Annotated in this window: 44 protein-coding genes, 1 tRNA gene and 2 pseudogenes (1 of these 47 running past the window's edge); 18 read left to right on the top strand and 29 right to left on the bottom strand. The window is 72.0% G+C overall.

The features are described 5' to 3' along the window. The 9 genes and pseudogenes from cysN to ACWEN6_RS11595 form a co-directional block, all read right to left on the bottom strand. Nucleotides 1-291 carry the 5' end (the start) of a sulfate adenylyltransferase subunit CysN gene (gene cysN / locus ACWEN6_RS11635; RefSeq protein ID WP_452570142.1) on the bottom strand. Its footprint begins 972 nt before the window's first position, so 291 of the gene's 1,263 nt are visible here — the first part of the coding sequence; the start codon lies at nucleotides 289-291; the stop codon falls past the left edge of the window. A gap of 91 nt (nucleotides 292-382) precedes the next feature. After that, nucleotides 383-1,297 carry a sulfate adenylyltransferase subunit CysD gene (cysD, locus tag ACWEN6_RS11630; RefSeq protein ID WP_452570141.1) on the bottom strand — a complete coding sequence of 305 codons (915 nt, stop codon included), beginning with the start codon at nucleotides 1,295-1,297 and terminating at the stop codon, nucleotides 383-385. A gap of 22 nt (nucleotides 1,298-1,319) precedes the next feature. Next, entirely contained in the window at nucleotides 1,320-2,093 is a 774-nt protein-coding gene (locus ACWEN6_RS11625; RefSeq protein ID WP_452570318.1) for a 3'(2'),5'-bisphosphate nucleotidase CysQ, read from the bottom strand. A gap of 43 nt (nucleotides 2,094-2,136) precedes the next feature. Next, the gene (locus ACWEN6_RS11620; protein WP_452570140.1) at nucleotides 2,137-3,543 is read right to left on the bottom strand and encodes a sugar transferase; all 1,407 of its coding nucleotides are present in this window, start codon (nucleotides 3,541-3,543) and stop codon (nucleotides 2,137-2,139) included. 220 nt (nucleotides 3,544-3,763) lie between these two features. Further along, on the bottom strand, nucleotides 3,764-4,360 hold the full coding sequence (gene pth, locus ACWEN6_RS11615; protein ID WP_452570139.1) for an aminoacyl-tRNA hydrolase: 597 nt from the start codon (nucleotides 4,358-4,360) through the stop codon (nucleotides 3,764-3,766). 185 nt (nucleotides 4,361-4,545) lie between these two features. After that, nucleotides 4,546-5,145 (bottom strand): 50S ribosomal protein L25/general stress protein Ctc, encoded by a 600-nt coding sequence (locus tag ACWEN6_RS11610; RefSeq protein ID WP_452570138.1) that lies wholly within the window; start codon nucleotides 5,143-5,145, stop codon nucleotides 4,546-4,548. Nucleotides 5,146-5,402: 257 nt separating this feature from the next. Beyond that, nucleotides 5,403-6,380 (bottom strand): ribose-phosphate diphosphokinase, encoded by a 978-nt coding sequence (locus tag ACWEN6_RS11605; RefSeq protein ID WP_354840614.1) that lies wholly within the window; start codon nucleotides 6,378-6,380, stop codon nucleotides 5,403-5,405. Nucleotides 6,381-6,611: 231 nt separating this feature from the next. After that, nucleotides 6,612-8,033, bottom strand: a pseudogene (glmU, locus tag ACWEN6_RS11600) (bifunctional UDP-N-acetylglucosamine diphosphorylase/glucosamine-1-phosphate N-acetyltransferase GlmU); the annotation flags it as partial. Between the two features lie 199 nt (nucleotides 8,034-8,232). After that, nucleotides 8,233-8,305, bottom strand: a tRNA-Gln gene (locus ACWEN6_RS11595). A gap of 306 nt (nucleotides 8,306-8,611) precedes the next feature. On the opposite strand from ACWEN6_RS11595, the gene ACWEN6_RS11590 reads away from it, so the two are divergent. From ACWEN6_RS11590 to ACWEN6_RS11575, 4 genes are all read left to right on the top strand, one after another. Further along, the gene (locus ACWEN6_RS11590; RefSeq protein WP_452570137.1) at nucleotides 8,612-9,553 is read left to right on the top strand and encodes an acyl-CoA desaturase; all 942 of its coding nucleotides are present in this window, start codon (nucleotides 8,612-8,614) and stop codon (nucleotides 9,551-9,553) included. 187 nt (nucleotides 9,554-9,740) lie between these two features. Next, nucleotides 9,741-10,895: a TetR family transcriptional regulator gene (locus tag ACWEN6_RS11585; protein ID WP_452570136.1), complete on the top strand. Its 1,155-nt coding sequence runs from the start codon at nucleotides 9,741-9,743 to the stop codon at nucleotides 10,893-10,895. Between the two features lie 57 nt (nucleotides 10,896-10,952). Further along, nucleotides 10,953-13,046, top strand: coding sequence for an RNA degradosome polyphosphate kinase (locus tag ACWEN6_RS11580; RefSeq protein ID WP_452570135.1), 2,094 nt, complete (start codon nucleotides 10,953-10,955; stop codon nucleotides 13,044-13,046). After that, nucleotides 13,039-13,932 carry an NUDIX hydrolase gene (locus ACWEN6_RS11575; protein WP_452570134.1) on the top strand — a complete coding sequence of 298 codons (894 nt, stop codon included), beginning with the start codon at nucleotides 13,039-13,041 and terminating at the stop codon, nucleotides 13,930-13,932. Before ACWEN6_RS11580 ends, ACWEN6_RS11575 begins: the two co-directional genes overlap by 8 nt. Nucleotides 13,933-14,030: 98 nt before the next feature. Here the strand turns inward: ACWEN6_RS11575 and ACWEN6_RS11570 are convergent, their stop codons facing one another. Both ACWEN6_RS11570 and ACWEN6_RS11565 read right to left on the bottom strand, forming a co-directional pair. Next, nucleotides 14,031-15,527, bottom strand: coding sequence for a CYTH and CHAD domain-containing protein (locus ACWEN6_RS11570; protein ID WP_452570133.1), 1,497 nt, complete (start codon nucleotides 15,525-15,527; stop codon nucleotides 14,031-14,033). Nucleotides 15,528-15,687: 160 nt separating this feature from the next. Next, nucleotides 15,688-16,476, bottom strand: coding sequence for a trans-aconitate 2-methyltransferase (locus ACWEN6_RS11565; protein ID WP_452570132.1), 789 nt, complete (start codon nucleotides 16,474-16,476; stop codon nucleotides 15,688-15,690). Between the two features lie 55 nt (nucleotides 16,477-16,531). Here ACWEN6_RS11565 and ACWEN6_RS11560 point away from each other — a divergent pair, with 55 nt between their 5' ends. Then, on the top strand, nucleotides 16,532-17,074 hold the full coding sequence (locus ACWEN6_RS11560) for a MarR family winged helix-turn-helix transcriptional regulator (protein ID WP_452570131.1): 543 nt from the start codon (nucleotides 16,532-16,534) through the stop codon (nucleotides 17,072-17,074). Nucleotides 17,075-17,395: 321 nt separating this feature from the next. Here the strand turns inward: ACWEN6_RS11560 and ACWEN6_RS11555 are convergent, their stop codons facing one another. Then, a complete protein-coding gene (locus tag ACWEN6_RS11555; protein ID WP_452570130.1) occupies nucleotides 17,396-19,222 on the bottom strand; it encodes an ABC-F family ATP-binding cassette domain-containing protein in 1,827 nt (608 codons plus the stop codon). 167 nt (nucleotides 19,223-19,389) lie between these two features. Then, a complete protein-coding gene (locus tag ACWEN6_RS11550) occupies nucleotides 19,390-20,397 on the bottom strand; it encodes a 4-(cytidine 5'-diphospho)-2-C-methyl-D-erythritol kinase (RefSeq protein WP_452570317.1) in 1,008 nt (335 codons plus the stop codon). A 280-nt stretch (nucleotides 20,398-20,677) separates the two neighbouring features. Here ACWEN6_RS11550 and ACWEN6_RS11545 point away from each other — a divergent pair, with 280 nt between their 5' ends. From ACWEN6_RS11545 to ACWEN6_RS11535, 3 genes are all read left to right on the top strand, one after another. Continuing rightward, on the top strand, nucleotides 20,678-22,438 hold the full coding sequence (locus tag ACWEN6_RS11545) for a serine/threonine-protein kinase (protein WP_452570129.1): 1,761 nt from the start codon (nucleotides 20,678-20,680) through the stop codon (nucleotides 22,436-22,438). Beyond that, entirely contained in the window at nucleotides 22,435-24,030 is a 1,596-nt protein-coding gene (locus ACWEN6_RS11540) for a hypothetical protein (protein ID WP_452570128.1), read from the top strand. The genes ACWEN6_RS11545 and ACWEN6_RS11540 overlap by 4 nt, the downstream gene beginning before the upstream one ends. Before the next feature lie 281 nt (nucleotides 24,031-24,311). Beyond that, nucleotides 24,312-24,773 carry a hypothetical protein gene (locus tag ACWEN6_RS11535; protein ID WP_452570127.1) on the top strand — a complete coding sequence of 154 codons (462 nt, stop codon included), beginning with the start codon at nucleotides 24,312-24,314 and terminating at the stop codon, nucleotides 24,771-24,773. Here the strand turns inward: ACWEN6_RS11535 and rsmA are convergent. After that, nucleotides 24,766-25,632, bottom strand: a complete 867-nt coding sequence (gene rsmA / locus ACWEN6_RS11530; RefSeq protein WP_452570126.1) for a 16S rRNA (adenine(1518)-N(6)/adenine(1519)-N(6))-dimethyltransferase RsmA — start codon at nucleotides 25,630-25,632, stop codon at nucleotides 24,766-24,768. The two genes, ACWEN6_RS11535 and rsmA, sit on opposite strands and share 8 nt — an antisense overlap. Nucleotides 25,633-25,733: 101 nt before the next feature. On the opposite strand from rsmA, the gene ACWEN6_RS11525 reads away from it, so the two are divergent. Together ACWEN6_RS11525 and ACWEN6_RS11520 are read left to right on the top strand one after the other, a co-directional pair. Further along, nucleotides 25,734-28,184 (top strand): protein kinase domain-containing protein, encoded by a 2,451-nt coding sequence (locus ACWEN6_RS11525; RefSeq protein WP_452570125.1) that lies wholly within the window; start codon nucleotides 25,734-25,736, stop codon nucleotides 28,182-28,184. Between the two features lie 224 nt (nucleotides 28,185-28,408). Further along, the gene (locus ACWEN6_RS11520) at nucleotides 28,409-29,944 is read left to right on the top strand and encodes an integrin alpha (RefSeq protein WP_452570124.1); all 1,536 of its coding nucleotides are present in this window, start codon (nucleotides 28,409-28,411) and stop codon (nucleotides 29,942-29,944) included. Here ACWEN6_RS11520 and ACWEN6_RS11515 read toward each other — a convergent pair. The 4 genes from ACWEN6_RS11515 to ACWEN6_RS11500 form a co-directional block, all read right to left on the bottom strand. After that, complete coding sequence (locus tag ACWEN6_RS11515; protein WP_452570123.1) at nucleotides 29,934-30,800, bottom strand: ubiquitin-like domain-containing protein; 867 nt, start codon at nucleotides 30,798-30,800, stop codon at nucleotides 29,934-29,936. The two genes, ACWEN6_RS11520 and ACWEN6_RS11515, sit on opposite strands and share 11 nt — an antisense overlap. A 395-nt stretch (nucleotides 30,801-31,195) precedes the next feature. Then, nucleotides 31,196-32,065: a TatD family hydrolase gene (locus ACWEN6_RS11510; protein WP_452570122.1), complete on the bottom strand. Its 870-nt coding sequence runs from the start codon at nucleotides 32,063-32,065 to the stop codon at nucleotides 31,196-31,198. Continuing rightward, nucleotides 32,062-33,855 carry a methionine--tRNA ligase gene (gene metG / locus ACWEN6_RS11505; protein WP_452570121.1) on the bottom strand — a complete coding sequence of 598 codons (1,794 nt, stop codon included), beginning with the start codon at nucleotides 33,853-33,855 and terminating at the stop codon, nucleotides 32,062-32,064. The genes ACWEN6_RS11510 and metG overlap by 4 nt, the downstream gene beginning before the upstream one ends. Nucleotides 33,856-33,959: 104 nt before the next feature. Beyond that, nucleotides 33,960-35,183: a glycosyltransferase family 2 protein gene (locus tag ACWEN6_RS11500; protein WP_452570120.1), complete on the bottom strand. Its 1,224-nt coding sequence runs from the start codon at nucleotides 35,181-35,183 to the stop codon at nucleotides 33,960-33,962. Between the two features lie 111 nt (nucleotides 35,184-35,294). On the opposite strand from ACWEN6_RS11500, the gene ACWEN6_RS11495 reads away from it, so the two are divergent. Continuing rightward, complete coding sequence (locus ACWEN6_RS11495; protein WP_452570119.1) at nucleotides 35,295-36,821, top strand: hypothetical protein; 1,527 nt, start codon at nucleotides 35,295-35,297, stop codon at nucleotides 36,819-36,821. Between the two features lie 15 nt (nucleotides 36,822-36,836). Here the strand turns inward: ACWEN6_RS11495 and ACWEN6_RS11490 are convergent, their stop codons facing one another. Both ACWEN6_RS11490 and rsmI read right to left on the bottom strand, forming a co-directional pair. Then, complete coding sequence (locus ACWEN6_RS11490; protein ID WP_452570118.1) at nucleotides 36,837-38,393, bottom strand: dolichyl-phosphate-mannose--protein mannosyltransferase; 1,557 nt, start codon at nucleotides 38,391-38,393, stop codon at nucleotides 36,837-36,839. A 190-nt stretch (nucleotides 38,394-38,583) separates the two neighbouring features. Beyond that, nucleotides 38,584-39,420: a 16S rRNA (cytidine(1402)-2'-O)-methyltransferase gene (gene rsmI, locus ACWEN6_RS11485; protein WP_452570117.1), complete on the bottom strand. Its 837-nt coding sequence runs from the start codon at nucleotides 39,418-39,420 to the stop codon at nucleotides 38,584-38,586. A gap of 137 nt (nucleotides 39,421-39,557) precedes the next feature. Here rsmI and ACWEN6_RS11480 point away from each other — a divergent pair, with 137 nt between their 5' ends. Continuing rightward, a complete protein-coding gene (locus tag ACWEN6_RS11480; RefSeq protein WP_452570116.1) occupies nucleotides 39,558-41,174 on the top strand; it encodes a dolichyl-phosphate-mannose--protein mannosyltransferase in 1,617 nt (538 codons plus the stop codon). A 133-nt stretch (nucleotides 41,175-41,307) separates the two neighbouring features. Continuing rightward, a complete protein-coding gene (locus ACWEN6_RS11475) occupies nucleotides 41,308-42,630 on the top strand; it encodes a hypothetical protein (protein WP_452570115.1) in 1,323 nt (440 codons plus the stop codon). 70 nt (nucleotides 42,631-42,700) lie between these two features. Here the strand turns inward: ACWEN6_RS11475 and ACWEN6_RS11470 are convergent, their stop codons facing one another. The 3 genes from ACWEN6_RS11470 to ACWEN6_RS11460 form a co-directional block, all read right to left on the bottom strand. Continuing rightward, the gene (locus ACWEN6_RS11470) at nucleotides 42,701-42,991 is read right to left on the bottom strand and encodes a hypothetical protein (protein WP_354853832.1); all 291 of its coding nucleotides are present in this window, start codon (nucleotides 42,989-42,991) and stop codon (nucleotides 42,701-42,703) included. A gap of 158 nt (nucleotides 42,992-43,149) precedes the next feature. Continuing rightward, complete coding sequence (locus ACWEN6_RS11465) at nucleotides 43,150-43,710, bottom strand: hypothetical protein (protein ID WP_452570114.1); 561 nt, start codon at nucleotides 43,708-43,710, stop codon at nucleotides 43,150-43,152. A gap of 188 nt (nucleotides 43,711-43,898) precedes the next feature. Continuing rightward, nucleotides 43,899-45,287, bottom strand: a complete 1,389-nt coding sequence (locus ACWEN6_RS11460; protein WP_452570113.1) for a Dyp-type peroxidase — start codon at nucleotides 45,285-45,287, stop codon at nucleotides 43,899-43,901. Nucleotides 45,288-45,483: 196 nt separating this feature from the next. Between ACWEN6_RS11460 and ACWEN6_RS11455 the strand changes: the two genes are divergently transcribed. Beyond that, nucleotides 45,484-46,131, top strand: a complete 648-nt coding sequence (locus ACWEN6_RS11455; protein WP_452570112.1) for a hypothetical protein — start codon at nucleotides 45,484-45,486, stop codon at nucleotides 46,129-46,131. A gap of 161 nt (nucleotides 46,132-46,292) precedes the next feature. On the opposite strand, the gene ACWEN6_RS11450 is transcribed toward ACWEN6_RS11455, so the two are convergent. After that, nucleotides 46,293-47,090 carry an NAD-dependent epimerase/dehydratase family protein gene (locus ACWEN6_RS11450; RefSeq protein WP_452570111.1) on the bottom strand — a complete coding sequence of 266 codons (798 nt, stop codon included), beginning with the start codon at nucleotides 47,088-47,090 and terminating at the stop codon, nucleotides 46,293-46,295. A gap of 21 nt (nucleotides 47,091-47,111) precedes the next feature. After that, nucleotides 47,112-48,374 carry a Gfo/Idh/MocA family protein gene (locus tag ACWEN6_RS11445; RefSeq protein WP_452570110.1) on the bottom strand — a complete coding sequence of 421 codons (1,263 nt, stop codon included), beginning with the start codon at nucleotides 48,372-48,374 and terminating at the stop codon, nucleotides 47,112-47,114. Nucleotides 48,375-48,480: 106 nt separating this feature from the next. Between ACWEN6_RS11445 and ACWEN6_RS11440 the strand changes: the two genes are divergently transcribed. Then, nucleotides 48,481-49,071, top strand: a complete 591-nt coding sequence (locus tag ACWEN6_RS11440) for a TetR/AcrR family transcriptional regulator (RefSeq protein WP_452570109.1) — start codon at nucleotides 48,481-48,483, stop codon at nucleotides 49,069-49,071. A gap of 90 nt (nucleotides 49,072-49,161) precedes the next feature. On the opposite strand, the gene ACWEN6_RS11435 is transcribed toward ACWEN6_RS11440, so the two are convergent. Beyond that, entirely contained in the window at nucleotides 49,162-50,577 is a 1,416-nt protein-coding gene (locus ACWEN6_RS11435; RefSeq protein ID WP_452570108.1) for an endo-1,4-beta-xylanase, read from the bottom strand. A gap of 272 nt (nucleotides 50,578-50,849) precedes the next feature. On the opposite strand from ACWEN6_RS11435, the gene ACWEN6_RS11430 reads away from it, so the two are divergent. Both ACWEN6_RS11430 and ACWEN6_RS11425 read left to right on the top strand, forming a co-directional pair. After that, entirely contained in the window at nucleotides 50,850-51,338 is a 489-nt protein-coding gene (locus tag ACWEN6_RS11430) for a winged helix-turn-helix transcriptional regulator (RefSeq protein ID WP_452570107.1), read from the top strand. Between the two features lie 37 nt (nucleotides 51,339-51,375). Then, nucleotides 51,376-53,040 (top strand): MFS transporter, encoded by a 1,665-nt coding sequence (locus tag ACWEN6_RS11425; RefSeq protein ID WP_452570106.1) that lies wholly within the window; start codon nucleotides 51,376-51,378, stop codon nucleotides 53,038-53,040. A 38-nt stretch (nucleotides 53,041-53,078) separates the two neighbouring features. Here ACWEN6_RS11425 and ACWEN6_RS11420 read toward each other — a convergent pair whose 3' ends face one another. The 3 genes from ACWEN6_RS11420 to ACWEN6_RS11410 all read right to left on the bottom strand — a co-directional run bounded on the left by ACWEN6_RS11420 (nucleotide 53,079) and on the right by ACWEN6_RS11410 (nucleotide 56,563). After that, nucleotides 53,079-54,062 (bottom strand): trypsin-like serine peptidase, encoded by a 984-nt coding sequence (locus tag ACWEN6_RS11420; RefSeq protein WP_452570105.1) that lies wholly within the window; start codon nucleotides 54,060-54,062, stop codon nucleotides 53,079-53,081. A 137-nt stretch (nucleotides 54,063-54,199) separates the two neighbouring features. Next, complete coding sequence (locus ACWEN6_RS11415; protein WP_452570104.1) at nucleotides 54,200-54,637, bottom strand: nuclear transport factor 2 family protein; 438 nt, start codon at nucleotides 54,635-54,637, stop codon at nucleotides 54,200-54,202. 108 nt (nucleotides 54,638-54,745) lie between these two features. Continuing rightward, nucleotides 54,746-56,563, bottom strand: a complete 1,818-nt coding sequence (locus ACWEN6_RS11410; RefSeq protein WP_452570103.1) for a CocE/NonD family hydrolase — start codon at nucleotides 56,561-56,563, stop codon at nucleotides 54,746-54,748. 344 nt (nucleotides 56,564-56,907) lie between these two features. On the opposite strand from ACWEN6_RS11410, the pseudogene ACWEN6_RS11405 reads away from it, so the two are divergent. Continuing rightward, a pseudogene (locus tag ACWEN6_RS11405) lies at nucleotides 56,908-57,671 on the top strand (DNA-directed RNA polymerase subunit beta); the annotation flags it as partial.

Genomic DNA, 57,671 nt, shown 5'->3' with positions numbered 1-57,671 from the left:
GTTGCGGGTGTACTGGATGTGGCCGGGGGTGTCGGCGATGATGAACTTGCGCTTGGGCGTGGCGAAGTAGCGGTAGGCCACGTCGATGGTGATGCCCTGCTCGCGCTCGGCGCGCAGGCCGTCGGTGAGCAGCGACAGGTCGGTGTACTCGGTGCCGCGGTCTCGGCTGGTGCGCTCGACGGCCTCCAGCTGGTCCTCGAAGATCGCCTTGGAGTCGAAGAGCAGGCGCCCGATGAGGGTGGACTTGCCGTCGTCCACCGAGCCCGCTGTGGCGAAACGCAGGATGTCCATCAGAACTGCTCTCCATCGGTTGTGCGGGCGGAGCGGCGGAGGGGCGTGCGCGCGGGCCGCGGGAGGGGCGGGGGCGGGGCAAGAGGGGGCATCAGAAGTACCCCTCCTTCTTGCGGTCCTCCATGGCGGCCTCCGAGGTGCGGTCGTCCGCGCGGGTCGCTCCGCGCTCGGTGATGCGGGTGGCGGCGATCTCGGCGAGGATCTCCTCCACCGTGGCGGCGGTGGACTCGACCGCGCCGGTGCAGGTCATGTCGCCGACGGTGCGGTAGCGGACGACGGTCTCGTAGACGGGCTCGTCCTCGCCGCGGTTGACCACCTCGTGGTCGGCGAGCAGCATGCCGTCGCGCTCGAACACCCTGCGGGTGTGGGCGTAGTAGATCGACGGGATCTCGATGCCCTCGCGCCGGATGTAGTCCCAGATGTCCAGCTCGGTCCAGTTGGAGAGCGGGAAGACCCGGATGTGCTCGCCCTTGCGGATGCGGGCGTTGTAGAGGTTCCACAGCTCGGGACGCTGGTTCTTCGGGTCCCACTGGCCGAAGTCGTCGCGGAAGGAGAACACGCGCTCCTTCGCGCGGGCCTTCTCCTCGTCGCGCCGCGCGCCGCCGAAGACCGCGTCGAACTCGTGCTCCTCGATGGCGTCGAGCAGCGTGGTGGTCTGCAGCCGGTTGCGGCTGGCGCGGCGGCCGGTCTCCTCGGTCACGCGGCCGGCGTCGATCGACGCCTGGACGGAGGCGACGACCAGGCGGGCGTTCAGCTCGGCCACGCGCCGGTCGCGGAACTCGATCACCTCGTCGAAGTTGTGCCCGGTGTCGACGTGCATCAGCGGGAAGGGGATGGGCGCCGGCCAGAACGCCTTCTCGGCGATGCGGACCATGACGATGGAGTCCTTGCCGCCGGAGAAGAGCAGACACGGACGTTCGAACTCGGCCGCGACCTCACGCATGATGTGGATGGCCTCGGCTTCGAGGACATCGAGCTGCGACGTCGTGTAATCGCTCTGGAGCACTGCTCTTCCTCCGGTGTGGGCCCTATCGGTGCACGTCGCGGATGCCGGCGAGCAACGTTGGCGCCAGATCCGGTAGGGAAGCCAGGATATCCGGCAGTGAGGGGTTCTCCTGGTTGTAGGTCAGCGGCGACCCGTCGATGCGGCTCGCGTGGGCTCCGGCGGCCAGCGCGACGGCGACCGGGGCGGCGGAGTCCCACTCGTACTGCCCGCCGCCGTGGACGTACGCCTCGACCTCGCCGGTGATCACCGCTGCGATCTTGGCGCCGGCGGAGCCCATGGGCACCAGGTCGGCGCCCACGAGGTGGGCGAGCTTCTTGACGAACTCCGGCGGGCGGGTGCGGCTGACCGCGATGCGGGCGCGGCCGCGGCGCGGGGCCGGGAGAGCGGGCGGCTCGGCGGTGGACAGCGTGACGCCCTGGGCCGGCAGCGCCACGGCGCCGGCGACCAGCGTGCCGGAGGCGCGCTCCCAGAGGGCCACGTGGACCGCCCAGTCGGCGCGGCCCTGCTCGCCGAACTCGCGGGTGCCGTCGAGCGGGTCGATGATCCACACGCGCTCGGCGGTCTGGCGGCGCGGATCGAGCCGTTCCTCGCGCGTGCCCTCCTCGGACAGGACGCTGTCGCTGGGCCGCAGCCGGGCCAGCGACTCGGCCAGATAGGCGTGGGACTCCTGGTCACCCGCCTGGCGCAACGCCACCGGGTCGTCGAACCCCTCGCGGTCGCGCAGGGCCAGCAGTCTCTGGCCGGCCTCGGCCGCCAGGTCTCTCGCGAGCGCGTGGTCGTCGCGTATCGTCACGATGCCCTTTCTGGTGCGCACCCGGGTTGTCGTCCCTCACCTCGGGCTAATACGCGCCCGAGCCACGTGCCACGGCCGACCAGGTCTTCCACAGGATCTGAAGATCCAATGTGAGAGACCAGTTCTCGACATAACGCAGGTCCAACCGTACCGATTCCTCCCACGAAAGGTCAGATCTGCCGTTGACTTGCCACAGGCCCGTCATGCCCGGGCGGACGACCAGCCGCCGGCGGACGTCGTCCCCGTAAGCGGCGACCTCTTCGGGGAGCGGCGGTCTCGGGCCGACCAGCGACATGTCACCGGCGAGCACGTTGAACAACTGGGGCAACTCGTCCAGAGAGTACCGCCGCAGGAAGGCCCCGAGCGGGGTGACCCGCGGATCGTCTCGGATCTTGAACAGCACGCCGCCGGCGTCGCTCACGAGGTGGACCTTGCGGCGCTCGGCGTCCGGGCTCATCGTGCGCAGCTTGAGGATGGTGAACTCCGCGCCGTCCCTGCCGACCCGCGTCTGCCGGAACAGCGCCGGCCCCGGGCCGCTCGACCGGACGGCCACCGCGAGCGCGGCGAGGACCGGCGCGAGCACGGCGATGGCCAGGAGCGCGACCGCGCGGTCGAAGAGGTTCTTCAGAAGCTGGCGGAACCCCGACAACTCGGGATGCTCGACGTGCAGCAGCGGCAGCCCGGCCACCGGCCTGATGGTGGTGCGCGGCCCGGCGACCTCCATCAGCGCCGGGGCGACGACAAGGTCGGTGCGGGTGGTCTCCAGCCGCCATGCCAGGCGGCGCAGGGCGGTGCCGTCGAGCTCGGGGCACGCCAGCACGGCCACGGTGTCGGCCGCGACCTGCCCGACGACCAGCGGGACGTCGGAAAAGTCGCCGAACACCGGGACGCCTTCGACCGTGCCGACGGCCTCGCCCCGCGGCAGGCACACGCCCACGACCTGCATGCCGTGGTACGGCTCGCGCCGGAAGCGGCGGACCAGCTCGGCGGTGGACGACCGGTGGCCGACCGCCACCACCCGCCGCATGCACCGCCCCCTCGCCCTGCGGTGGTGGAGCGCCAGGCGCAGGGCATATCTGGAGGAAAGGGTGAGCGCGGTCATGAGAGGGAGGTCGAGGACGACGTACCCGCGTGCCAGGTCGGTCTTGGTGACGTAGGAGGCGATCGCCACGCCGGCGGTCAGGAAGAACCCGCACCGCGTGATGCGGCGGAACTCCTCCGACCCCACGCCGACCAGCCGCGCCTCGTAGGCACGGTTGAGCGCCACGGCCGCCACCCACAGCACGGGCAGCACCAGGCTGAGCACGAGATAGGGCGCGACGTACGGCGTGACCTCGCCGAACCGCACCACGATCGCCACCGCGCCGGCGGCCAGCCCACAACCGAAATCGCCCGCCACCGCGCACAGCCGGTAGCGCCGGACCCAGCGCGGGCGGAACGACCCCCCACCCACACCGGCCCGCCCCCGCGCCCGGGGACGGAGACGGGCACGGGGCCTGACGGCCGCAAGCGCCACGAAGGCCGCAACGGAGCTCTCCCCCTCGCGCACCCATCCTCCAAGTGACCGATCGGACACCGTCCGTGAGGATGCTAGCGGTCGCCTCCGACACTCTTGGGGGAATCGGGGAACTCCCTTTACGAACGCACGGGCCTGTCAAGGCGGCCCCGGTGGGTCAGCGCGGGGGTTTGAGGGGTTTGAGGTCGGAGGCGTGGAAGGCGTTCTGAGTGGCCTCCAGGCCTGAGGTGATCAGCGACTCGGCGATGTCGGCGGCGCGGTCGACGAGCAGGGGGAGGTCTTTGCGCTCACTCGTGGCGAAGTCGCGCAGCACGAAGTCGGCGGGGTCCATGCGCCCGGGCGGCCGGCCGACGCCGAAGCGCACCCGCAGATAGTCCTTGGTGGCGAGCGACTTGGTGAGCGAGCGCAGCCCGTTGTGGCCGTTGTCGCCCCCGCCGAGCTTCACGCGCAGCGCCCCGTACGGGAGGTCCAGCTCGTCGTGGATCACGATGACGTTCGCCGGCGGGACCTTGTAGAAGTCGGCGAGCGCCTTGACCGGGCCGCCGGAGAGGTTCATGTACGAGCGCGGCTTGGCCAGCACGACGGGAGCGCCCACGAGGCGGCCTTCGACGATCTCGGCACGCGACTTGTGCGCCTTGAACCGGCCGCCGACCCGTGCGGCGAGCTCGTCCACCACCATGAAGCCGGCGTTGTGCCGGTTACCGGCGTACTCGGGACCGGGGTTGCCCAGCCCGACGACCAACCAGCGGTCCACGACGACCTCTTCCGTCTTCGGTTCCACTCAGAGCCCGCGGCGCGCGGCCGGCGGGACCGGCGTCCGCACGCCGGACAGGGCAGCCGGGCGGCCGATGAACGGGCGCCCGGCTGCCCTGGCGACGATACGGGACTGCCGTTGGGTGCGGGCCGCCCGCGAGGCGCGGGCGGCCGGCGGGTGCGGCCTTACTCGGCGGCGGCCGCCTCGCCCTCGGCGCCGCCCTCCTCGCCCTCGGCGGTCTCGGCCGAGGTCGGGACCCCGGTGACCTGGAGGATGACCGTCTCGGGGTCGGCGGCCAGCGTGGTGCCCTCGGGGAGCTTCAGGTCGCCGGCGGTGACGACCGCGCCGACCTCCAGGCCCTCGATGTCGACCTCGACGCCCGTCGGGATGTGGGTGGCCTCGGTCTCGACGGCGATGGAGAGGAGCTGCTGGTCGAACAGGCCGCCGGGGGCGATGTCGCCGGTCGTGGTGACCGGGAGCTCGACCGTGACCTTCTCGCCGCTCTTCACCAGCAGCAGGTCGACGTGCTCGAGGAAGCCCTTGATCGGGTCCTTCTGGACGCCCTTGGGCAGCGCCAGCTCGTTCAGCCCGTCACCCTGGAGGCGGATGAGGACGTTCGGCGTGCGCAGAGCGAGCAGCAGCTCGTGACCCGGCAGGATCAGGTGCTTGGTCTCGGTGCCGTGGCCGTACAGGACGACGGGGACCTTGTCGGAGCGACGGATCTTGCGCGCGGCGCCCTTGCCGAACTCGGAGCGCGGTTCTGCGGCGATGCGTACTTCGGACACGGCATGTCTCCTAGGGAAACTCGGGGACTTCGGAAAGGAAGAACGGCGCTCACCCTCACCCGCCCTAGCGGAAGGCGTTACGAGCGCGGAACCTCGCGGAACCCTCAGAGCTTACCCGACCGGCCGCGTCGCGCGGATCGCCGCCGGGCGACCAGGAGCGCGGACAGGACGCGGAGCGAGGAACTCCGCGTCCTGCTCACCAAGCTCCCCGGCCCCCACCTGAGCAGGCTTGCTTCACGAGGCGGCGGGGACGGAGGTCAGGCGTCGCCCTCGAAGAGGCTGGTGACCGAACCGTCGCTGAAGACCTCACTGATGGCGCGGGCGATCAGCGGGGCGATCGACAGCACGGTGAGCTTGTCGAAGCGCTTGGCCTGCGGGATGGGCAGCGTGTTGGTGACCACGACCTCGGAGATGCGCGAGTTCTTCAGCCGGTCGACGGCCGGCTCGGAGAAGATCGCGTGGGTGGCGGCCACGATGACGTTCGTCGCGCCCTGCTCGTACAGCGCGTCGGCCGCCTTGCAGATGGAGCCGCCGGTGTCGATCATGTCGTCGATCAGCACACAGGTGCGCCCGCGCACCTGGCCGACGACCTCGTGCACCTTCACCTGGTTGGCCACGTCCAGGTCGCGGCGCTTGTGGATGAACGCGACCGGGGTGCCGAGCTGGTCGGCCCAGCGCTCGGCCAGCCGCACCCGGCCGGTGTCGGGCGAGACGATCGTGGTGACGGCCGGGTCGAGCTTGCCGCTGAGATAGCGGTGGAGCACCGGCAGTGCGAACAGGTGGTCGACGGGCCCGTCGAAGAAGCCCTGGATCTGCGGGGTGTGCAGGTCGACCGACATCAGCCGGTCGGCGCCCGCGGTCTTGAACAGGTCGGCCATCAGGCGCGCGGTGATCGGCTCACGGCCGCGCCCCTTCTTGTCCTGGCGGGAGTAGCCGAAGAAGGGCAGCACCACGGTGATGCGCTTGGCCGACGCCCGCTTGAGGGCGTCCACCATGATGAGGTGCTCCATGATCCACGTGTTGATGGGCTCGGTGTGGCTCTGGATGACGAAGGCGTCGCTGCCGCGCACCGACTCCATGTAGCGGGCGTAGATCTCTCCGTTGGCGAAGTCGTGCAGCCTGGTCGGCGTGATCTGGATGCCGAGGTGCTGCGCGACCTCCTCGGCCAGCTCTGGATAGGCCCGGCCGGAGAAGAACATCAGGTGCTTCTCCCCGGTGGTCTTGCGCCCGGTGATGTTGACCTCCTCGGCCGCCTGGCCACCGGACGGAGCCGTGAAGGGCTCGTCGCGCCTGTCGGCCGGCTCGCCGCGCTGGTTCATTTCCAAAGCTCCCCGCTATCGTTCGCCGGCCGGTTCGGCCCGCTCGCTGCTTTCGGCCTGCTGGGATGGCGTACCCGGCCCGCCGTTCCCCTCGCGCCCGGACGGTGCGTCCGGGCCGTTCGTCCCACCCTCGTGGCCGTCGCGCCCGGCGAGCGCACGCGCGGCGGCCTCGGCCGCGGCCGTGCCGGCGCGCCTGCGCGCGACCCACCCTTCGATATTGCGCTGGTGGGCCCGGCCGACCGCCATCGCCCCCGGGGGAACGTCGGTGGTGATGACCGACCCGGCGGCGGTGTAGGCGCCGTCGCCGATGGTGACCGGGGCGACGAGCATGTTGTCGCCGCCGACCCGGGCGTGGTCGCCGACCGTGGTGTGGTGCTTGTGGACGCCGTCGTAGTTCAGGAACACCGTGGCGGCGCCGATGTTGCTGCCCTCTCCGATGGTCGCGTCGCCGACGTAGGACAGGTGGGGCACCTTGGACCCGGCCCCGACGCGGGCGTTCTTCATCTCGACGTAGCTGCCGGCCTTGGTCCTCGGACCGAGGACGGTGCCGGGCCGCAGGTAGGCGAACGGGCCGACCGAGGCGTCGGGGCCGATCTCGGCGCCCTCGCAGACGGCGTTGCGTACCACCGCGCCGGAGCCGACGACCGTGTCGGTGAGCGTGGCGCCGGGCCCGACCTCGGCGCCGGAGGCGACGCTCGTGCGGCCGTGCAACTGGGTGGCGGGGTGCACCACGGCGTCCGGCTCGATGGTGACGCTGACGTCGATCCAGGTGGTGGCGGGGTCGATGATGGTGACGCCCGCCCGCATGTGGGCGTGCAGGATGCGGGTGTTGAGCACGCCGCGGGCGAAGGCGAGCTGGACCCGGTCGTTGACGCCCTCCACCTCGACGTGGTCGGCGGCGATGTACGCCCCGACGCGGTGCCCCTCCTCGCGCAGGATGGACAGCACGTCGGTGAGGTACTCCTCGCCCTGGGCGTTGGCCGTGGAGACGCGCTTGACCGCGTCGGCCAGCAGCAGCCCGTCGAAGGCGTAGACCCCGGAGTTCATCTCCCTGATCATCCGCTGCTCCGGCGAGGCGTCCTTGTCCTCGACGATCGACAGGACGGCGCCCGCGGCGTCGCGGACGATGCGGCCGTATCCGGCCGGGTCGGGCACCTCGGCGGTGAGAACGGTCACCGCGTTGCCCTCGGCCGCGTGCGTGGCGAGCAGCTCACCGAGGGTCTCGGTGCGCAGCAGCGGTGTGTCGCCGTAGGTGACCAGGACGGTGCCGTTGATCGTGCCCACCGCCTCAAGGACGGTGCGCACGGCGTGGCCGGTGCCGTTCTGCTCGGTCTGGACGACGGCGTGCGCGTCGGGGCCGCTCGCGGCGAGATGGGCCTCGACCTGCTCACGGGCGTGCCCGATCACGACGATCAGGCGTTCGGGGGAGAGGCCCCTGGCGGCCTCCAGCATGTGATCGACCAGCGCGCGGCCGCACAGCTCGTGGAGGACTTTGGGTTTGACGGACTTCATCCGGGTGCCCTCGCCGGCGGCGAGGACGATGACGGCTGCCGGGCGCGGCACACTCACGGACTGAGGCTCCCTCGGCGTCGCGGCTGAGACATTGGCGGACGGGCCGGCGCGCGGCAACCGTACAGGCACCGCTCGGCCACCCACCCGACACCGTGAGAATACCCGTCGCCTCCCGGGAGGGATCCAGCCCCCTCGCGGAAGAGTCACGAGCTGTGCGGACCCGTTGTGAAGAGGCTCGCGGCAGATGAAGGGAAAGTTCCGGCGCCTGGACTCGAACCAGGACAACCCTGCTCCAAAGGCAGGTGGGCTGCCAATTACCCTACGCCGGACCGATGCGACACCTTCCCCGACCGCGGGAACCAGGATACCCACGACGCCCCCCGCTCGCATGTGCCGTGCTGACGGCGCTCCCGCCGGTCGCGCGGTGCTCGGGGAAAGGGTCTGATGTTGGTGGGGAGAAGGTGCATCTCTTTAACAGATGGGGGCATGTATGCGCAAGGCGTGGACCCGCCACGGGTTCCGGGCCGAACCGTCACCTTCCCCACATTCCGGCTTAGGGATTCTGAACTTACGATGGCGTAGGTTACGGTTACGTAGCTACAACAACACTTCGCTCGAACCACGTGAGGTAGCCCATGACAGTCGTCGCCGACCGTACGAGCCCGCCGCCCCCGCGGCCGGATCTCGAGCCGGAACCGAAGAGCAACTTCGAACGCGTGCTGCTCGTCATCTTCGTGACCGTCCCGTTCCTCGCGCTGGTCGCGACGGTGCCGATGGCCTGGGGCCACTTCCTCGGCTGGAGCGACGTCGCGATCACCCTCTTCTTCTACGTGTTCACCGGTCTCGGCGTCACGGTCGGTCTCCACCGCTACTTCACCCACGGCTCCTTCAAGGCCAACCGCCCGCTCAAGATCGTGCTCGCCATCGCCGGCAGCATGTCGCTGGAGATGGGCGTCATCGACTGGGTCGCCACCCACCGCCGCCACCACAAGTACTCCGACAAGGAGGGCGACCCGCACTCGCCGTGGCGCTTCGGCAACGACTGGAAGGCGCTGACCAAGGGCCTGCTGTTCGCCCACATCGGCTGGATGTTCTCCTCCGAGCGCACCAACCAGGAGCGCTTCGCCAAGGACCTGATCAACGACAAGGACGTCTACCGCATCCACCGGTTGTTCCCCTGGCTGGTCTTCGCCTCGCTGACGCTGCCCGCCGTCATCGGCGGCCTGGTCACCTGGTCCATCACCGGCGCGCTGACCGCGTTCTTCTGGGGGAGCCTGGTGCGCATCGCCCTGCTGCACCACGTGACCTGGTCGATCAACTCGGTCTGCCACGTCTTCGGCGACGAGACCTTCGAGGTTCGCGACAAGTCCCGCAACGTGTGGTGGCTCGCGATCCCGTCCTTCGGCGAGTCCTGGCACAACCTGCACCACTGCGACCCGACGGCGGCCCGTCACGGCGCGCTCAAGGGGCAGATCGACCCGAGTGCCCGCGTGATCCGCTGGTTCGAGCAGGCCGGTTGGGCGACCGACGTGCGGTGGCCTACCCCTGAGCGGCTGGCGGCGAAGCGGCTTGGCTGATCCAGCCTCCCTTTCGGGCCGCCCGATGGCGGCCCGATCTCTCATCCCCTCTCCCTCCACCCCCCAGAGCGCGCCTCCTTCTCGTGCCCGCGTTCCCGCTCTCACCACCCCACAGAAACCCGACATAGCTCGTCAAAGTGGGGTATTGGCGGTTGCCGCGCCGGCGAGGCCAGCCATTATTGAATCCATGACCGAACCGCGCTCACGCGTGCGCATGACCGGCAAGGAACGCAGAGAGCAGCTCATCCGCGTCAGCCGCACTCTGTTCGCGGAGAAGGGGTTCGACGGCACCTCCATCGAAGAGATCGCCGCCAGCGCCCGGGTGTCCAAGCCCGTCGTGTACGAGCACTTCGGCGGCAAGGAAGGCATCTACGCCGTCGTCGTCGACCGCGAGATGCAGCGGCTGCTCGCCCTGGTCGCCGTCGCGCTGAACGCCGGTCACCCCCGCGTCCGCCTCGAACGCGCCGCGCTGGCGCTGCTGCAGTACGTCGAGGAGTCCAGCGAGGGCTTCCGCATCCTCGTGCGCGACTCGCACGCCGCCTCGGGCACCGGCACGTTCGCGAGCCTCATCAGCGACATCGCCAGCCAGGTCGAGGATGTCCTGGCCGACCAGTTCGCCGACCGCGGTTACGCCCCGACGCTCGCCCCGATGTACGCCCAGATGCTCGTCGGGATGGTCGCCCTCACCGGCCAGTGGTGGCTGGACGCGCGCAAGCCCGACCGCGAGGAGGTCGCCGCCCACCTGGTCAACCTCGCCTGGAACGGTCTCACCGGCCTGGAGGCGCACCCGGCGCTCACGGCCGTCACCGCCCGCGGCCTGCCCGCGATGACCGCCGCGGCCGAGCTGCGGAGTCTAGCCCGGCCCACCGACAAAGAGCTCAAAGACCTCGAACGGCTCCGCGAGAAGGAGCACAAGGAGCAGGAGAAGGTCCTCGCGCGCGAACTGCGCGAGCAGGAGAGGCTGCTCCGCGACCAGGAGAAGGCGCGGGCGCGCGAGCTGCGCGAGCAGGACAAGCTGCGCCGCGAGGAGGAGAAGCTGGTCGCCCGCGAGCAGCGTGAGCGCGAGAAGCTCCGCGCCCAGGAGGTCAAGCTCGCCGAGCAGCAGGCCAGGCAGGCCGAGCGCGAGGCCGCCAGACGCGCCAAGCTGGCCGCCGAGCGGGCCGAGCGCGTCCAGCGGGGCGAACGCGTGGAACTGGTCGAGCGCATCGAGCTGGTCGAACGCGTCCCGCTGACCGAGCACGCCGGGCACGCCAGGCACGTCGGGCAGGGCGAGCTGGAAGGCCGGGAGACCCAGATCACACAGCCCTCCACCAGCACCGATGCCGAAGAGCGGGCGAAGTAAAACCGTCGTTGCCGAAAAGTTAACGTGTCGTTCAACCGAGTAGGGCATTTTGGACATATGTCCGCCGAGATCGTGCAGCCGACCCCTGAAGGACACGACGAGCCTCAGCTCTCCCAGGAACGCTTCCTCAACCGCGAGGAGAGCTGGCTGGCCTTCAACCAGCGCGTACTCGAAATGGCCGAGGACCCCGCCGTACCGCTGCTGGAACGGGTGCGTTTCCTCGCCATCTTCGCCAGCAACCTGGACGAGTTCTTCCGGGTCCGCGTCGCGGGCCTGAAACGGCGGATGGCGACCGGTCTGCTGCTGCGCACCAAGAGCGGGCTCAAGCCGCGCGAGGAGCTGGCCCGCATCGCGGCGATCGCGGACGACCTCGCCCAGCGGCACGCCGCCGCCTACCACAAGCAGCTCTGCCCGCAGCTCGCCGATGTGGGCATCGACGTGGTGCGCTGGGACGACCTCGACAGGGACGAGCGCACGGCGATGCGCAAGCTGTTCCGCGAGCGGGTCCGCCCGGTGCTCACCCCGCTCGCCGTGGACCCCGCCCACCCGTTCCCCTACATCTCCGGCCTCTCGCTCAACCTGGCCGTCACGGTGCGCAACCCGGGCAACGGGCAGACGGTGTTCGCCCGGGTCAAGGTGCCCTCGCAGCTGCCGCGCTTCGTCGCCGCCTCGCCCAACCGCTTCGTCCCCCTCGAGGACGTCATCGCCGCCCACCTCGGCCAGCTCTTCAAGGGCATGGAGATCCTTGAGCACCACGTCTTCCGGGTGACCCGCAACGAGGACCTGGACGTGGACGAGGACGTCACCGAGAACCTCATGCAGGCCCTGGAGAGGGAACTGCTGATGAGGCGCTTCGGCCCGCCGGTGCGGCTGGAGGTCGAGGACACCATCAGCCCCGCCGTGCTGGACCTGCTGGTGGACGAGCTGGACGTGGCCGACCACGAGATCTACCGCCTGCCCGGCCCGCTCGACCTGACCGGCCTGCACGCGATCGCCGACCTCGACCGCGGCGAGCTGAGCTTCCCGCCGTTCGTCCCCAGTGAGGCCGTGCACGCCGAGGACGACATCTTCTCGGTGCTGCGCGAGCGCGACATCCTCGTGCACCACCCCTATGACTCCTTCTCCACCAGCGTGCAGCGGTTCATCGAGCAGGCGGCGGCCGACCCGAGCGTCCTGGCCATCAAGCAGACCCTGTACCGCACCAGCGGCGACTCCCCCATCGTGGACGCGCTGATCGACGCCGCCGAGGCCGGCAAGCAGGTCGTCGTCGTGGTCGAGATCAAGGCGAGGTTCGACGAGCACGCCAACATCACCTGGGCCCGAAAGCTGGAGAAGGCCGGCTGCCACGTCGTCTACGGCGTGCTCGGCCTGAAGACCCACGCCAAGCTGGCCCTGGTCGTCCGGCAGGAGCAGTCGGGCGAGCTGCGCCAGTACTGCCACATCGGCACCGGCAACTACAACCCCAAGACCGCCCGGCAGTACGAGGACTTCGGCCTGCTCACCGCCGACCCGATGGTCGGGGAGGACCTCACCGACCTGTTCATCCACCTGACCGGGTACTCCTACCACTCGGCGTACCGGCGGCTGCTGGTGGCCCCGCACTCGCTGCGGTCGGGACTGCTGGCCCGCATCGAGCGCGAGATCGCCCACCACGTCGCCGGCCGCCCGGCCCGCATCCGGATCAAGTCGAACTCGCTGGTCGACGAGCCGGTGATCGACGCGCTGTACGCGGCGTCCAAGGCCGGCGTGCCGGTGGACCTGGTCGTGCGCGGCATCTGCACGCTCCGGCCGGGGGTCCCGGGCCTGTCGGAGAACATCCGGGTCCGCAGCATCCTCGGCCGCTTCCTGGAGCACTCGCGCATCTACGAGTTCGGCTACGGGCGGCGGCCGGAGATCTGGATCGGCAGCGCCGACCTGATGCGCCGCAACATCGAACGCCGCGTGGAGGCGCTGGTGAAGGTCAACAGCGCCCAGCACCGGGCCTACCTGTCGGAACTGCTCGACCTGTCACTGGCCGACACCACCAGCAGCTGGTGGCTCACCAGCGAGGGCACCTGGGTGCGCCACCATCAGGCGGAGAACGGCGATCCACTGCTGGACCTGCAGTCACACCTGGTCGGCCGGCGCCGCTGGAGGACGATCGATGACTGACGGCGCGCCGAACAGCGGCGGAATGATCAGGGCGGGCGGCGCCGTCGTCTGGCGCGGCGACCCGCGCGCCCCGGAGGTGGCGGTCGTCCACCGGCCGAAGTACGACGACTGGTCCTTCCCCAAGGGCAAGCTGAAGCCGGGCGAGCACGCCATCACCGGCGCCCTGCGCGAAGTGGCCGAGGAGACGGGGGTGAGCGCCGCGCTCGGCCGCCGCCTGCCCGCGGTCCACTACATGAAGGGCTCGCGGCTCAAGCGCGTCGACTACTGGGCCGCCCGCGTGGTGGCCGAGGTGGCGCACGACCCCACCGACGAGGTGGACCGCCTCGCGTGGCTCCCCGTCGCCGAGGCTCGCCGCCGGCTCACCTACGAGTGGGACGCCGGGCTGCTCACGGCCCTGACCTCGGCGCCGGTGGACACCACGCCGCTGGTGATGGTCAGGCACGCCTACGCCGGCTCCCGGCAGGCGTGGGACGGCGAGGACGAGCTGCGCCCCCTGGACGCGGAGGGCGAGGCGCAGGCCGAGGCCGTCCGCGACATCCTGTACGGCTACCGTCCCGCGTCGCTGGTCAGCTCGCCGAGCCGGCGCTGCGTGCAGACCCTGCTGCCGTACGCCGCACGGCAGGCGCTGCCGATCCGCACCGAACGCGTGCTGAACGAGACGAACTTCGACCGCTCGCTGACGCTGAAAGCGACCCTGCCGCTGCTGGACGAGGGCCTGTCCACGGCGGTGTGCAGCCACGGCAAGGTGCTGCCCGAGCTGATCAGCGGGCTGTGCGAGCGGCGCCACGACGGCCGGCCGGAGGACTTTCACCTGCGCAAGGGCGCGATCGCGGTACTGCACCACGCCGGCGGGCGCATCGTCGCCATCGACCGCTACCGCACCTGACCGCTCCTGTCGGCTCTCTCCGGACCGCTTCGACGGCTCCTGAACGCTCCTGACGGCTCGGCGTGGTCAGGTGGCGGCCGAGGGGCTTCTCCGCGCGGTCAGCCGGCGGCCGAGGTCACCTCGTCCCAGACGCGGGGGAAGACGGCTCGGGAGCGCTCCGCGGCGGCGCGCTCCAGGCCGAGGAGCAGGCCGTAGGTGAAGGTGTCCTCCCCCGCCTCGCGGGCCCGCTCGGCCTCCTCCAGCAGGACCTCCTGGGCCACGATGCCGTCGAGGTAGAGCCCGAGCGACTCCTGGACGGCCTTCGCCCGCCCGGCGAGGCCGGACGCCCGGTCGCCGAGCAGGGGCTTGAGCGCGTCCGCGGTGTACCTGGCCCGTTTGGCGGCCTTGCGGACGTCGTGCATGGCGGTCTCGCGCGCCTCGGGGTCCTCGATCATCCGCGCCTCGTCGTACTTCTTCGCCACGCGGCGCCAGGACCTGTCGGCGACCTTGGCGAGCGTCGTGTCGGCCTTCTTGGCGGCGAGCGGGGTGAGCGGCGGCTTGGCGGCCATCGTGTCCAGGCGGTCCAGCAGGGCGAAGTAGCGCTCGCCCTTCATCGCCTCCGTGGCCCGCGCGAGCGCCTCGCCCTCGCGGCGTTCGAGATCCTCGCCGAGGCGGGCGCGGACCGGCCCGGCGACCAGGCGGGGCGGAAGCTCGTCCAGTGTGCGGGCGAACCGGTCGCGGATGACCTCCAGGTCGCGGACCTCGCCGAGCACGCCGGCGATCCACCGCAGCTCATCCTGGACGCCCGCCGTCTCGGCGACCACGTCGGAGAAGGACCGGAGCGCGCTGCGCAGGCGGCGGCAGGCCACCCGCATCTGGTGGACGGCGTCCTCCTCGACCTGCCGCACCCGGGGGTCCTGGGCGAGCAGCGCGGTGACCTGTGATCTCAGGTAACCGACCACGACGGCGCCGGCCGTGCCGTCCTCCTGCTCGGCCAGGACCGGGACGGGGATGCGGTCGCCGAGCAGCCGGGCCAGTTTGCTCTGCGTGCCGGCCGGGGTCGCCCCGGCCTTGCGCAGCGCCTTGCCGACCCGCTTGAGCAGCGCCTCGTCGCCGCCGGTCAGCTCGGCCTCGACCTCGCGCCAGCGCTCGACGTGCCGGTCCTCGCCGAAGGCCGTCGCGAACACCGTCCCCTTGACGTTGTCGTCGGCGACCTCCAGCAGTTGCCGGCCGTCGGCGTCCCGGACGCTGGTGACCTTGCGCACCGTCTCCAGCTCGGCGACCGGGACGAGCGGCTCACCCCGGGTCAGCGCCAGGACCAGGTCCGACAGGCGGCGCGGAACGATCTTGGCGCTGCGCGTCAGGGGGTGGGTGACCTCGTTCCGCACGCCCTTCGCCTTGGGCAGCTTGAGGTGCCACCCGGCGTCGTGGCCGCCCCGCCGGCGGCGCAGGGTGATCCCCCGCGCGGCCAGCCGCAGGTCGGCGGTGTCGAAGTACACGGCCACCAGCTTCTCCGCGACCAGCTCGACGGCGTCGGCGCTCCCGCGGACGGCGGCGAGGTCCGGTACCGCGAAGTCCGCCGGCACATCGAACTTGTCCTCGATCTCGAGCGCCATGCTCACCTCACAGCCGGCCGGATACGATCCTCGCCCCATCAAGGACAATACGGGACGCATCGCCCGGACGAGCGGTCACCGGTCCGGCATAGGCAAGCCCCCGGACCAGGGCGGCCACCGCTCGCGCACAGGGAATGCCCAGGTCCGGGGCGGTCGCCGGTCAGGCGGGGCGTGGGGCGCGGGCGACGACGAAGACGCGGCGGAAGGGGAAGGCCGTGCCGTACGGCCTGCGCGGGTAGGCCTCGGCGAGCACCCGCGCGCAGTCGGCGAGGAACGCCTCGCGTCTGTGCTCGTCGGCGCCGATGCGGTCGAGCATCGGACGCAGGGCCGTGCCCATGATCCAGTTGAGTACGGCGTTCTCGCCCTGGAGCAGGTGGACGTAGGTCGTCTCCCAGGTGTCGACCTCGCACCCCAGCCCGGCCAGCAGCGAGAGGTACTCCTCGGGATCGCCGACCGGGGTGTACCGCACCAGGTCGCCGAGCTCGTCCCTCCAGGCGTCGCCGGCGCAGACCTGCCTGACCAGGGCGTGGCTCGGGGCGTCGAAGTTGCCGGGCACCTGGAAGGCGAGCCAGCCGCCCGGGCGCAGCGCCCCGACCCAGCCCGGGAGCAGATCCCGATGCTCGGGCACCCACTGCAGCAGGGCGTTGGAGACGATCACGTCGACCGGGCGCTCCGGACGCCAGGACCGGACGTCCCCCACGCTGAACGCGGGCCCCTCGGGAGCCTTGGGAGCCTTGGCGATCATCGCGGGCGAGGAGTCGACACCGTGGACGGCGGCGCCCGGCCAGCGCTCGCACAGCGCGGCGGTCAGCTCGCCGGTGCCGCATCCGAGGTCGACGACGTACTCGGGATCATCGGCGCGGACCCGGGCGATCAGCTCGAAGAAGGGCCGGGCGCGCTCGTCGGCGTACCGGCCGTAGACGGCGGGGTCCCACATATCTCTCGACATCAAGATATTCATACTGGGCGAGATCTCTCGATGTCAAGAGAGATAGACTCTGCCCATGACGACGCGCCGGAGCGATGGGACCGCCGAAGATTCCGCGCGGGACGAGGTCGACCAGCTCGTCGCGTCGTGGCGTCAGGAACGTCCCGACCTCGACGTCTCGCCGCTGGAGGTCCTGAGCCGGGTGTCCCGGCTGGCCCGCCACCTCGACCGCGCCCGCCGCGCGTCCTTCGCCGAGCACGGCCTGGAGCCGTGGGAGTTCGACGTCCTGACGACCCTGCGCCGCTCCGGCCCGCCGTACGAGCTGAGCCCCGGCGCCCTGCTGCGCGCCACCCTGGTCACCTCCGGCACGATGACCAACCGCATCGACCGGCTGGCGGCCGCACGGCTGGTGCGCAGGCGGCCCGACCCCGAAGACCGGCGCGGAGTGCTGGTGTCGCTGACCGAGCAGGGCCGGGCCCGCGTCGACGAGGCGTTCGCCGACCTGCTCAGGCGCGAGCGAGAGCTGCTGGCCGGCCTCGACCCCGCCGACCGCGACGCCCTGGCCGCCCTGCTACGCACCATCCTGGTCCCCTTCGACTCAGCCCAGAACAGCACCTGACCCCGCTCAACCGCATCTCTCGCAGCACGTACCAACGACAACCCAGCGATCACACCCCGCGCCCACCGCATTACGACCAAGCACCCGTCGCGTCGCAACCCCGCCCGCCACCCGGTGGACCTGACCTCGGCGCCGCGGCGGCGGGTCGTGGTACGGCGAAGCCGGCGCCCTGTCACGGCGCTCAACAGGTACAGCGTTGTCCGAAGGTGGCCGGGTGTCCCGCCGCAGGCCGGCGCCGATATCGCCGACCACCTTCCCCCCGCGCCGGCGCCACCAAGTGCTACCAGCGAAGAGGCAGGGACAAGGGACGGGCTGTGGGGGTCACTCGCCGAGTTTTTCGGCCAGGTCCATCCATTCCAGTTCGACGGTTTCCTTCTGTGCGCGAAGGTCCTTCAGCTCGGCGTCCAGGGACGCCAGCTTGCCGTAGTCGGAGGCCGCGTCCGCCATGGCGGCGTGGAGCACCGACTCGCGCCCGCTGATCTTGTCGAGCTGGCGCTCTAGCCGGGACAGTTCCTTCTGCAGCTCACGCAGCTCGCGGGCCGACAGGCCGGGCGCCGCCGGCGCGGCCTCCGGCCGCCCGCCGCCCGCCTCACCGGCGGCCGGTGCGCGCGAACCCGCCGGAGCCGAACCGGCCCTGGCCGTCAGCGCCGTGCCGGACGACCGGCGCTGGAGGTACTCCTCCACGCCGCCCGGCAGCAGCGACAGCCGGCCGTCGCCCAGCAGGGCCACGCAGCGGTCGGTCACCCGCTCGAGGAAGTAGCGGTCGTGGCTGACCAGCACCAGCGTGCCCGGCCAGGCGTCCAGAAGGTCCTCGAGCTCGTTCAGCGTCTCGATGTCGAGATCGTTGGTGGGCTCGTCCAGCAGCAGCACGTTGGGGTCGTCCATGAGCAACCGCAGCAGCTGCAGCCGCCGCCGCTCGCCACCGGACAGGTCACCGACGACCTTCCACTGCGCCTCGCCGCGGAAACCCAGCCGCTCCAGCAGTTGCGAGGCGGTCCACTCGCGCTTGCCGACCTGGATGAACTTGCGGATCTCCTCGACGGTCTCCAGGACGCGGCGGTTCGGGTCGAGCTCGGCCAGCTCCTGCGACAGGTGGGCCAGCCGCACCGTCTTGCCGCGCACGACCGTGCCCGAGTCGGGCCGGACCGAGTCCGCGAGCAGCCGCAGCACCGACGACTTGCCCGAGCCGTTCACGCCGATCAGCCCGACGCGGTCGCCCGGGCCGAACTGCCAGGTGCACCGGTCGAGCACCAGCGGACCCTCCCCGGGCCCTCCGGCGTGCAGAGTGACCTGGTCCAGGTCGTACACCGTCTTGCCGAGCCGCGCCGAGGCGAACTTCACCAGCTCGACGGTGTCGCGGACCGGCGGCTCGTTCGCGATGAGCGCCTGGGCGGCCTCGATGCGGAACTTGGGCTTGGACGTGCGGGCGGGCGGGCCGCGGCGCAGCCAGGCGATCTCTTTGCGCATGAGGTTCTGCCGGCGCTCCTCGGACGCCTGCGCGATGCGCGCCCGCTCGGCCTTGGCCAGCACGTACGCGGCGTACCCGCCCTCGTACCGCTGGACCGTGCCGTCCACGACCTCCCAGGTGCGGGTCGACACCGCGTCCAGGAACCAGCGGTCGTGCGTCACGACGAGCAGGGCGGACCGGCGCTGCGACAGGTGGCCGGCCAGCCAGGCGATGGCCTCGATGTCCAGGTGGTTGGTCGGCTCGTCCAGGATGACCAGATCGTGCTCGTCGATGAGCAGCCGGGCGAGCGCGGTGCGCCGCCGCTCGCCGCCGGACAGCTCGCCCGCCCGCGCCGAGAGGTCGATGTCGCCGATGAGGTTGGCCAGGATCTCCCTGACCGCCTGGTCACCGGCCCATTCGTGCTCGGCGCGCTCGCCCAGCACGACCTCCCGCACGGTCACCGCGGGGTCGAGATCGTCCCGCTGGGACAGAAAGCCGATGCGCAGCCCGCGGGTGTGCGTGACCCGCCCGGCGTCGGGCTTGAGCGTGCCGGCGATCACGGAGATCAGCGTCGTCTTGCCGTCGCCGTTGCGCCCCACGACGCCGATGCGGTCGCCGGCCTCGATGCCGAGCGACACCTCGCCGAGCAGGGGCTTGGGACCGTAGGCATGGGAGACCGATTCGAGGTTAACCAGATTCATCGTGCCCAAAGCCTATCCGCGCCCACTCGCCGCCGCACCGCCCCTGCCCTTGCCCCGCCCAGCCCCCGGCGGGTCCCTGCGAACGCCCCGGCGGAGGTGATCGCCAGACGCGGACGACCTCGGAAAGGGGGATCGTCAGACGCGGACGACCTCAGGAAGGGGGATGGTCAGGCGGGGACGACCACGGCGCCCGGGACGGGGCCTCGCGCGGTGACGGCCTCGCGGCAGACGCCCGCCGCGCGCAGGGCCGTCGCCAGGCCGGCCGCGTGGGCCTCGGACTCGGCGAGGAAGGCACAGGTGGGGCCGGAGCCGGACACCAGGGCCCCGAGGGCTCCGCTGTCCCGTCCCGCCGCGAGGGTGCGGGCCAGGGGACCGCACAGCGCCAGCGCGGCGGGCTGCAGGTCGTTGACCAGCGCCGCGCCGAGCGCCTTGACGTCTCCGGCGGCGAGCGCGGCCATGAGGGCGTCGTCGGCCCGCGGCCAGGCGACCGGCTCACCTGCGGCCTCGCGCAGCCGGTCGCACTCGCCGTACACCTTGGCCGTGGACAGGCCGCCCTCGGCGAGCGCGAACACCCAGTGGAACTCGCCCGTCACAGGGATCTCCGCGAGCTTCTCACCACGTCCGGTGCCGACGGCCGTGCCGCCGAACAGGGCGAAGGGGACGTCGCTCCCGAGATCGGCGGCGATGTCCATCAGCTCCCGTCGGTCGAGGCGCAGGCCCCACAGCTCGTCGCAGGCGATCAGGGCGGCGGCCGCGTCGGCGCTGCCGCCCGCCATGCCGCCGGCGACGGGGATGGCCTTGCGGATGGCCAGGTGGGCGCGCACGGGCCGGCCGGCGCGGGCCGCCAGGGTGACGGCCGCCTTGACCGCGAGGTTCTCCCCGTCGAGCGGCACCTGGCCCGCGGGGTCGCCCTCGACGCTCACCGTGATCACTGTGCCGGACGGGATGCCCGTTCCGGTGGCGGCGCTCGGGGGCGGTGCCTCTCCGGTGACCGTGCCGTCATCGGCGGCCATGGCGGTCATCGCGTCCTCGGCGGGCGTGATCACATCGCTCGCGGTGACCTCGTCGAACAGGGAGACGGCGTGGAAGACGTTCACCAGGTCGTGGTAGCCGTCGTCACGTCGCGGGCCGACGGAGAGCTGCAGGTTCACCTTGGCGGGCACCCGCACGGTCACGGAGGTCACGGGATCCGATCGTAACGCCCGCGCCACCCCGCCCCGGCGCGCGTCCCGGCATGTACACGTCCCCGGCATGTACACCTCCCGGGCATGTGCACGTCCGGGCAGGTGCACGTCTGGGCAGGTGCGCGTCCGGGCAGGTGCACGTCCCCAGCAGGTGCGTGACAGGTGCGCGCGGCCTCGGCGCCCGCCGACCGTAACGGATATCTAGGTAAACGGTCGGACAAAGCACATCGAGCATCTGTACGGTGACCGTTCGGGGGCCACGGGGTGAACGGTGAAGGAGAGATCCATCGACGGCCAGAACGTCTTCTCCCCGCTGACGAAGGACGATCCTCGCGCGATCGGGGAGTACACGCTGACCGGACGTCTGGGTGAGGGCGGCATGGGAACGGTCTACCTCGGCACGTCCCCGACCGGCCGCCGGGTCGCGGTCAAGGTCGTCAAGCGGCAGTTCACCGAGGACACCGGGTTCGCCGCGCGCTTCCGCTCGGAGGTGGCCAACGCCCGCAAGGTCGCCTCGTTCTGCACGGCGAGGGTGCTGGACGACGGCGTCGCCGAGGACGGGCGGCCCTACATGGTCACCGACTACATCTCCGGCACCCCGCTGTCCACACAGATCGCCACCTACGGCCCTCTGGAGGAGTCGCCGCTGGTCGGCATGGCCTTCGGGGTCTGCGCCGCGCTCGCCGCCATCCACGCCGCGGGCCTGGTCCACCGCGACCTGAAGCCCGGCAACGTCATCCTGTCCATGACCGGGCCCCGGGTCATCGACTTCGGCATCGCCCGCGCGCTCAGCGGCCTCACTGGCCCCACACTGACCGGCGAGGTCGTCGGCACGCCGGGATGGTGGGCCCCCGAGCAGATCGACGGCGGACCGGTGACCCCGGCGGCCGACGTCTTCGCCTGGGGGTGCCTGGTCGCCTACGCCGGCACCGGGAGGCATCCGTTCGGCGACGGCGACCCGATGACCGTCGCCTATCGCATCCTGCACGAGGAACCGCGGCTCGCCGGCCTGCCCGAGCCGTTGGACCGCCTGGTCCGCCGAGCGCTCCACCGCGACCCGGCCCTGCGGCCGACGGCCCGCGACCTGCTGCTCGACCTCATCGGCGGGGAGGCCGACGGGCCCTCCACGCACGTCCTCGAAGCGCTGTGGGAGCCGCCGAGCAACCTGCGGGCTCCCGGCGGGCCGTCCGCCGGTCCGGACGACGACCCCGGCGGGCCTTTCGGCGGCCACGACGGCAGGGACGGGACGACACGCCCCGACCATCGGCCCGGACGACCGCGCCATGAGCCGGGAGGAGAACCCGAGCCCGGGCCGTCCCCGCAGCAGGCGCTCCCATCAGGGCACGAGGAGGCGACCCTGCGCGGGCACGGGCCCGGCGCCGAGCCGGACCCCGAGTCGCCGGGCCGGCACGACTCCGGCCCGGCGGGCTACTCCCGACCGGCGGACGGGCGCGACCACGGACCGGCGGCGTGGCGGCCGGGCGGGCGGCGACGGGCGAGGACGCGCGCGGCCGCCGTCGTCGCCGCCGCCGCGCTGGCGCTGATCGCCGGGGCCGCCCTCGTGGTGCGATGGAATGGACCGGGCGCGGGCGGAGGAGCCGGCGCGCCCTCCCGGGACACCGACCTCGGCCGTCGCGTCTTGGTCGGCGAGCGGGGGCTGCAGTTCCTGGTCAGCGCCCCGCCCGTCTGCGGCGGCCCGCCACCGGCCGGCGGCACGGGAGGCCCCGGCGGGCAGACCTGCCGCGCGTACTGGTTCGTCCTCAACATGGGCGGGACGCCCGTGACGCTCACCGGCGCGCCGGAGCTCGTGGACGACGCCGGTGGACGGCACGCGATGGCCCGCGCCGTCGGGACCGGCGCGCCGGACGGCCCCGGGGCCGTCGCACCCGGCCCCGGAGAACGCCCCGTCGACATCCGTCCCGGGCAGGTGCTGACCTTCGGGGCGGCCTACGAACTGCCCGCCGGCCGCACGGCCGTCGCCCTCACCGGCCGCATCGCCGCCGGCACCGCTCCGATCGAGGTCCGCCTGTGACACTCCTCCTGCGGCGGCTGGCACTGGTGGTGCCGCTGCTCCTGCTGCCCCTGGACGCCACCGCCTCCCACGGCTCCACGGCCCGGCACGCCCACTCCCCCAGCGCCACAGCCCCCTCCCCCAGCGCCACAGCCCCCTTTCCCGCCACCTCAGCCCACGGCCCTGAGGCGTGCGCGCACGCGGGAACGGCGGACTTCAACGGGGACGGCTTCAACGACGTCGTGGTGGGCGACCCCTTCGGCGAGCCGCCCGACCGGTGGGCGGGCTGGGGCCACCTGTTCCTCCTCAGCGGCACCTCCCGGGGATTCCCCGACGTGGTCGGCCGACCGTTCCCCAGCGGCGGCGGCCTGAGCGGCTGGACGGCCCGCGCCGGGCACCTCGACGGCGACGGCTGCCTGGACCTGGTGGTCGCGAGCCCTCACTGGAACGGCTACGTCACCGACAAGTCGAGCAACCAGGCCACGCTCGTCCCCGGCGCGGGCACCGTCACCGTCTACTGGGGCGGGCCGGACTTCGGCCGCCCCGGGGCCGCCCGGCTGGACCTGCACGCCCCCTCCCCCCGCAACGAGGCGCACTTCGGCTGGTCGCTCGCCGTCGCCTCCGGCCTGCTCGCCGTCGGGGCGCCGTACGAGGACGCCGACGGCGTGCCCGACTCCGGCGCGGTCTACCTGTACCGCTTCGGCGGCGACCGCGGCCGCGTCCCCGGCGATCCCCGCCGGATCACCCAGCAGACGCCGGGCGTGCCGGGCGACGGGGAGGCCGGCGACCTGTTCGGGTGGTCGGTCGCGCTGGGCGCGCTCGCCAAGGGCCCCGCCCCGGACCTGGCCGTCGGCGCCCCGTACGAGGACACCCCGCTCGACGGCCGGACGGTGCGCGACTCGGGGGCCGTGACGGTGCTGTACGACGCCGCGGAGGGCCCCGGCGGGTGGTACCGCGGCAAGGGCTGGGACCTGTCGAAGCTGACCGACCAGGTGCCGGTCAACGAGGGAGACCTGTTCGGGTACTCCCTCGCCTACGGAGACGCCGTCGGCCGGCTCGCGGCCGGCGCTCCGTACGCCGATCCGCTCGGCGCCCGGGACGCCGGGATCGTCCAGATATTCTCCGGCGCCCGCACGGCGCCCGAACCCGTTCCGGCGTGGACGTTCTGGCAGGGGAACGTGGGGGAGATCAGCGAGCCGCGAGACGCGTTCGGCTTCTCGCTGGCCTTCTCGGGCGGCCGCGACCTGGTGGTGGGCGCGCCGTTCGACGGGGACGGCACCCATCCGGAGACCGGAGCCGTGCACGTGCTGACGCTCACGCCGGCCGGGACGGCGTTCGGCCCCACACCGTCCACGGAACCGCCGCTCGCCCAGCCCGCCCGTCTGGTGCGATCGCGCGGCCCGCAGAGCTTCGAGCACTTCGGCTGGTCGGTGAGCGGCGCGGGCGAGGGATGGGTGATCGTCGGCGCTCCCGACCGGGACGGGGCGGGCGCGATCGGCCTGGTGCGGATGGGCGGCATGGACGCCGAGCCGCTACGCCCGGGCGACGGGCACATCCTGCCCTTCGACCGGACCCACCACCCCACCGACTTCGGCGCCACGGTCGCGGGATGACCCCGACCGCGGGTGTTGAGCGACGCGGGCCTCGTCGTGCGTGCCCGGTCTCACGCCGATCGCCGCCGCGCCTACGTGCGGCTGGTTCCCTCGGCCCTGGACGCCCTCATGGTCCGCTCCACGATCGCGGCGCCCGGGGTGGTCTTCGTATGCACGCGCAACGCCGCACGATCCCCGCCGGCCGCCGCAGTATGGACGACCCGCACCGACATCCCGGTGGCCTCCGCGGGCGGCCATCGGCGCCATCGCCGGAGTATCCGCACACAAGACAAGGAAGATTCATGGCCGACGACCAGGACTGCCCTTACTGCGACCTCACGCAGGCCCATTCGGAACCGATCGGCGGCTGGGTTCACCTCGACGACCACTGGCTGGTCGGCCAAGGCCCTCCGGAGACCACCATGCCCGGAGCACTGAAGATCACCTCACGACGGCACTTCATCGACTTCGCCGAGATGACATCCGCTGAGGCCGCATCGTTCGGCCGGTTGCTCGCCCGGCTCGACACCGCGCTGCGGGCGACGACCGACGCCGAACGTGTGCACCTGGTCTCCACTCGAGACCGCGTCCAGCACTTCCATGCCTGGCTGTACCCACGGCCGGCGTCCCACCCTCTGCGCGGAACCGAATTCCTCAACGCCCCGCAGCACAGCGCCCCCGCCGAAGCCGAGCACGCCGCCCACATTATCCGCGACCATCTCGCCGCGACCGCACCGGACATTTCTGACGGCACCCTCACATAGGGGTGGGGCGGTGTTCGGCGATGCGGGCGAAGTCTTCGATGGGGAGTTGTTCGCCGCGTTGTGCGGGGTCCACGCCGGCCGCGCGGAGCGCCGTCTCGGCGGCGGCGGGCGTGCCGGCCCAGGACGCGAGGGCGGCCCGGAGCGTCTTGCGCCGCTGGGCGAACGCCGCGTCGATGACCGCGAACACCTCCTCACGCGAGGCGGTGGTCGCGGGCGGCTCGCGGCGGGTGAGCGCCACCAACCCTGAGTCGACGTTCGGCACCGGCCAGAAGACCGTGCGGCCGACCGGCCCCGCGCGGCGCACGTCGGCGTACCAGGCGGCCTTGACCGACGGCACCCCGTACACCTTGGATCCCGGACCTGCGGCCATGCGGTCGGCGACCTCGCTCTGCACCATCACCAGGCCCTTGCGCAGCGACGGCAGCACCTCCAGCAGGTGGAGCACGACGGGCACCGCCACGTTGTACGGCAGGTTGGCCACCAGGGCGGTGGGCTCGGCGCCCAGTTGCCCGGGCAGCACGCGCATCGCGTCCGCCTGGACGACGGTGAGGCGACCGGCCAGCTCGGAGGCGCGCTCGGCGACGGTTATCGGCAGCTGAGCCGCGAGGACCGGGTCGATCTCCACGGCGACCACCTCGGCGGCCTCGGGGAGCAGGGCCAGGGTCAGCGACCCGAGCCCGGGCCCCACCTCGATCACGACGTCGTCGGAGGTGACCTCCGCCACTCTGACGATGCGCCGGACCGTGCCGCCGTCGATGACGAAGTTCTGCCCGAGCCGCTTTGTCGGACGAAGGTCGAGCTTGTGCGCCAAATTACGTATTTCGGACGGGCCCAGCAAACCCACAATTGAACTCCCCATCCATTCAGTGTCTCGCACCGAACACTCCCCAGAGCCGGCGGACGAACCGCTCGAATCGCCCTGCGAGCCGTAACCGATCTTCAAGCGGAAGGAAAGTGGGCATGGGTAGTGTGGCCACGCCAGGGAGCGAGGAGGCGTCGTCGATGGACCGTACAGGTGCGGACCCGCTCCTCCCTGCCGATCCCCCGAACATCGGGCCCTACCGGTTGCTCGGCCGCATCGGCCAGGGAGGTATGGGCACCGTCTATCTCGCCGAGGCGCCCACCGGACGGCCCGTCGCGGTGAAGGTCGTCAAGGCCGAGTTCACCGTGGACGAGGGCTTCGCCGTCCGCTTCCACGCCGAGGTCACCAACGCCCGGCGCGTCGCGTCGTTCTGCACCGCCGAGGTGCTCGACAACGGCAACGCCGACGACGGCCGGCCGTACATGGTCACCGAGTACATCGCCGGGACGCCGCTGTCCCAGCAGATCTCCCGCTTCGGCGCCCTCGAGGCGGGCACCCTGCACGGTGTCGCCCTCGGCGTGGCCGCCGCGCTGGCCGCCATCCACGTCGCCGGGCTGGTCCACCGGGACCTCAAGCCGGCCAACGTCATCCTGTCGATGTCCGGCCCGCGAGTGATCGACTTCGGCATCGCCCGCGCTCTCGACGCCACCCAGGGGGTCACCCGCTCGGGCGAGCTGCTCGGCAGCCCCGGCTGGTGGGCGCCGGAGCAGGTGCGCGGCGAGGAGATCTCCCCGGCCGCCGACGTCTTCGCCTGGGGATGCCTGGTCGCCTACGCCGGCAACGGGCGCCACCCTTACGGGCGCGGCGACCTGATGACGCTCGCCTCCCGCGTGCTGGCCGGCCGGCCGGACCTCGGCACGCTGCCCGCTCCGCTGGACCGGCTCGTACGGCAGGCCACCGATCCAGACCCGCGTCGCAGGCCCTCCGCCCAGGAGTTGCTGATCGCCCTGGTCGGCGGCGACCCGACCGGTGCCACGCCGCCGCCGGCCGCCGCGCGGGTCGTTCCCGTGGACCCGCCGACGCTCGTGGCCACCGAGATGCTGAACGAGTCGTGGGAACCCCCCGCCAACGTCGCCGCCGCCGAAGAGGCTCAGAGAGCCGAAGGCGCTCAAGGCGTGCACGGCTCTCACGGCTCCCAAGGGACCACGGGGCCCTCCGCCGGCGTGCCCTTCGTTCCTGCCACGCCCGCGGCCGGTACGCCCTCCGCCGCATCCACGGCCGCCGCGGACGTCCCCTCCGGGGCTGCCGTAGGAGGGACTTCGAGCGGGCTCGCCGCCGAGGGCATCGGGGACACCGACGACACCAACCCCGGCCTGTCGCTCCCCGGGCTCGCCCTGCCCCGGCACCTGTCCGCGCGCCCGGCGCCCGGCGCCGCCGGACCTTCCATCCCAGGACGCACCGCCACCTCCACAGCAGCAGCCGCGACACCCTCCGGGCCGGGAACCGGCACCCCCTCCGCCCCGGGAATCCCCGCGCCGTCCGGTCCGGGAGCCACGCCGTCCGGCCCAGGAGCCGCGAGGTCCGGCACGGGAGCCGCGACGTCCGCCGCCTCGGGGACCACCGCGCCGCCCCCGCCCGCGACCTCGGCACCGGCCGGCCCGGGGACCGGCGTGCCCTCCGCGCCCGGAGCCGCGACGTCCGCCATCTCAGGGACCACCGGGCCTCTCACGCCGGCAACCGCGACGTCCGCCGGTCCGGAGACCGCCGCGCCCTCCGCGTCCGGAGCCGCGGCGTCCGCCGTCCCGGGAACCGCCGCGCCGTCCGGTCCGGGGCGCGCCGCGTCCGCCGAGGCCCTCTCCTCGGCCGGCCGTGGCTTCACCGCCGCATCGCAGGCCCCGACCGCCGGGGAGTTCCCCACGGACACCGCGATCGATCCCGGGGCTTTCCTGGCGGAGAGCGCGACCGCCGCCGCGGGGACGCGGACCGAGGACACGCGGCCGCCCGCGGGGGCGGACGGGGTCACCGTGCCGTCCCTGATCCCCGCGACCGGCGGCGAGCCGCGGCGCAGGTCGCTCGGCCGCAGGTGGCTGGTGCCGGCCCTGACGGTGCTCGGCGGGCTCCTGGTCACGGCGGGCGTGCTGGTCATGGTGCTGCCCGACCGCACTCCGGTGCGCGCCACCGGCGTGGCCGCCGTCACCGCCCCCACCCCCACACGTGAGACCGACATCGGCCGCCGCTACGCGGCGAGCGAGACGCTCGACGGCCCGCAGTTCGTCATCCCGTCCAAGCCCCAGTGCGGCCTCGCCTCCTACCAGGGAGCCACACCCGAAGAGGGCCGGTTCTGCGTGGTCAGGTGGACGCTGATCAACCCCGGCGGGGTCCCGGCGGCGGTCTCGCCGACGCCGCCCGTACTGGTGGACGACCGCGGCGCCGCGCACGAGCCGCTTACGACCGGCGCGGCGTCCTCGGGGTCTTCAGCGGCCCCCGCGACCCTGCCGCCGGGCGGCAGGCTCGACGGCGTGCTCGTGTACGACCTGCCGCCGGCCCGGGGCCCGGCCACCCTGAAGGTGCCGATCTCCGACACGACCACGATCGAGGTGCGGCTGTGACCCTGCGCCCGCGGCCGTCATCAGCCGCCTTCACCACCTCACCGGCCGACTCCCCCTCGGGCTCGTCCAGGACCTCGGGCTCGCCCCGGTCTTCAGGCTCGTCCGGTTCGTCGAACTCGTGCAGGGCCGCAAAATCGTCCTGCTCGTCGGGTCCGTCCGGAACCTCGGGCTCATCCGGGTTATCGAGCCGATCTGATTCATCCGGATTATCCCGCTTATCGGCCGTGCTGGTGGCGGCCGGGATGCTCGCCGTGTCGCTGGCCGTGCCGGCAGCCGAGCGTGCCGAGGCGGCCTCCCAGCGTGCCGAGGCGGCGGCCCACCGTGCGGAGGCGGCGGCAGGCTGTGCGGAGGCGAGCGCCAACGACTTCGACGGGGACGGCCGCGACGACGTCGTGGCGGGCGATCCGCTGGCCGACGCCGCCGGCGTGCGCGGCGCCGGGGCGGTGCACGTGCTGCCGGTCGGCGGCGACGGCCCCGGCCGGGGTCTGGTGATCACCGCGCCCACGCCGCATCCCGGCGACGCGTTCGGCTGGACCGTCCGCACGACCCACTACGACGGTGACCGGTGCCTGGACGTCATCGTCGGCGCCCCCTACGCCGACAGCGGGGACGCCGCCGACGCCGGAGCGGTGTACGTGATCCGCGGCGGCGCCTACGACGGGCGGGTGCCGGCCGGCGCGATCAGCGAGATCTCCGCCCCCAAGCCCGAGCGGGACGCCCACTTCGGCTGGTCGCTGGCCGCCGCCCGGTCCGCGGGCCGCCCGGCCGGCGTGATCGCCGTGGGGGCGCCGTACGAGGACGCCGACGGCACCGGCGACTCCGGCGCGATCTACCTGTACTGCGCCAAGCCCGAAGGGGGCGCCGAGCCCGCGCTGCGCATCACCCAAGAGTCCGAGGGCATCGTCGGCAACGGCGAGCAGGGTGACATGTACGGCTGGTCGCTGGTGTTCGGCCGGTTCGGCGGGCGCGACGACTCGGTGGACCTCGCGGTCGGCACCCCGTACGAGAACGACGACGGCGTCGGCAGGCAGGCGGGCGACTCCGGCAAGGCCGACACCGGAGCGGTCGAGATCATCTACGACGCCGCCGAGGCCGCGAAGGCGTACACCAGCGTCAAGTGGGGCATCCCGAACTCGGTCAAGGGCGTCACCGAGCACCCCGGCGACCGGTACGGGTACGCCCTGGCCTACGCCGAGTCCGGCGGCCGGCCGTATCTGGCGGCCGGCGCGCCGCTCGCCGACCTGCCGGGGGCGACCGACGCCGGCCTGGTGCAGGTGTTCACCCGGGGCAAGGACGGCGCTCCTGTTCCCTCACGGACGATCCGGCTCGGCGGCGAGGGCCTGGCCGACCAGCCCCCGAAGGCCGGGGCGTCCCTCGGCTGGTCGCTGGCCATGGTCGGGTCCGCGACGGCGCTGCGGCTGGCGATCGGCGGCCCGTTCGACTCCGCCGGCGCACCCCAGGGCGGCGCGATCAGGCAGGTGCCGCTCGTCGGCGGTCCGGCGGGCGGGGCCGCGCAGGCGGGCCTGGCCCGGCCGTACGACCACCTCGGCGGGTCGATCGCCGCCTTCGGCGCGGCGGACTCCTTCGGCCCCGGCGCGGGGCTGCTGGCAGGGGTGCCGGACCGGCGGGACGCTCCCGGCGGGGCGGTGGCGGTGCTCCGCGACGGCGCCGCGGCCCGCCTGGTCGTCCCCGGACGCGACGCGGTGCCCGCCGTCCCCGGCGGAGCCTCCGTCGACTTCGGCGCCTCCGTCAGCGGCTGAACAGCAGGGCGCCGCAGGCCGGCCATTGGGCGCGCCAGCGGCCGGCGACCCGTTGGTAGAGGAGTTGGGCGCGGTAGGTCTGCTCGTCCGCCGCCCAGTCGAGCGGGGTCCTCATCCCTCCGGCCGCCTGCCACATGGCCAGGCTGAGCTGGTACATCCCGAAGTACGGCCCGGCCGGGTCGAACGCCTTGGGGTTGGCGAGGGTCTCGCATCGCGCCAGCGCGGGCCAGTTGAGCGCGGCGACGGCGGGGCTGACCGCCACCGTGTGCGGCGGGGCGGCGGGCGCCGCCGGGATGATGCGGATCACCTCGCTGTCCTCGGGGAAGGCGTCCATCGGGGGACGCACCCGGTCACCCCGAGCCAGGGTGATCTTCTGCTGGGCCAGCACGGCCCGCACCGTGCGCCGGGTGGTCACGGCGTCCAGCCGGACCCCGCCCCGGACGACCGTCACCCGGCGCCGTGTGCGCACGTCGAGCGCGAAGCCCGAGATGGGGATCTGCCGCATCCGGGAGGCCGACAGGGTGGCCAGGCGGTCGTTCAGTTTGAGCTGCTGGAGCGCCTCGCCCACGTTGATGGCGGTCACCGTGTGCACGCTCCTCCTGCCGTCCACGGTGAGGCGGAGCGGGCGGGCGTGGCGCACGACGATGGACGAGCCGTCGACGACCGGCGCGGCGGGCGGCGGGGACACCTCGTCCCCCGGGCCGACCCGCACCTTGACCGCGGCGAGGACGTCCCGCACGGTCGCGCCGAAGCTGCGGACGGTGGTCTCGCCGCCGTCCACGGCCAGCCGCACCTCTTTGGCCAGCACGTGGCCGGTCAGCAGGCCGAGCGAGACGCCCGCCACGACCGCGCCCACCGCCCATGTCCACACCGTGCGGACGGCGCGGACGGCCGGCCGCGGACCGGAGTGCAGGCCGGGCGGACGAGGCCGGGACGTGCGGCGACGGCGGGCACGACGCGACCCCGCACGCCGCGCGCCCCGTCCAGGGGCCGGAGATGGATCCACAGCGCGTCCTTCAGGTAGACCGAAGACGGTAGGGACCGGTGGGCCGCGCGGTCGGTCCCACCGAGGGCTGCCGACGCTAGCGCCGGGCCTCCCTCCTCCTCAACCGGTTCGCCGAAACCAATCCGTGACATTGACTCCGCTTGGGAGTACCGGACCGGATCAAAGGGACAAAGAGATGAACGGCTGCTCCGCCACCGCACCCCGGCCATGATCGACCGGCCGGGACAGGGACGGCCCCTGCAAAATCACCAGGCGCCGAAGACTCTTTCGCCGTTGGCGCTGATGGCGCGGGCCAGGTCGTCGACGGGCGTCCCCTTGACCTCGGCCAGGCAGCGGAGCGTGAGCGGGATCAGGTAGGGCGCGTTCGGCTTGCCGCGGTGCGGGGTGGGCGGCAGGTAGGGGGCGTCGGTCTCCACCAGCACGAGCTCCGGCGGCGCCACCCTGGCGGCCTCGCGGAGGTAGGCGGCGTTCTTGTAGGTCACCGGGCCGGAGAACGACATGACGTACCCCGCCTGGACGCACCGCCGCGCCATCTCGGCGTCCCCGGAGAAGCTGTGGAACACCACGACCTCGGGGGCGCCCTCCTCGGCGAGGACCCGCAGGACGTCGTCGTGGGCGTCCCTGTCGTGGATCACCAGCGCCTTGCCCGTGCGCTTGGCGATCTCGATGTGCGCACGGAAGGAGGCCTGCTGGTCGTCATGGGAGGCCCAGTCGCGGAAGTGGTCGAGCCCGGTCTCGCCCACGGCGCGGACCTGCGGCTCGCCGGCGAGCTTCTCGATCTCGGCGAGCACCTCGGGCGTGGCGGCGTGCGCCTCGTTGGGGTGGATCGCCACGCCCGCGTAGACGTCGTCGTGCCGGCGCGCGGTCTCGGCGTTCCACCGCGAGGAGCGCAGGTCATAGCCGATCGTCACCAGCCGGGTGACGCCGACCGCCCGCGCGTCGGCCAGGATGCGCTCGACCCCGCCGCTCGCCGCCTGGGCGGCCAGTGCCACCTGGTCGCCCGAGGACGCCTTGCGGTCGCCCACCATGATGTCCAGGTGGCAGTGGCTGTCGAAGACCTCCGCGCCGAGCGGCGGCGGCGCGGGCGGAACCTCGGCCACCGGGCGCTCGCTCACTCGGCGGACGGGGAGTCGAGGCGGGCGAGCTCCTCCTCCACCACCTTGGGGTCGAGCTTGGCGAACAGCGGCGTGGGCGGTGCCAGCGGAACGCCCGCCCGCAGCGGCCTGGACTCCCAGGTGGCCGCGCCGTCGTACTCGCCGCCGATCACCGGGTAGTGGCGGCCGTCCTCGTCGTCGACCTCGCGGATCTGCGGCATGCCCGACCACACGCCCTCCCCGCCGAGCATGGCGTGCACCTTGTTCGACGAGCCGGGCAGGAACGGGGTGAGCAGGGTCTTGGCGTCGTCGACGACCTGGAGTGCGACGTGCAGGATGGACTTCACGCGCTCGGGGTCGTCCTTGAGCTTCCAGGGCTCCTGCTCGGCCAGGTAGCGGTTGGCGTCGCGGACGACGTCGAAGGCCTCGGTGACGGCGTTCTTGAAGCGCGACCTGCCGAGTTCGGCTCCGACCGCGGGGAAGGCCGCGCGGCTGCGCTCGAGCAGCGCGCGGTCGGCGTCGGTCAGCTCGCCCGCCTCGGGCACCGCGCCGAAGGTCTTGGCCGCCATCGAGATCGAGCGGTTGACCAGGTTGCCCCAGGCGGCGACGAGCTCGCCGTTGTTGCGGTTCACGAACTCCGACCAGGTGAAGTCGGTGTCCTGGTTCTCCGGGCCGGCCACGGCGATGTAGTAGCGCAGCGCGTCGGCGTCGTAGCGCTGGAGGAAGTCGCGCACGTAGATGACGACCTGGCGGCTGGAGGAGAACTTGCGCCCCTCCATGGTCAGGAACTCGCTGGAGACCACCTCGGACGGCAGCGCGAGCTTGCCCAGGGACCCCGGCGTGCCGCCCCGCGCCCCTTCGCCGTTGTAGCCGAGCAGCATCGCCGGCCAGATCTCGGAGTGGAAGACGATGTTGTCCTTGCCCATGAAGTAGTACCCGCGGGCGTCGGGGTTCTGCCACCACTGCCGCCAGGCGTCGGGGTCGCCGGACCTGCGCGCCCACTCGATGGAGGCGCTGAGGTAGCCGATGACGGCGTCGAACCAGACGTACAGCCGCTTGTCGCCGCGGTCGCGCCAGCCGTCCAGCGGGATCGGCACGCCCCAGTCGAGGTCGCGGCTGATCGCGCGCGGCTGCAGGTCGCCGAGGAGGTTCAGCGAGAACTTCAGCACGTTGGGCCGCCACTCGCCCTGCTTCGACTGCAGCCACGTGCCCAGCGCCTCGGTGAAGGCGGGCAGGTCGAGCATGAAGTGCTCGGTCTCGATGAACTTCGGCGTCTCGCCGTTGACCTTGCTGCGCGGGTTGATCAGGTCGACCGGGTCGAGCTGGTTGCCGCAGTTGTCGCACTGGTCGCCGCGCGCCCCGTCGTACCCGCAGATGGGGCAGGTGCCCTCGATGTAGCGGTCGGGCAGCGTGCGGCCGGTGGACGGCGAGACCGCGCCCAGCGTGGTCTTGGGGAAGACGTACCCGTTGTCGAACAGGCCCTTGAAGATCTCCTGCGCGACGGCGTAGTGGTTGCTGGTCGTGGTGCGGGTGAACAGGTCGTAGGACAGGCCGAGGGCCGTGAGGTCCTCGGCGATCACCCGGTTGTAGCGGTCGGCGAGCTCGCGGGCGGTGACGCCCTCCTTGTCGGCCTGCACCTGGATCGGCGTGCCGTGCTCGTCGGTGCCGCTGACCATCAGCACCTTGTTGCCCGCCATCCGCTGGTAGCGGCTGAAGACGTCGGACGGCACGCCGAACCCGGAGACGTGCCCGATGTGGCGGGGGCCGTTGGCGTACGGCCACGCGACGGCGGTCAAGATGTGCTGGGACATGGCACAAGCCTAGATGCCCCGGGGAGACGTCTCGAACCGTTTACCCCCACCCGCGCGAAGAGCCGCCTGACACCCTGTCAGACGGCTCTGGGCGGAAGGAAGGATCAGGCGGCCGGGGTGCTCTCGCGCTTGACGGCCTCGGCGGCCTCCTCGGCGGCGGAGGCGGCGACGTCGGCCGGGGTCTCCTTGGTGCGGCGGATGCCGAGGATGCTGATGAACAGCGACGCGAAGATCGTCTGGAAGCTCATGATGAGGGCGGTCGCCGACGGGACGACCAGGCGCAGCGACTCGGCGGGGATCAGCGGCCCGAAGTTACGCACCTGCCAGTGGGCCAGCGAGGCGACCATGCCGGCCAGGCCCGCGAGGGCGAGCAGGCCGCCCGCCACCAGGCCCTTCTCCAGCGTCACGACGTCGACCAGCCGCTTGATGCGGCGGTCCTCGGGCAGGAAGCCCTCCTCGGCGGCGTACACCTTGGTGAACAGCGCGAACAGCACCGCCTGGAAGCCGATGACCACCCCCGCCGACGCGCCGACCAGGGTGTCGACGTCGAAGGCCAGCTTGCCGATGTAGACCGGGCCGAAGGTGAGCGCCGCGCCCGCCGCCAGGCCGAGGACCATCAGCACCATGCCGGGGATCAGGAACAGCCAGCGCGGGCTGTACAGCAGCAGGAAGCGCAGGTGGCGCCAGCCGTCGCGCCAGGAGCGCAGGTGCGGCGGGCGGGTGCGGCCGTCGGGGCTGAGCGTCGTCGGCACCTCGCGCACGTCCAGGCCCTGGAGCGTGGCCTTGACGACCATCTCGCTGGCGAACTCCATGCCGCCGGTCTGCAGGCCGAGGTTGAGGATGGACTCGCGGCGGAACCCGCGCAGGCCGCAGTGGAAGTCGCGGATGGCGCTGGGGAAGAACAGGCGGCCGATGAACGACAGCACCGGGTTGCCCAGGTAGCGGTGCAGCGGCGGCATGGCGCCCGGGGAGATGCCGCCGCGGAAGCGGTTGCCCATCACCAGGTCGGCGCCGGAGCGCAGCTCCTGCACGAAGGGCGCCAAGGCGGTGAAGTCATAGGAGTCGTCGGCGTCGCCCATGATCACATAACGGCCGCGCGCGGCGCGGATGCCGCCCATCAGGGCGTTGCCGTAGCCCTTCGCGTCCACGTGCACCACGCGGGCCCCGGCGTCGCGGGCGAGCTGCTGGGACCCGTCGGTGCTGCCGTTGTCGGCGATCACCACCTCGCCCTCGATGCCCTGCTCCGCCATGCAGGCCAGCGCCTTACGGACACACGTTTCGACGGTCTCCGCCTCGTTCAGGCATGGCATGACCACGGTCAGTTCCACGTCGAAACCCCTCGTTCGCGCCTCGATCATCGTCTGCGTAGTTCAACCATGATGCCCTCTGCCCCCCGGTGCTCGGGTCAAGACGTCGAAAGGGCTGGCATCCTGTAAACCATGGTGACCGTTGCCGACCCGGCACAGGCCGGCCTGCCCACGCCGCGCAAGGGTGCGCGACTCTGGGAGTTCGTCAGGACGCGGCGGCTGTTCGTGATCGCCGTCGCGCTCGGCGCGGTCCTGCGGGTGATCGCGATGCTCGGCTACCGGCCGGCGATGTGGTTCAACGACTCCTACGAGTACGTCTCGGTCGCCCTGCACCCCCGCCCGCACCCCATTCGTCCGGACGGGTACGGATTCTGGCTGCTGATCCTCAAGCCGTTCCACAGCTTCGCGCTGGTGATCTTTACCCAGCACCTCATGGGGCTGGCGACGGCGGTGCTGGTCTATGCGCTTCTCAGGCGCAAATTTGGCCTGCCCGACTGGGGGGCGACCCTGGCCACCGTGCCGGTGCTGTTCGACGCCTACCAGATCCAGCTCGAACAGATGATCATGTCGGACACCATGTTCACGCTGCTCATCGTGGGCGTGGTCACGCTGGTCCTGTGGCACAGGCGGCTGTCGTGGAAGGCGGGGGCCGCCGTCGGGCTGCTGCTCGCCCTGACGGCGCTGACGCGCAGCATCGGCCTGCCCATTCTTGCCGTCGTCGTGGTCTTCCTGCTGATCAAGCGCACCCACTGGAAACCCGTGGTCGCCGTCGTGGCCGCCTGCGCGGTGCCGGTGGTCGCGTACATGGGGTGGTTCTCGGCGGTCAACGGCCAGTTCGCGATGACACAGAGCGACGGGCTGATCCTCTACATGCGCACCGCCAAGTTCGCCGACTGCAGGAAGATGCAGATCGACGTCCAGCGCGAGCAGAACCTCATCCCCCTGTGCATCAATCCCAACGTCGAACGCAGCAAGTTCTCCCAGCTCTACCTCTGGTACAGCGGCTGGGGCGAGGTCCTGCACCGCTACGGCGCCGACAAGTTCGACCGGTCGCTGAACGACGCGGCGGGCACGTTCGCCAAGCGGGCCATCCTCGCCCAGCCCGGCGACTATCTGGCGGCCGTCACCGGCGACCTGCTGCGCAGCTTCCGCTGGGACCGGCCGGTCTTCCCCGACCCCAACACCTGGAACCAGTACCAGTTCGACGGCAAGGGCGTGAACCGGCACGACACCACGCGGCTGCTGACCTCGCTCCCCCACTGGCCGAGCTATCTGGGCTGGACCGACCGCGACATGGTCGCCTACGAGCAGGGCAGGGCCAGCACCCGGGTGTACTGGCCGTGGGCGACGGTCATGGAGCGCTACCAGCGCGTCGCCGCCATGCCCGGTCTCGGGCTCGGGCTGGCGATGCTGGTGGGCGCGGCCGGGGCGGTCGTGCGCTGGCGCCGGCTGGGCGGGCCCGGGCTGCTGCCGCTGGTGGCGGCGGCGGCCCTGGTGGTCGCGCCGGCCGCCACCGCCGAGTTCGACTACCGCTACCTGCTGCCCGCCGCGCCGCTGGCCTTCCTGTCGGCCGCCATCGCCGTCCGGCACGGCCTGTGGCCCGCGCGCCGCGGGGAGCCGGCGCCGCCCGCGGAGGCGCGGCTGGATCCAGCCGCGTAGGAGCATGCGCGGGTGCTAGATCCAGCTGCGTAGGAGCATGCGCCGGTACCAGTCGTCGTAGGGGATGAGCTCGGCGGTCAGCGCGGGGTGCAGCCAGGCGAAGTTGGCGATGCTCAGCAGCACGAACGCCCCGGTCACCGCCGCCCCGACGGCCCTGCGGGAGCCCGTGACGCGGGAGGGGCCGATGAGCAGCCCGGCCGCGAGCGTCAGCGCCAGGATCATGAACGGCAGCACGGGCGCCATGTAGAACAGGAACATGGTGCGGTGGTCGGCGATGGCGTAGTAGACCCACGGCAGCCAGCCGACGCCGTAGGCGAGCAGCACCGCTCCGGCCCGCCAGTCGCGGGTGGCCACGTACCAGGCGATCAGCGCGATCAACGCGATCAGCGCGCCGTACCAGATGACCGGCGTGCCCACTCCGAGCGTCGCCTGCGAGCAGCTGGCCGCGCCGCATCCCTTGGGGCTCTGGTAGTAGAAGGCGACCGGGCGCAGCAGCAGCGGCCACTGCCAGGGCCACGACTGGTAGGGATGGGTCTGCTCCAGGCCTGTGTGGAAGGTGAGCACCTGGAGCTGGTAGTCGATCCACGACCGCGCCGAGCTGAACACCCAGTAGACCCATCCGCTGGAGGTGGCCTGGGCCCAGTTGCGGCCGTAGCCGTAGGCGGTGGCGAACCAGCCTGTCCAGGACACCGTGTACGTCAGCGCCGGTACGGCGGCGACCGCGACCAGTGAGGTGGGCACATCGTGGCGGAACATGCCGGAGAACGGGCGGCGCAGCCCGACCGCCCGGCGGGCCCCGGCGTCCCACACCAGGCTCATCACCGCGAAGGCCACCAGGAAGAAGATGCCGCTCCATTTGGTGGCGCAGGCCGCGCCGAGACACGCCCCGGCCGCGATCCGCCAAGGTCGCATGCCCAGCCACGGGCCGCTGTCGCTCAGCGGCGAGGTCTCGTACCACCCCACCAGGCGTTCCCGGGATCGGTCACGGTCGACCACCAGGCAGGCGAACCCGCACAACACCCAGAACATCAGGAACACATCCAGCAGCGCCGTGCGGCTCAGCACGAAATGCAGCCCGTCCAGCGCCAGCAGCAGCCCCGCCATGCACCCCAGCAGCGTCGAACGCGTCATCCGCCGCGCGAGCCGGGCCAGCACCAGGATCGACACCGCCCCCACCAGCGCCGCCGCGAACCGCCACCCGAACGGATTGGCCCCGAACAACCACTCACCCACCCCGATCATCCACTTGCCCAACGGCGGGTGCGCCACGTACTGCGCGCACGGGTCGAGGTTGTCGGGGGTGCAGTTCACCCAGAGGTCGTCCCTGCCGGCGATGAGCCGCCGGTCGGCGATCGGGTCCTTGTCCGTGCCGAGGAAGGTTCGCTCGACGCCGTACCTGAGCAGGGACAGCGCGTCCTTGGCGTAGAAGGTCTCGTCGAACTCCACCGCCTTGGGGGTGCCGAGCCGGTCGAACCGCAGCAGGGCGCCGAACACCGCCACCAGGATCGGGCTCAGCCACCCCCACAGAGCGCCGCCCTGGAACGGCGGGACCAGCCGGTCGCGCACCGACACGGGGGCCGCGTCCTCGGCGCTCCCGCCGGCTCCGCCGACGTCGCCGGCCTCGCCGGGCGGTCGGAGCGGCGCTCCGGCGACAAGTCGCGTGTTTCTGGCGAATCTCGGAAGGAAGACGCGAACGGGCACCCGGGCACCCTATTGGCAGGGCGCCACCCGTATCCAGAGATCAGGCCCCGCGACAGGGGCGTCAGGCGCGGTGGACGGCGTCGTACAGCTCGCGCTTGGGGACGCCGGCGGCCTTGGCCACCTCGACGATGGCCTGCTTGCGCGACACTCCCGCCTGCTCCCGCCGGGCCACCTCCGCGACCAGCGCGCCTATGTCGGGCTCGGCGTCGCCGGGCGCGTACCCGGCGACGACCAGCGTGATCTCGCCGCGCACGTCCCCCTCGGCCCAGGCCGCCAGCTCTGACAGCGGGCCGCGCCGCACCTCCTCGTAGGTCTTGGTCAGCTCGCGGCAGACCGCCGCGGGCCGCTCGGCGCCGAACGCCTCGGCCATCGCGGCCAGGCAGGCGCGCAGCCGGTGCGGGGCCTCGAAGAAGACCATGGTGCGCTCCTCGGCGGCGAGCGCGGCCAGCCGCCGGGCCCGTTCTCCTGGCTTGCGCGGCGGGAAGCCCTCGAAGCAGAACCGGTCGCTGGGCAGGCCGGAGATCGCGAGCGCGGTCGTCACGGCCGACGGACCGGGCAGCGCCGTCACCGGGATACCGGCCTCGACCGCAAGGTGCGTCAGCCGGTAGCCGGGATCGGAGACCCCCGGCATCCCGGCGTCGGTGATGACCAGCACGGTGCGCCCGTCCTGGAGGTCGGCGAGCAGTTCGCCCGCCCTGGCCGCCTCGTTGGCGTCGTAGTAGGACACCACGCGGCCCGCGAGCGTGACCCCGAGGTCGGCGGCCAGCCGGCGCAGCCGGCGGGTGTCCTCGGCGGCCACGATGTCGGCGCCGGCGAGCGCCTCCCGCAGCCGGGCGGAGGCGTCCTCGACGCGCCCGATCGGAGCCCCTGCCAGCACCAGCCTGCCGTTGTCGTTCACGGTGCCCATCCTTCCCCATGAACGTTCCACGGGCGCGGGCGCCGTTGACCGGTCGCTCCCTGGAAGGACTCCCCCAATTGGGTACGTAAGAGGTGTTTCTTAGGCTGGACGTAATAGCCGCCCCGTACGATGTCCGGATGGCCCTGACGGACTTCCCTAACCAGGACTTCGAGCAGCCGGAGCCGCACGACGACCCCGCACAGCCGGGCTCGGTCCGCGACCGGCTGGTTCCACCGTTCCAAGGGAACCCCCTGTGGGGGTGGCTCGGTCCGATCCTGGTGGCGCTGTTCGGCGCCTTCCTGCGGTTCGACCGGCTGGGCTCCCCCAAGGCGATCGTGTTCGACGAGACCTACTACGCCAAGGACTCGCTCTCGCTGATCAACTTCGGCGTGGAGCGGGTCGCGGTCAAGGACGCCGACAAGATGCTCCTGGCCGGCAACTCCGGCATCTGGAAGCAGTGCGGCCCGAACGAGCTGGACCAGTGCGCCTCCTATGTCGTCCACCCGCCGTTGGGCAAGTGGATGATCGGGGTGGGTGAGTGGTTGTTCGGGGCCAATCCGTTCGGGTGGCGGTTCGCGGCGGCGCTGGTGGGGGCGGTGTCGATCCTGGTGCTGGCCCGGCTGGCGCGGCGGATGACGCGTTCGACGCTGCTGGGGTGCATGGCGGGGCTGCTGCTGGCGCTGGACGGGCTGCATTTCGTGCTGAGCCGCACGGCGCTGCTGGATGTGTTCCTGATGTTCTGGGTGTTGTGCGGGTTCGCCTGCCTGGTGGTCGACCGTGACCGATCCCGGGAACGCCTGGCGGACTGGTACGAGACCTCGCCCCTGAACGCGAGCGGACCGTGGCTCGGCATGCGCGGCTGGCGGATCGCGGCCGGGGCGTGTCTGGGCGCCGCGTGCGCGATCAAGTGGAGCGGCATCTTCTTCCTGATCGCCTTCGCGATCATGAGCCTGGTGTGGGACGCCGGGGCCCGCCGGGCGGTCGGCCTGCGCCGCCCGTTCTCCGGCATGTTCCGCCACGATGTGCCCACCTCGCTGGTCGCGGTGGCCGTCGTGCCCGCCTTGACCTACATGGCCAGTTGGACCGGCTGGTTCGCCACCGCCTACGGCTACGGCCGCAACTGGGCCCAGGCCACCTCCAGCGGATGGGTCTACTTCGTCTTCAACTCGCTGCGCTCCTGGTGGGACTACCAGTGGATGGTCCTGAGCTTCCACACCGGGCTGAACTCCACCCATCCCTACCAGTCGTGGCCCTGGCAGTGGCCGCTGCTGCTGCGCCCGGTGGCCTTCTTCTACGAGAGCCCCACCGGCGGCTGCAAGGCGGACAAGTGCTCCCAGGCCGTGCTCGGGGTCGGAACCCCCATCATCTGGTACGGCGCCGTGGTGGCGCTGATCGCGCTGATCGCCTGGTACGTGGCCACCCGCGACTGGCGGGCCGGAGCGGTGCTGCTCGCCTACGGCGTCGGCTGGCTGCCGTGGGTCTACTACGCCATCGCCGACCACCGCACCATGTTCCTGTTCTACACCGCCCCCATGCTGCCGTTCATGATCCTGGCGCTGACGCTCGCGGCCGGGCTGCTCATCGGGCCGGCCAACGGCACCGATCCGAGGCGCAGGATCATCGGAGCCGCGCTTTCGGGTGCCTTCGTGCTCGTGGCCCTGGTTAACTTCTGGTGGCTGTACCCCGTTATCGCCGCCGAGATCATCCCCTACGACGATTGGCACCGGCGTATGCTCCTCGACCGCTGGATATGACCCCGGACATGATCCCCCTGATCGTTACAACCAAGCCCTTCTGCTCTTTCCGGTCTTACAGGTAGGTGACGTGGAAATCGTCCGTGGCGGTGGTCGTCGTCAGGGCCCGGCCCTATACGGCAGACTGCGAAGCATGCCCGCACCCGACGTCGCCGCGCTCCTCACCGAGCTCGAGCGCTCCGATCCGGAGGTCGCCGACGACGCCCGGGTGGCCGTCGAATGGCTGACCGGCGGCGAGCCGTTAGAAACGATCACCCAGCTCGATGTGTGCGAGTTCCTCTGGTACACCCTCCCCCTGAAGGTGACCGGCGAGCACGGCGATCTCGCCCTGGCCCTGGGCCGGCTGCTGCGGCTGGGCGGCATGGAACGCTACGCCGAGCTGTGCACCTCCCCGGTCACCGCGCGCATCCTGCGCACGTACGCGCGCGGCGGCGAGGACGCCGGGACGGCGGCCTACCAGCGCGCGCTGAACGCCACCGGCGTCCTGCCGCCCGACGTGCCCGAGCTGCACTGGAGCTCGATCATGGGCCCCGAGGAGCTCGGCGCCCACCTCGCCTGCTCGGCGGCGCTGGAGCTCGCCGTCGTCTCCGGCGAGCTCGTGCCCGCCGCGAGCGATTGGAAGTCCCAGGCCGAGGCGCTCACCCGCCGCTGGCTGACCGCCCCGCGCACCGAGTTGGGCGGCGACAACTGGGTCAACCGCGTGCACGGCGAGCGGCTCAACCGCTGGGTGCTCGGCCGGGGCGCCGCCCGCCGCGACCTGGCGCAGCCGTTCGAGGTGCGCCTGCACGCGCCGATCCCGGTCCCCGGCGGCCCGCAGTTCCCCGCTCTGCGGTGGCTGCTCGAACTGGCCGCCCTGCCCGCCGGCGTGCCGCTCACCAAGCAGCACAACATCGCCCGCGCCGTGGTCGTCGAGGCGGCCGAGCGGTTCGGCTGGGAGATGGCGGGCACCCGCAGCGAGGGCGGCGTGGCGGCGCTGCGCGCTCTGCGCCGCATCGCCGAGCGCGAGCTCGGCGCGGTCTCCCGCGCCGGCCGGGCCCTGGTACTGACGCCGGCCGGGCGCCGGCTGCTGGACGACCCCGCCGCCCTGTGGCAGGCGGCGGCTCCCGCCCTGCTGACGCCCGCGACGGGCGAGCGCGAGATGGAGATGTCGGTGCGCGAAGTCGGGCTGATGCTCCTGGTCGAGCGCCACGACCTGCCGTGCGGCCCGCTCACCGAGCGCGTCACCGAGGTCGTGGTCGGAGAGGGCTGGCGGACGACCACCCCGGCCGACGTGGCGGCGCCGCTGGTGGAGCTGCGCCACCGCCTGGAGGCGCTGCACCTGTGCGCCCCCCGCGACGACCGGCCCTCCCCCGAGGAGGCCGTTCCCGTCACCCTGACCCCGGCCGGGCAGGCCGCCGCTCTCACGGCCCTGCGCCGGCAGGCGCTGCGTCCCCGCAAGTACGTCACCCTCAACTGAGCCGGGCCGGCCGCGTGCCAGATGGCGCGCGGCCGGTGGCCGCCGCGGTGGGGCGATCGCGGACGTGCGCCTAGATCCCCGCGGTCATGCGGCGGCCCATGCGCTCTTCCTGGCGCATCTCCTCTTCGGGGCGCCCGGACATGATCTCCTGGCGGGTCTCCTCGATGCGCAGGGCGACGCCGATGGCGAAGAACGTCGGCGCCCACTCACCGACGAACAGGCCCCAGCGGTCGGCGCGGGCGATGTCCTGCTCCATCTCTTTGGACAGCATCCACGAGACGAACGACGCGCCCACGGAGATCAGACCGGCCGTGTACATCATGCCCGACCGGATGCCCATTCTGTTGAGTGCCCTGATCATATGCCCCCCTTGATAACGGCGTGTTGACGCTACCTTCCTACCCTTCGTCGTGGCCCGTAATGATTGGCGCGGGATAAGGACGATAAGAGACACTTTGGCGTAGTCGCCGGATTTGCCGATAAATTACGGAAAGCAGAGAAAGTATCGCGTTATACCGGCTATTCCGTGACCAGGAAATCGGCGAGCACCCGCAGAGCGCTGAAGACGCCCTCCTCGACCCGGCCGCGCGCCGACACCGACATGACCGCGAAATCGACCGGGACCAGGACGAGGTAGACGTGCCATACCGGCCGCCCGGCCGGGCTCCAGGCGAGCTGCGAGCCCAGCGCGAGCGCCGTCCAGCAGTGCGCCCGCTCGTCGAGGCGGACCTCGCCCTGGTAGGAGTAGCCGCCCTCGCCGGGCAGGTCGCCCGCCGCGCGGTCGTACGAGCCGGCGGGCTCCCGCATGATCACCGCGACGCGTTCGCCCTCGTCGACGACGCCCTGGTAGCTGCCCCCGAGATCGATGCGCGGGCGGCCGCCCGCGTGGTCGACGGCGTAGGAGACCTCGGGGAAGGTGACGGCGCCGCCGCCGGGCCGCACGAGCGCGCGGGACGGCGGCTGATCGCACCACGACGGGGAGGCGGAGGCCACCGGAGGACCCGAGGACGTGGGCGCCGCGGCGGAGTCGCCGATGGCCGAGACGATGAGCACCATGGCGATCACCACCAGGACCGGCACGGCGAGACGCGGCCATCCCGAACTCCCGCGGCCTGCGTTGTCGGCTGTCGCCACTCGGACCTCCGGCCGGCTTCGACGCGTGGCGGCGTGAATTGCCTCTGACGGCGCCCCGGCGAGGCGGCGCGCCTCCACTGTGGCACGCCGCGCGCGGCCCTCACCCGGTATTCCGGAAAGCGGCCTCCGGTGATTTACAGGCTCTTGAGATACGCGAGGGACGGCATGAAGAAATACTCGCCGCCTTTCATCGTGACGGTCTGCGGCGCCTGCTGTTGCGGCGCGCCGTGCTGCTGGCTCCCCCACGCCTTGGGGAAGCTCACCTTGCCCTCACGACGGCCCTGCCCGATCACCGGATCGTGGCCGGTCCCCTCCACGGGGAAGCCGGCGTTGTCGGCCCACGCCTGCTGGGTGAACTCGAACTGGGACTGCAGGCTCGCGTTGAACGCCATGAACAGCAGGCCCACCCCGCCGGTCGGGCGGGTCTGCGGCGGCGCGTCGTCCCAGGGAACGTCGGTGCGCGCGCCGTAGGTCTGGCCGCGCCGGGCCATCATCACCCCAAGGACGCGCTCAAGGCCGCCGTCCTTGGAGTCGCGCGGGTTGGTCTTGCGGATGTGCGCGCTGAAGGGGCACTTGGCGCCGTCCGGGTCGTCGCGGTAGCTGAAGTCGTTCTGCACCGGGTGGCCGTCCGAGCTGGGCCTGCCGTGGAGCCGCAGCGGCGTGCCGTTGCGGAACCGGCCGACCAGCAGGGCCCCGGCGAGCGCCCGGTCGGCTCCGGCGAGCCCGAGCGCGTCGGCCAGGTCCTCCTCGGCCTGCCGGAACGCCCGCACGTTCTGCTCCAGCTTCCGGAACACCAGGTAGCTCCCCATGTGCCGGACCGGCTTGGGCGCCAGCGGGTCGGCGACCAGGATGTGGCTCAGCGGGAAGAACGGCGTCCAGTTGTGCCCGGGCTCGGCGGCCACCTGGTCGGCGAGGAACAGCGGCTGGCTGCGGCCGTCGATGTAGCCGAAGTGCTCGATGCCGTTGCCCTGCGCGTTGCGCAGCCCGTGGCCGCTCTCCTCGGCGACGATCGTCGCGGTCGCGGGCAGCAGCGCCAGGACGCGCTCACGGGTGGCGGTGACCGGAGCCTCGGTGGCGTCGCCGATGAGCACGACCGCGTGGATCTCCCTTCGGTACGGCGCCTCCCAGGCGCTCACCGGCGGGTCGCTCAGCGTGTCCGTGCGCCGCTTGAGTCCGGATTTGAAGGCGTTGTCGGTGAACCCGGTGGTGGAGTGGCCGAGTTTGAGATAGCCGAGCTTGCTGATGCCCACCCCGACGTACGGGGTGCCGGGGGCCCGCGTGCCGTTGAAGGCGCGGACCTCCGCGAGGTGCGTCCTGGCCGACTTCACCAGCGGCACCAGGCCGTGGAGGAACCGCCTGCCGTCGGCGCCGTCGCCGAAACTCACCAGCAGCACCGACAGGTGTTCGCGGACGTGCGCCTGCAGGATGTTGGCCTGCAGGTTGTCGAGCATCGCCTTGGTGTCGGCGTCCAGGCCAGGCGCGTCCCACGCGAGCGGTTCGCCGTTGGCGAGGTTCACTGGCATGTCGGTCCTTCCCCGTTCTGCGTCTCGGTCGTGTCCTCCGATAAGAGTCGTCTTCCTCGACAAAGGTTCGATGTACGGCGAATCGCCATGGAGTTGCCCCGGCCGGGCCGATGCCGTCTTTGACCAACAGCGGGCGGAATGCCGCTTACATGCGATAGAAGATCTATTGCACCTACTGTCCCCCCTTGAGGTACATGTGAGAAAGCTTCTTCAGGTTCTCGCGGCTCAGCTCTTCGCCGCGGCCTTCGTCCTCACCGCCCTGTCCGGCGGCGCCCACGCCGACACCACGCCCACCGACGCCGAACTGGCCGCGGAGTGGCAGACCGCGTGGGACACCTACAAGTTCTACGACGCCTCGCCGCCCCCGCTCCCGGGATCGGGGCGCACCCGGCAGAGCCAGACGATCTCCATCACGATCAACGCCCCGGCCCAGCAGGTCTTCACGGCGTACTCCAACATCAACAACCACATCGGCCGGGCGGCGTTCCTCACGCGGGTCTCCACCCACCGCGACTGGCGCCAGAAGGGCGTCCGCTACATCGACTTCACCGCGATCGAGGACATCCCCTACCAGGGAACGATCGTCTCCTCCCACACCCACGCCCAGCAGCGTCTCCACGAGGACGAGCTGTTCTACGAGACCGACACCTGGTCGCTGCCCAACGTCGTCACCCACCAGCGCATCAGCTTCACCGTGCAGAAGGACGGCGGCACCAAGGTCACCGAGCGCCTGACGTTCGACGCGGACGACGCGCTGATCGACTTCGTCGTCGCCAACGGCGTCGCCTCGCACCAGCAGACCCAGACCGCCATCAAGCAGGCCATCGAGAGCGGCCAGCTCTGACCCCCGCCGGGCGGGGCGCCCGTCATGGCCGCCCCGCCCGGCACCACCATCGGCCCCACCACCGTGGGGCCTGCGCCGTGAAATCCCCCTTCGACACCGGCCATGCCGTGGGCGCCGTTCCGCGCCGTTCCGCCGGCCCGCGGTGGCGGTCCGATCGCCGGTCAGGCCGTGAGGTGGGCAATGATCGAGGTGTGCCGCGGGGTCCAGCCGAGCAGCTCGCGCGTCCTGGCGGCAGAGACGTCCTGGTCACGGGCGAACAAGTCCGCCAGCGGCCCCAGCTCCGCCTTCGCCTCCTCCACAGGCCACGACGACGCCCTTCCCCCGCCGAGCGCCCGCGCGATCGCGTCGAGGCGGGCCGTCTCGGCCATGCCGTGCCAGACGGTACCGGGCGCGGCCCTCCCCACGACGGCCACATACAGGGCGGACAGGTCGTCCACGTGCACGACCGGCCAGCGCACCCCTGGCTCACCGATGTACACGCCACCTCCCCGCTCGGCCGCCTTGGCGGCCAGCAGCCCGTGGACCAGGCCTCCGCCGTGGCCGTACACCAGACCCGGGCGGATCACCCACCCGCCGGCCGCCAGCACCCGGCGCTCGACCTCCGGCCGCCAGGCGGCGATGGGGTGCGGGTCGGGCGGGCTGTCCTCGTCCACGGCACCCGCCCCGAGGACGGCCGCCCCCGTCGTGTAGACCACAGGGCTGCCGGCGGCGATCAGCGCGTCCACCCCGGCCAGGTCCGCCTCGGCGCCGAGCGGCGGTCCGGCGTGCACCACGCGGTCGAACCCCGCCGCGGCGCCGGTCAGCGAGGCCGGGTCGGCGAGGTCCGCGGCGACCGCCGCGTACGGCGGGTTCGCCGCGCCCGGGCGGGTCAGCGCCACGACCTCGTGCCCGGCCCCGGCCAGCGCCGCGGCCACGCGTGTCCCGATGTAACCGGTGGCGCCGATGATCAAGATTTGCATAAAGGACGACTCCTCGCGAGGTCAGGGGGCGATGATCTGGCGGACGCCGGTCCGCGCGGCATTCTCGATGGCGGCGAGCAGGCGGTGCAGCCGCACGGCCGCGTGGAAGGAGGGATGCGCCGGCCGTCCCTCGGCGAGCGCCGGGGCGATCCGCCGGTAGAACGCGGCGACGTTCACCGCGGGGCCGGCGGGCACGCCGCTCGGCACCGAACCGGCCGCCTGACCGCCTCCGCCACCGCTCCCCCGCCCCGAACCGCCACCGCCGTTCCCATTCGAGATACCGCCGTCCGCACGTCGGGTACCGCCGTCCGGCCGGGTGTCGCCGTCCGGCCGGGTGTCGCCGTCGGCGTGCGCTCCCACGGTGAACGGGCCGCCGTGGACGCCGGCGGAGGTGGCGTAGGCGACCGTCCAGTCGGCCCAGTGCGGGTACACCCCCGGCCGCGCCGGAGCGGCCGTCAGGGTCCCCTCCGACCCGCTGATCTTGAGGTGGAACCCGTCGGGCGATGCCGCGTCGCCGCCGTGCACGATCACCGCCCCGATCGCCCCGCCCTCCAGTGGGCCGTGTACGGCCACGTGGTCGGGCACCGCGTTGCGCACCGTCTCGCCGGTCCCGATCACCTCGACGCGGGGGCGCCGGTAGCCGAGCGTGGCGGTGACCTCGGTGAACGGGCCGGCGATGCCCTCGACCACGGCCAGGAAGTGCCCGGCCATCACGGTCAGCAGGTTCGTCCCGGCGGCGGGGTCGGTGCTCCAGGCGAGCTCCGGCGCGATGCGGGCCCCGCCGAGGGAGTCGCCCGCGGCCACCAGCGTGATCGACTCCAGCCGGCCGATGCGTCCCTCGGAGAGGAGGTCGGCGACGAACCCCGCCGCCGGCGAGTGGACGCCCTGCAGGACGACCGCGTGCACCACGCCGGCGTCGGCCGCGGCGGCGGCCAGCTTCTCGGCCTCGTCCACGTCCACGCCGAGCGGCCACTCGCACACGACGTGCTTGCCGGACGCGAGCGCCGCCCGTACCGCCTCCCCGTGGTCGGGCGCCTTCACCACGACGGCGACCACGTCGACCTCCGGATGCGCGGCCAGCTCGCCGGCGCCCGCTAAGGCGTGCGGTATCCCGAACTCCGCGGCGGTGCGCCGGGCGGTGTCCGGCCTCGTCGTCGCGACGGCGGTGACCGCGTACTCCTCCAGATTGAGCAGCGCGGGCAGGTGCGCGGCCGTTCCCCAGCCCCGGCCGGGACTCGCGCCGACGACGCCGACGCGAATCGGCCTTCCAAGCCTTTGACCCATTGATCCGCCTCCTCCTGTTTTGTATCGAGCGGTATGAAACTAGCTCGGCACGGAAGGCGGCGTCAACGGGTAATGTACTGACAGGTACGAAATCTGGGAGGCGCACATGCCCGGAGGACGCCCGCGCGCGTTCGACCCCGACACCGCGCTCGACCGCGCCCTGGAGGTCTTCTGGCGCCAGGGGTACGAGGGGACGGCCATCTCCGACCTCACCGCGGCCATGGGCATCAACCGCCCGAGCCTCTACGCCGCGTTCGGCAACAAGGAGGACCTGTTCCGCAAGGTCCTGGACCGCTACATCGAGGGACCGGGCGGTTTCGCGGCCCGCGCCCTCGACGCCTCCCGGGCACGGGAGGTCGCCGAGCGCATGGTGTACGGAGCCGTCGAGCTGACCTCGGGCACCGGCACGCCCCGGGGGTGCCTGAGCGTGCGCTGCGTCCAGGCGTGCGGACCGGAGGCCGAGCCGGTCAGAGACGAGGTGGCGGCGCGCAGGAAGGCGGGCGAGATGGCCTTGCGGACACGTTTCGAACGGGCCCGCGACGAAGGCGACCTGCCGGCCGACAGCGACCCCGCCGACCTGGCCCGCTTCGTCCACGCCGTCACCGACGGCATCGCCGTCCAGGCCGCCTCGGGCGCCGGTCGCGAGGATCTCCTCCGCGTCGCCGAGATCGCCCTACGCGCCTGGCCCTCTTCCTGACCCCCTGGTACACCGGGCCCCGGACGGGTCACCGTCCCCCTGAGCCCGAGCGCGCGCCGGACGGGCCGCCCGGCCGGCCGCGACGCGCGGTCAGCCGGCGGTGCAGGTGTAGCCCGAGGGCAGCGAGGGGTCGCCGTTGGGACGGCTTCCCCTGAACCCGAACGTCGTGGCGGCGCCCGGGTCGAGGGAGGCGTTGCGGGCGGTGCCGCGGGCGGTCACCGTCCGCCCGGCGGTGGTGAGGGACGCGTTCCACGACCTGGTGACGGCGTGCCCGGCCGGCAGGGTGAAGGTGACCGTCCAGCGCGTGATGGGCGAGTCGCCGGTGTTGGTCACGGTGACCGGCCGGACGATGTAGCCGCCGCTCCACCGGCCCGACGTGGTGGCGCTGACGCCGCAGGCCGCGGTGGGCGGCGTCCCGGAGGGCGTCGGCGTCGGCGTCGGCGTCGGCGTGGGAGTCGTGGCGTCGTTCAGCGCGGCGAGCACCGCGTCGTAGGCGGGCTTCCTGCCGTAGGCGCCGTCGAACAGCAGCGGGGTGCCGCCGGCGCGCCAGGAGTACTTGTCGGTGACGCCCCATACGGTGATGCCGGTGCAGCGCGGGACCGCCAGGCAGGCGTCGACCACCTTGCGGTATCCGTCGGCCTGGGCGCCGCCCGAGCCCTCGATGTCCAGTTCGGTGATCTGCACGTCGATGCCGAGCGCGGCGAACCGCTCGATGGTGCGCTGATAGTTGCCCGGCACCGGCGCCTGGCCGTTGAAGTGCGACTGCAGGCCCACGCAGTCGATCGGCACGCCGCGCGCGGTGAAGTCCTGGACCATGGCGTACACCGCCCGGGTCTTGGCTGCGTCGGCGTCGTCGATGTTGTAGTCGTTGTAGCAGAGCTTGGCGTCAGGGTCGGCCGCCCGGGCGGTGCGGAATGCCTCCTCGATGAAGCCGTCGCCGATGCGCCGCTGGAACATCGAGTCGCGGCGGGCTCCGCCGCCGTCCAGGAACGCCTCGTTGACCACGTCCCAGGCGTAGATCTGGCCCTTGTAGTGGTTCATCACGCCGGTGATGTGGTCGTTCATCGCCGCGCGCAGCTCGTCCGCTGACGTGAGGGTGCTCATGTACTGGGGGAGCCCGGAGTGCCACACCAGTGTGTGCCCGCGCACCCGCTGGCCGTGCTCGCGCGCCGAGGCGACGATGCGGTCGCCCTGGACGTAGGTGAAGGAGCCGCGGGCCGGCTCCACCGCGTCCCACTTCATCTCGTTCTCGGGCGTGACCATGTCGAACTCGCGGTTCAGCACGGTCGTGTAGTCGGCTTCGCCCAGATGGGCGGCGGCGACGGCCGCTCCGAAGTAGCGGCCCCGCGCTTCGGCCGACGCACCGAGCGTGCTCGCCGCGTCGGCGGGCCCGGACAGGGCGAGCAGTCCCGCACCGAGGGCGGCGACCAGGCCGACGACGAACGCGCTTCGAGCGCCTGGCTGTCGTTTCCGGCGCCCGCCGGGCGGGACGGCCTTGTCGATCATCGCTGTTCCTCCACCTGGAACGCTGATCGTCGGCAGGAGAGCGCCGCTCGCGAGCCAGTCTGTGAAGGGTCCTCCAGAGGCGTCAACGACCGCCAGAGAGCTTTCGGGCCGATCGCCCCTCCTGGCCTGGTGGCGCCACGTGCGCCGCTGACCGGCATCGAAAGTTTCAGCTTCCGGGCCTCACCCCGTCGACGGTCATCTGACCATGAGTCGCCATAGCCAGGCGATGCCCGCCTGACTATACCCGGAGCTAGCCAGAGTACAATTCCCCCATGGCCATGATCCTGGAAGGACCCCTCGCCGACAGGGCGAGCTGGCGGGCCGATCGCTGCTCGATCGGCAAGGCCATGGACGTGATCGGCACCCGGTCGGCGATCCTCCTGCTCCGGGAGGCGTACTACGGGACGACGCGGTTCGACGACTTCGCCGAGCGGGTCGGCATCACCGACGCGGTCGCCTCCGCGCGCCTCAAGCAGCTCGTCGAGCTCGGCGTCCTGGACAAGCGCCCGTACCGCGAGCCCGGCAAGCGCACGCGTTACGAGTACGTGCTGACGGCGATGGGCAAGGACCTCTTTCCCGCGGTGCTCGCGCTCATGCAGTGGGGCGACAAGTACCTCCAGCCCGACGGCGGCCCCGTCCGGGTGCTGGAACGCCGGACCGGCGCACCCGTCACCATCAGGCCGCGCGACGAGGCGGGCCGGGAGCTCGGGCTCGACGACCTCGTCATCGTCCCCCACGACACGGGGCCGACCCAAAGCTGACTTTGCGAAACCATAGCTAGATGGCTATGGTTCGGGCATGCCCTTCTCCGACCCCGCCACCCGCACCGGCCCATCCCGCATGGGCGCCGGCATCCCGAGCTCGGACACCGCCGTCGCGGGTCCGGGCATGCCGGGCTCAGGCGCCCCCGGCGCCGGAGCGCGCCCGGCCGGCGCGCACACCGCCCCTCTCCCCGCCTCGAACGCGCGGCGCTGGATCAGCCTGGTCGTGGTGTGCCTGGGCATGATGATGGCGTTCTTCAACATCTCCGCCACGCTGACCGCGCTCACCGAGATCCAGGCCGACCTCCAGGCGTCCGCCACCACCACCGTGTGGATCACCAGCGCGTACAGCCTGCTGGTCGCGAGCCTCGTGCTGTCGGCCGGCACGATCGGAGACCGGCTCGGCCACCGCCGGACGTTCTTCACCGGCGCGCTCGTCTTCACCGCGGGCAGCGCGCTCGCCTTCGCCTCGAGCGGCGCCGCGGCCCTCATCCTCGCGCAGGCCGTCATGGGCGTCGGCGGGGCGATCATCCTGCCCACCAGCCTGTCGACCGTCAGCCACACCTTCACCCGGCCGCACGAGAGAACGGCGGCGATCGGCGTCTGGGCCAGTTGCTCCGGGCTTGGCCTGGCGATCGGCCCGGTCACCGCGGGCCTGCTGCTCGCCTCCTTCCCGTGGCACGCGGTCTACCTGCTCAACGTCGTGACGGGAGCCCTCGTGCTCGCCCTGACGTTCCCGCTGGTCATCCCCACCGGAGGCGTCGCACGACGCCTGGACGTCGCCGGCCTGGCCCTCGGGACGCTCACGGTCGGCGCGCTGGTCTTCACGATCATCCAGGGCGGCTCCGCCGGGTACACCAGCCCGGCGATCGTCGCCGGCTACGTCCTCATCGCGCTCGCCCTCGCGGGCTTCGTCGCGGTCGAACTGCGCGCCGCCCAGCCGATGGTCGACGTCCGCCTGTTCCGCTCGGCGTCGTTCAGCGCCGTACTGGTGTCCGCCACCGCGTCCCTGTTCGGCTTCACCGGCATCGCCCTGCTCAACGTCCTGTACCTCCAGCGGGTCCAGGGACGCACCCCGCTGGCGGCCGGCGTGTTCCTCATGGTCATGTTCGTGACCTACATCGTGGTCAGCGCCCTCGCCCCGTCGCTGGTCAAGCGCGTCGGCTTCAGGATCACCCTCACCGCCGGGCTCGTCCTCGGCGCGGCGGGCGCGCTGCTGCTCCTGCTCAGCCCTCCCTCCGCCGGCTTCGGCCCGGTCTGGCCCGGCCTCCTGCTCTTCGGCGCGGGCACCGGCCTGCTCGTCGCCCCCTCCACGGCCGCCGCCGTGATCAGCGTTCCGCACGAGCGGGCCGGCATGGCCAGCGCCATCGTCAACATGTTCCGCCAGCTCGGCTCCGTGCTCGGCGCCAGCGTGCTCGGCACCGTCCTGACCTCGAGGTTCGCCGCAGGACTCCCCTCGCGCCTCGACGCGGCGGGCGTGCCCGCCGAGGTCTCACGCCAGGTGATCCAGGCGGCCGCGAACGGCGCGAGCGGCCGGCCCCCCGCCGGGCTGGCCGTCCCCATCCACCACGCGATCGCGGGAGCCCTCACCGCCGCCGCCCACACGGGCTTCGTCGTGGTCGCCGCCGCCTTCCTCGCCGTGGCCCTCCCCACCGTCCTGCTCGTCCGGCACCGCCCCGCCCCCGCGCCCGTGGCCCGCTGAGACCGCGGCAAGCCCACGAACGCGCCGCCGCCACACCGCTACTCGGAAGCCACCCCCGCGGCGGCGTTGTTGTAGAGCACGTGAGTCCAATCGCCGAAGTAGGGTGAGGAGACGTACCGCTTTCCGCCCGCGGTCACCACCAGGCTGACGACCCCGTCGACATAGCCCAGCTTCTTGGTGCCGTCGTACTTGAGGATGAGCGGCCCGCCGATCGCCCCGTCGGACAGCTTGCAGACGATGCCCATCTGCATGTTCACCCCGTACTTCGGCAGCGGCGCGGTCGCCTTCGACGGGCCGGCGCAGTACCCGGGCGTCTGCCCGGACCCGTAACCGAACACGGGGAAGACCTGCGCGGCCTTCTGGTTCCACGTGAACCCCTGGCCGCCCACCACCCCCCCGACCGCGCCGGTGTCGGTCCATTCGTCCCCGTCACGCTTGAGTCCGTCGTACAGGGAGACGAAGGCGACGTCGAAGTCGAAGTCACCGTTCTTCGTGAAGCGATTCCAGAGGTATCCGACCTTCCCGGCGTACACCCCGTACGGCGCCTCGCCCCGCCGGTATCCCGGGACGAACACCAGCGATTTCACCGCCGCCCTGCCGACGACGTCGTACACGCAGTGCCCCGCGGTCATGAGGACGTTGTGCGCGGCGTTCTGCACCGAGGTCGCCGCGCAGGTGTAGTCGCGTCCGCCGCGGGTGAAGAAGATCCGGCCGAACGTCTTGGGCATGCCCGTGAGCTTCGGCGGCCTCCCCTTCGCCGGGCCGATGTCCTTCATGTCCCCCTCCGGCAGCTGCGGATTTTTGACCTTCCTGACCGGCACGGCCTGCGCGATCTTGGCCGCCTTGAACCGCGCGGGGGTCCAGCTCGTCACGGTCTTGCGCACGGACGTCACGTTCACCAAGGAGAGCTTGACCGCGGCGGGGTCGTCCGCACGGGCCTGCGCCGAAGCGGCCGGCGTCGTCGTACCGGACGCCGCGACCGCGACCGCGGCCAGCGCTGAAACGATCAATCCCCGGGTCATCGCACTCCTCGAAAGGGAGAACCAGCGCAGGCGATGATACGGGAAATGATCTCGAACCGGTGCGAATTCCCTCGCCGTCGGCCTCGGAGCCTCGGTCGCGACGGGACACCGCACGGCCACGATGGACGGCCGATCGGTCACCCCCAGAGATCGGGCTTCCGGGCGCTGAGGGCTCGCGCGACCGTGAGGCTGTCCTCGTAGATGTGGTAGCGGGTGACCAGGCCGCCTTCGACGGTCAGATGCAGGGCGAACGGCGAGGTGTAGGCGGCGCCTCCGTCCCGCACCGTCTGGACGATCTCCCCGAGCACGACGGCGTCCGCTCCGTCCACCAGGATGCGCGACACCGACGTGCCGTTCAGCTCGGGCACGTGATGGGCCTCCAACGACCGGAAATGGTCGGCCACATCAGCCCGGCTGGAGCGGGGCCGGATCCACGGCACCGCCGGATGCCCCTCGGCGGGCCAGTCGAGCCGCCAGTCGACCGGCTCGGCGAACGACTCCGCCGTACGGTCGTGATCGCCCTCCGCCATCCGGTGCAGCAGTTCTTCCACGATGTCACGCGTGTTCTCGCTCATGGCCCAAGCCTCCCCGGCCCGGGGTCGGCCCGTCGATTACCGCCGGGGTAAAGCAGAGCACGCGATGGCGGGCCGGGTGCCCGGCACGGGGTGCCGGGCACCGGGCGGTCAGCTCTTGGAGATCTTCAGCGGGAAGGTGGCGGGACCCACGTCGCCGAGGGCGGTGGTGTTCGCCGCGAGGTACTGGTCCAGGTACGGCGAGCGGCCACCCTGGGTCGGCACGTCGGACCTCGGATCCTGCACCTCCAGGGACAGCCGCGCGTCCGACACCTTGATCGTGTTGCCCGAGGGCACGTCCAGCCAGCGGTTGGAGTCGACGGTGCCGATCTGCACGCCCAGGCGGTGCCCCCGCTCGAAGGTCCAGTCGGTGGACTTCAGCTCGAACGCGACCGTTCCTCTGCGCTCCAGCAGGGCGACGTTCTCGTCGAACATCGTCGCCGTGCCGTCCGGGGCGACGTCCCACAGGCGGACCATCACGTTTCCGCTCGCACCGGCGTTGAACCTGATCGCCGGCGTACCGGTGAGCCGCAGCTTCCGGGAGGCGGGCGTGGACCACGTCCAGAAGCTCGCGGTGGCCGCGGCCCCCTGCCTGGCCGCCGCGTTGTTCCTCTCTGCGCCGGTCAGCGACTCGATCCGCGGCGCCCGCTCCATGTCCCAGCGGTCGCGATCGGCCGCCGCGGCCGGGGGAGCCGCCGCGCCTCCCCCGTCGTCGACGTACCGGCCCGAGGAGAGCCGCGCGTCGTAGGCGGTCGTGACCACCGGCCAGGCGCCCTGGGCGCGCCAGTCGCCGAGGCTGTCCTCGATCGCGTACGCCGGGTCGGTCACCGACGGGCCGGCGCCGCGCAGGTACTGGTCGTAGAACCGCATGACCTCGTCGAACCAGCCGGCACGCCCCTGCGACAGCCGGCCGGAGGCGTCGGTGTCGTTGCCCCGCACGTGCTCCCACTGGCCGAGCCAGCCGCGTTCCCGGCCGTGATGGTTGCCGAGGTACACCTCCATGTCCTCGGGCTTGGTGTTGGGCTCGATGAAGCCCTGGGTCACGAACAACGGCGTGCCGGTGCCGGCCGCCCGGGCGGCGAGGTCACGGGCGCGCCAGTACGCCGATCGGGGGTCGGGGTCGTTGTTGTTGGTCATGTTGTCGCTGAGGCACTCCGGATGGCTCGCCTCGTACTGGGCGTTCGCCTTGTACCGGTCGCTGTCGTCGGCCAGCGCGGGGATCGTCGCGATCGAGTTGTACGCCGCCGGGGTCCCGGTGACGTTGGGGCGCGGGACCTTGTTGCTGAACAGGTAGTTGTACATGTTCCAGACCGGCTCCTGGGCGACGACCGCCTTCAGGCTTCTCAGCTTGAGGTTGTTGCCCACCAGGCCGGTGACGGCGTCGTACGACTTGCCGTACATGCCGACCTTGCCGGTCGACCACGGCTGGCCGGCCGCCCAGTCGATGGCTGCACGGACGTCGGCCTGCTCGCCGGGGCCGACCCAGTCCAGGCACCCGGTGCTGCCGCCGAAGCCGCGCAGGTCGACCATCACGAAGGTATAGCCGCGCGCCATGAGGCCGGCGCCGTTGACGAAGTCCTGGAAGCGAGCCGACGGCCCGACCCTGTCCCAGCCTTCGGGACCGGTCTGCCCGGCGTGCGCGAAGTAGGGCCCCACGGAGAGGATGACCGGAGTCTTGGCGTCGGCCGGCAGGCCGGCCGGACGCAGCACGTCGGCGTGCAACTCGACGCCGCTGCCGTCCGAGGAGGGGAAGTACGCCTCCGTCCACGCGGCGCCCTCGGGGACCCGTGGGTTCTGCTCGTGGGTGACCGGGTCCCCGGGCGCCGGTCCGGCCTGGGCCGCCGCCGGGGATCCGCCCGCGGTGAGGGCGGCGATGGTGACCAGCGCACCGGCCGCGACGGCGGTCGGCGCCTTCCCGCGAATGTTCATTGACACTCCCGTGATCTCTGGATGCCATGGGAGAGTAAATGATTTTGTTCGCGTTTGTCGGCAGTTGACCGTCCGGTTAGTACTTCGTACCGGTGGCGGCGATTTGCGCGCCGGGCGAAGTCCCCGCTCGGCGACGCTTGAGGATTGACAAGCAGAGTGGCGTACGTCATCATGAAGTTGCGCCCGGAAGGATAGGGCCTGCGTAAGCGTGGACAAATTTGATTAGAGCGAGTACGCTCATCCCTCCACGCTGCCTTCTCGTCGACCCGCTCCGCTCGCTCACGTTGCGAGGTCGTCTGGCGTGCGTGCAGTCAGCCCGCCGCGAGCCCTCGGAAGGACATCTGTTGGCAGCCTCGCGCAACGCATCCGCCGTACCCGCCGGTCCCCGTCGCGTCTCTTTCTCGCGCATCCAGGAGCCTCTGGAGGTTCCCGACCTTCTCGCCCTGCAGACCGAGTCGTTCGACTGGCTGCTGGGCAACGAGAGATGGAAGGCCCGGGTCGAGGCGGCTCTTCAGGCCGGGCGCAAGAACGTCCCCGCCCAGTCGGGCCTCGAGGAGATCTTCCACGAGATCAGCCCGATCGAGGACTTCGCGGGGACCATGTCCCTGTCGTTCCGCGACCACCGGTTCGAGCCGCCCAAGTACTCCGTCGATGAGTGCAAAGACAAGGACATGACCTTCTCCGCCCCGATGTTCGTCACGGCGGAGTTCATCAACAACACCACCGGTGAGATCAAGAGCCAGACGGTGTTCATGGGCGACTTCCCGCTCATGACGCCGAAGGGCACCTTCATCGTCAACGGCACCGAGCGGGTCGTGGTCTCCCAGCTCGTCCGCTCCCCCGGTGTCTACTTCGAGCGCAACGTCGACAAGACCTCCGACAAGGACCTCTACGGGTGCAAGGTGATCCCTTCACGGGGATCCTGGCTGGAGTTCGAGATCGACAAGCGCGACAGCGTCGGGGTGCGCGTCGACCGCAAGCGCAAGCAGCCGGTGACCGTGCTGCTCAAGGCGCTCGGCTGGACCAACGACCAGATCCTCGAGCGGTTCGGCCAGTACGAGTCGATGCGCGCCACCCTGGAGAAGGACCACACCTCCGGCCAGGACGA

The sequence above is a fragment of the Sphaerisporangium sp. NPDC004334 genome (assembly GCF_053602655.1).
Note: the sequence above shows the minus strand (reverse complement) of the source record. Positions and strands in the feature narration are given on the sequence as shown.

Bases quoted from the DNA above. Each gene is read 5' to 3' on its own strand.
- ACWEN6_RS11590 (WP_452570137.1), top strand. From the start codon at position 8,612: ATGACAGTCGTCGCCGACCGTACGAGCCCGCCGCCCCCGCGGCCGGAT.
- ACWEN6_RS11585 (WP_452570136.1), top strand. From the start codon at position 9,741: ATGACCGAACCGCGCTCACGCGTGCGCATGACCGGCAAGGAACGCAGA.
- ACWEN6_RS11580 (WP_452570135.1), top strand. From the start codon at position 10,953: ATGTCCGCCGAGATCGTGCAGCCGACCCCTGAAGGACACGACGAGCCT.
- ACWEN6_RS11575 (WP_452570134.1), top strand. From the start codon at position 13,039: ATGACTGACGGCGCGCCGAACAGCGGCGGAATGATCAGGGCGGGCGGC.
- ACWEN6_RS11570 (WP_452570133.1), bottom strand. From the start codon at position 15,527: ATGGCGCTCGAGATCGAGGACAAGTTCGATGTGCCGGCGGACTTCGCG.
- ACWEN6_RS11565 (WP_452570132.1), bottom strand. From the start codon at position 16,476: ATGTCGAGAGATATGTGGGACCCCGCCGTCTACGGCCGGTACGCCGAC.
- ACWEN6_RS11560 (WP_452570131.1), top strand. From the start codon at position 16,532: ATGACGACGCGCCGGAGCGATGGGACCGCCGAAGATTCCGCGCGGGAC.
- ACWEN6_RS11555 (WP_452570130.1), bottom strand. From the start codon at position 19,222: ATGAATCTGGTTAACCTCGAATCGGTCTCCCATGCCTACGGTCCCAAG.
- ACWEN6_RS11535 (WP_452570127.1), top strand. From the start codon at position 24,312: ATGGCCGACGACCAGGACTGCCCTTACTGCGACCTCACGCAGGCCCAT.
- rsmA (WP_452570126.1), bottom strand. From the start codon at position 25,632: ATGGGGAGTTCAATTGTGGGTTTGCTGGGCCCGTCCGAAATACGTAAT.
- ACWEN6_RS11525 (WP_452570125.1), top strand. From the start codon at position 25,734: ATGGGTAGTGTGGCCACGCCAGGGAGCGAGGAGGCGTCGTCGATGGAC.
- metG (WP_452570121.1), bottom strand. From the start codon at position 33,855: ATGTCCCAGCACATCTTGACCGCCGTCGCGTGGCCGTACGCCAACGGC.
- ACWEN6_RS11495 (WP_452570119.1), top strand. From the start codon at position 35,295: ATGGTGACCGTTGCCGACCCGGCACAGGCCGGCCTGCCCACGCCGCGC.
- ACWEN6_RS11480 (WP_452570116.1), top strand. From the start codon at position 39,558: ATGGCCCTGACGGACTTCCCTAACCAGGACTTCGAGCAGCCGGAGCCG.
- ACWEN6_RS11475 (WP_452570115.1), top strand. From the start codon at position 41,308: ATGCCCGCACCCGACGTCGCCGCGCTCCTCACCGAGCTCGAGCGCTCC.
- ACWEN6_RS11470 (WP_354853832.1), bottom strand. From the start codon at position 42,991: ATGATCAGGGCACTCAACAGAATGGGCATCCGGTCGGGCATGATGTAC.
- ACWEN6_RS11460 (WP_452570113.1), bottom strand. From the start codon at position 45,287: ATGCCAGTGAACCTCGCCAACGGCGAACCGCTCGCGTGGGACGCGCCT.
- ACWEN6_RS11450 (WP_452570111.1), bottom strand. From the start codon at position 47,090: ATGCAAATCTTGATCATCGGCGCCACCGGTTACATCGGGACACGCGTG.
- ACWEN6_RS11445 (WP_452570110.1), bottom strand. From the start codon at position 48,374: ATGGGTCAAAGGCTTGGAAGGCCGATTCGCGTCGGCGTCGTCGGCGCG.
- ACWEN6_RS11440 (WP_452570109.1), top strand. From the start codon at position 48,481: ATGCCCGGAGGACGCCCGCGCGCGTTCGACCCCGACACCGCGCTCGAC.
- ACWEN6_RS11435 (WP_452570108.1), bottom strand. From the start codon at position 50,577: ATGATCGACAAGGCCGTCCCGCCCGGCGGGCGCCGGAAACGACAGCCA.
- ACWEN6_RS11430 (WP_452570107.1), top strand. From the start codon at position 50,850: ATGGCCATGATCCTGGAAGGACCCCTCGCCGACAGGGCGAGCTGGCGG.
- ACWEN6_RS11425 (WP_452570106.1), top strand. From the start codon at position 51,376: ATGCCCTTCTCCGACCCCGCCACCCGCACCGGCCCATCCCGCATGGGC.
- ACWEN6_RS11420 (WP_452570105.1), bottom strand. From the start codon at position 54,062: ATGACCCGGGGATTGATCGTTTCAGCGCTGGCCGCGGTCGCGGTCGCG.
- ACWEN6_RS11415 (WP_452570104.1), bottom strand. From the start codon at position 54,637: ATGAGCGAGAACACGCGTGACATCGTGGAAGAACTGCTGCACCGGATG.
- ACWEN6_RS11410 (WP_452570103.1), bottom strand. From the start codon at position 56,563: ATGAACATTCGCGGGAAGGCGCCGACCGCCGTCGCGGCCGGTGCGCTG.